Source organism: Paenibacillus glycanilyticus NBRC 16618, from assembly GCF_004000805.1.
Taxonomy (GTDB): Bacteria; Bacillota; Bacilli; order Paenibacillales; family Paenibacillaceae; genus Pristimantibacillus; species Pristimantibacillus glycanilyticus.
Map to the genome: position 1 here is coordinate 1 of NZ_BILY01000010.1, position 56,993 is coordinate 56,993.

General features: G+C 50.8%; 59 protein-coding genes and 1 pseudogene. 12 read left to right on the forward strand and 48 right to left on the reverse strand.

Features of this window, described 5'->3' with window-relative positions:
• The 8 genes from PGL01S_RS09835 to leuC form a co-directional block, all read right to left on the reverse strand.
• On the reverse strand, positions 1-1,566 hold a 1,566-nt coding region (locus PGL01S_RS09835; protein ID WP_174806542.1), incomplete at its 3' end, for a dynamin family protein.
• 3 nt (positions 1,567-1,569) lie between these two features.
• Entirely contained in the window at positions 1,570-1,839 is a 270-nt protein-coding gene (locus PGL01S_RS09840; protein WP_127494012.1) for an NAD/NADP transhydrogenase alpha subunit, read from the reverse strand.
• 5 nt (positions 1,840-1,844) lie between these two features.
• On the reverse strand, positions 1,845-2,546 hold the full coding sequence (gene nth / locus PGL01S_RS09845) for an endonuclease III (protein ID WP_127494014.1): 702 nt from the start codon (positions 2,544-2,546) through the stop codon (positions 1,845-1,847).
• 174 nt (positions 2,547-2,720) lie between these two features.
• Positions 2,721-5,204 (reverse strand): S-layer homology domain-containing protein, encoded by a 2,484-nt coding sequence (locus PGL01S_RS09850; protein ID WP_127494016.1) that lies wholly within the window; start codon positions 5,202-5,204, stop codon positions 2,721-2,723.
• A gap of 35 nt (positions 5,205-5,239) precedes the next feature.
• Positions 5,240-5,836 (reverse strand): GerMN domain-containing protein, encoded by a 597-nt coding sequence (locus PGL01S_RS09855; RefSeq protein WP_164775434.1) that lies wholly within the window; start codon positions 5,834-5,836, stop codon positions 5,240-5,242.
• A gap of 119 nt (positions 5,837-5,955) precedes the next feature.
• Positions 5,956-7,377, reverse strand: a complete 1,422-nt coding sequence (locus tag PGL01S_RS09860; RefSeq protein WP_127494020.1) for an N-acetylmuramoyl-L-alanine amidase family protein — start codon at positions 7,375-7,377, stop codon at positions 5,956-5,958.
• 162 nt (positions 7,378-7,539) lie between these two features.
• A complete protein-coding gene (gene leuD, locus PGL01S_RS09865) occupies positions 7,540-8,139 on the reverse strand; it encodes a 3-isopropylmalate dehydratase small subunit (protein WP_127494022.1) in 600 nt (199 codons plus the stop codon).
• Between the two features lie 30 nt (positions 8,140-8,169).
• Positions 8,170-9,585, reverse strand: coding sequence for a 3-isopropylmalate dehydratase large subunit (gene leuC / locus PGL01S_RS09870; RefSeq protein ID WP_127494024.1), 1,416 nt, complete (start codon positions 9,583-9,585; stop codon positions 8,170-8,172).
• Between the two features lie 167 nt (positions 9,586-9,752).
• Between leuC and PGL01S_RS09875 the strand changes: the two genes are divergently transcribed.
• Positions 9,753-10,646 carry a LysR family transcriptional regulator gene (locus tag PGL01S_RS09875; protein ID WP_127494026.1) on the forward strand — a complete coding sequence of 298 codons (894 nt, stop codon included), beginning with the start codon at positions 9,753-9,755 and terminating at the stop codon, positions 10,644-10,646.
• A gap of 4 nt (positions 10,647-10,650) precedes the next feature.
• On the opposite strand, the gene PGL01S_RS09880 is transcribed toward PGL01S_RS09875, so the two are convergent.
• A complete protein-coding gene (locus PGL01S_RS09880; RefSeq protein ID WP_127494028.1) occupies positions 10,651-11,445 on the reverse strand; it encodes a carbon-nitrogen family hydrolase in 795 nt (264 codons plus the stop codon).
• 117 nt (positions 11,446-11,562) lie between these two features.
• Between PGL01S_RS09880 and PGL01S_RS09885 the strand changes: the two genes are divergently transcribed.
• The 8 genes from PGL01S_RS09885 to mtnB all read left to right on the forward strand — a co-directional run bounded on the left by PGL01S_RS09885 (position 11,563) and on the right by mtnB (position 19,576).
• Positions 11,563-12,012, forward strand: a complete 450-nt coding sequence (locus PGL01S_RS09885) for a hypothetical protein (protein ID WP_127494030.1) — start codon at positions 11,563-11,565, stop codon at positions 12,010-12,012.
• A gap of 120 nt (positions 12,013-12,132) precedes the next feature.
• Entirely contained in the window at positions 12,133-13,323 is a 1,191-nt protein-coding gene (locus PGL01S_RS09890; protein ID WP_127494032.1) for a pyridoxal phosphate-dependent aminotransferase, read from the forward strand.
• 369 nt (positions 13,324-13,692) lie between these two features.
• The gene (proB, locus tag PGL01S_RS09895; protein ID WP_127494034.1) at positions 13,693-14,799 is read left to right on the forward strand and encodes a glutamate 5-kinase; all 1,107 of its coding nucleotides are present in this window, start codon (positions 13,693-13,695) and stop codon (positions 14,797-14,799) included.
• 74 nt (positions 14,800-14,873) lie between these two features.
• On the forward strand, positions 14,874-16,124 hold the full coding sequence (locus PGL01S_RS09900) for a glutamate-5-semialdehyde dehydrogenase (protein WP_127494036.1): 1,251 nt from the start codon (positions 14,874-14,876) through the stop codon (positions 16,122-16,124).
• 33 nt (positions 16,125-16,157) lie between these two features.
• Positions 16,158-17,039 (forward strand): pyrroline-5-carboxylate reductase, encoded by an 882-nt coding sequence (gene proC, locus PGL01S_RS09905; RefSeq protein ID WP_127494038.1) that lies wholly within the window; start codon positions 16,158-16,160, stop codon positions 17,037-17,039.
• Complete coding sequence (locus PGL01S_RS09910) at positions 17,039-18,259, forward strand: 2,3-diketo-5-methylthiopentyl-1-phosphate enolase (RefSeq protein ID WP_127494040.1); 1,221 nt, start codon at positions 17,039-17,041, stop codon at positions 18,257-18,259. The genes proC and PGL01S_RS09910 overlap by 1 nt, the downstream gene beginning before the upstream one ends.
• Positions 18,256-18,924, forward strand: a complete 669-nt coding sequence (locus tag PGL01S_RS09915; protein ID WP_127494042.1) for a 2-hydroxy-3-keto-5-methylthiopentenyl-1-phosphate phosphatase — start codon at positions 18,256-18,258, stop codon at positions 18,922-18,924. The genes PGL01S_RS09910 and PGL01S_RS09915 overlap by 4 nt, the downstream gene beginning before the upstream one ends.
• Position 18,925: 1 nt before the next feature.
• Positions 18,926-19,576 (forward strand): methylthioribulose 1-phosphate dehydratase, encoded by a 651-nt coding sequence (mtnB, locus tag PGL01S_RS09920; protein WP_127494044.1) that lies wholly within the window; start codon positions 18,926-18,928, stop codon positions 19,574-19,576.
• 84 nt (positions 19,577-19,660) lie between these two features.
• On the opposite strand, the gene pyrE is transcribed toward mtnB, so the two are convergent.
• From pyrE to PGL01S_RS09945, 5 genes and pseudogenes are all read right to left on the reverse strand, one after another.
• Positions 19,661-20,197, reverse strand: a complete 537-nt coding sequence (gene pyrE, locus PGL01S_RS09925) for an orotate phosphoribosyltransferase (RefSeq protein WP_127494046.1) — start codon at positions 20,195-20,197, stop codon at positions 19,661-19,663.
• A 102-nt stretch (positions 20,198-20,299) separates the two neighbouring features.
• Entirely contained in the window at positions 20,300-20,773 is a 474-nt protein-coding gene (locus tag PGL01S_RS09930; protein ID WP_127494048.1) for a DinB family protein, read from the reverse strand.
• Positions 20,774-20,836: 63 nt separating this feature from the next.
• Positions 20,837-20,993: pseudogene (locus PGL01S_RS09935) on the reverse strand (TIGR00266 family protein); the annotation flags it as partial.
• Positions 20,994-21,269: 276 nt separating this feature from the next.
• Positions 21,270-21,449: a hypothetical protein gene (locus PGL01S_RS09940; protein ID WP_127494050.1), complete on the reverse strand. Its 180-nt coding sequence runs from the start codon at positions 21,447-21,449 to the stop codon at positions 21,270-21,272.
• A 235-nt stretch (positions 21,450-21,684) separates the two neighbouring features.
• A complete protein-coding gene (locus PGL01S_RS09945; protein ID WP_127494052.1) occupies positions 21,685-22,671 on the reverse strand; it encodes an aldo/keto reductase in 987 nt (328 codons plus the stop codon).
• A 182-nt stretch (positions 22,672-22,853) separates the two neighbouring features.
• On the opposite strand from PGL01S_RS09945, the gene PGL01S_RS09950 reads away from it, so the two are divergent.
• The gene (locus tag PGL01S_RS09950) at positions 22,854-23,831 is read left to right on the forward strand and encodes an AraC family transcriptional regulator (protein WP_127494054.1); all 978 of its coding nucleotides are present in this window, start codon (positions 22,854-22,856) and stop codon (positions 23,829-23,831) included.
• 135 nt (positions 23,832-23,966) lie between these two features.
• Here PGL01S_RS09950 and PGL01S_RS09955 read toward each other — a convergent pair whose 3' ends face one another.
• From PGL01S_RS09955 to PGL01S_RS09980, 6 genes are all read right to left on the reverse strand, one after another.
• The gene (locus PGL01S_RS09955) at positions 23,967-24,338 is read right to left on the reverse strand and encodes a hypothetical protein (protein ID WP_174806544.1); all 372 of its coding nucleotides are present in this window, start codon (positions 24,336-24,338) and stop codon (positions 23,967-23,969) included.
• A gap of 107 nt (positions 24,339-24,445) precedes the next feature.
• The gene (locus PGL01S_RS09960) at positions 24,446-24,673 is read right to left on the reverse strand and encodes a hypothetical protein (RefSeq protein ID WP_127494056.1); all 228 of its coding nucleotides are present in this window, start codon (positions 24,671-24,673) and stop codon (positions 24,446-24,448) included.
• A 327-nt stretch (positions 24,674-25,000) separates the two neighbouring features.
• A complete protein-coding gene (locus PGL01S_RS09965) occupies positions 25,001-26,170 on the reverse strand; it encodes a cytochrome P450 (protein ID WP_127494402.1) in 1,170 nt (389 codons plus the stop codon).
• Positions 26,171-26,512: 342 nt separating this feature from the next.
• On the reverse strand, positions 26,513-26,923 hold the full coding sequence (locus PGL01S_RS09970; RefSeq protein WP_127494058.1) for a VOC family protein: 411 nt from the start codon (positions 26,921-26,923) through the stop codon (positions 26,513-26,515).
• Positions 26,924-27,165: 242 nt separating this feature from the next.
• Positions 27,166-27,558, reverse strand: a complete 393-nt coding sequence (locus PGL01S_RS09975) for an ABC transporter permease family protein (protein ID WP_127494060.1) — start codon at positions 27,556-27,558, stop codon at positions 27,166-27,168.
• 196 nt (positions 27,559-27,754) lie between these two features.
• Positions 27,755-29,734 carry a glycoside hydrolase family 127 protein gene (locus PGL01S_RS09980; RefSeq protein WP_127494062.1) on the reverse strand — a complete coding sequence of 660 codons (1,980 nt, stop codon included), beginning with the start codon at positions 29,732-29,734 and terminating at the stop codon, positions 27,755-27,757.
• A 137-nt stretch (positions 29,735-29,871) separates the two neighbouring features.
• Here PGL01S_RS09980 and PGL01S_RS09985 point away from each other — a divergent pair, with 137 nt between their 5' ends.
• Positions 29,872-30,729, forward strand: a complete 858-nt coding sequence (locus PGL01S_RS09985) for an AraC family transcriptional regulator (RefSeq protein WP_127494064.1) — start codon at positions 29,872-29,874, stop codon at positions 30,727-30,729.
• A 70-nt stretch (positions 30,730-30,799) separates the two neighbouring features.
• On the opposite strand, the gene PGL01S_RS09990 is transcribed toward PGL01S_RS09985, so the two are convergent.
• The 21 genes from PGL01S_RS09990 to PGL01S_RS10090 form a co-directional block, all read right to left on the reverse strand.
• Positions 30,800-31,480 carry a DnaD domain-containing protein gene (locus PGL01S_RS09990; protein ID WP_127494066.1) on the reverse strand — a complete coding sequence of 227 codons (681 nt, stop codon included), beginning with the start codon at positions 31,478-31,480 and terminating at the stop codon, positions 30,800-30,802.
• 37 nt (positions 31,481-31,517) lie between these two features.
• Positions 31,518-32,726, reverse strand: a complete 1,209-nt coding sequence (locus PGL01S_RS09995) for an acetate/propionate family kinase (RefSeq protein WP_127494068.1) — start codon at positions 32,724-32,726, stop codon at positions 31,518-31,520.
• Positions 32,727-33,599, reverse strand: a complete 873-nt coding sequence (locus tag PGL01S_RS10000; protein ID WP_127494070.1) for a 3-hydroxyacyl-CoA dehydrogenase family protein — start codon at positions 33,597-33,599, stop codon at positions 32,727-32,729.
• Positions 33,600-33,842: 243 nt separating this feature from the next.
• A complete protein-coding gene (locus PGL01S_RS10005) occupies positions 33,843-35,342 on the reverse strand; it encodes an AAA family ATPase (protein ID WP_127494072.1) in 1,500 nt (499 codons plus the stop codon).
• Positions 35,335-35,874, reverse strand: coding sequence for a hypothetical protein (locus PGL01S_RS10010; protein WP_127494074.1), 540 nt, complete (start codon positions 35,872-35,874; stop codon positions 35,335-35,337). Before PGL01S_RS10010 ends, PGL01S_RS10005 begins: the two co-directional genes overlap by 8 nt.
• Before the next feature lie 134 nt (positions 35,875-36,008).
• Positions 36,009-36,542, reverse strand: coding sequence for a cell wall elongation regulator TseB-like domain-containing protein (locus PGL01S_RS10015; protein ID WP_127494076.1), 534 nt, complete (start codon positions 36,540-36,542; stop codon positions 36,009-36,011).
• Positions 36,542-37,855: an amidohydrolase gene (locus PGL01S_RS10020; protein ID WP_127494078.1), complete on the reverse strand. Its 1,314-nt coding sequence runs from the start codon at positions 37,853-37,855 to the stop codon at positions 36,542-36,544. Before PGL01S_RS10020 ends, PGL01S_RS10015 begins: the two co-directional genes overlap by 1 nt.
• A complete protein-coding gene (locus PGL01S_RS10025) occupies positions 37,824-38,483 on the reverse strand; it encodes a redox-sensing transcriptional repressor Rex (RefSeq protein ID WP_127494080.1) in 660 nt (219 codons plus the stop codon). The genes PGL01S_RS10020 and PGL01S_RS10025 overlap by 32 nt, the downstream gene beginning before the upstream one ends.
• Positions 38,480-41,341, reverse strand: a complete 2,862-nt coding sequence (gene dinG, locus PGL01S_RS10030) for an ATP-dependent DNA helicase DinG (protein WP_127494082.1) — start codon at positions 41,339-41,341, stop codon at positions 38,480-38,482. Before dinG ends, PGL01S_RS10025 begins: the two co-directional genes overlap by 4 nt.
• Positions 41,342-41,356: 15 nt before the next feature.
• Positions 41,357-42,202: a tetratricopeptide repeat protein gene (locus PGL01S_RS10035; RefSeq protein ID WP_127494084.1), complete on the reverse strand. Its 846-nt coding sequence runs from the start codon at positions 42,200-42,202 to the stop codon at positions 41,357-41,359.
• 109 nt (positions 42,203-42,311) lie between these two features.
• Entirely contained in the window at positions 42,312-42,695 is a 384-nt protein-coding gene (gene panD, locus PGL01S_RS10040) for an aspartate 1-decarboxylase (RefSeq protein ID WP_015844046.1), read from the reverse strand.
• Positions 42,688-43,581: a pantoate--beta-alanine ligase gene (panC, locus tag PGL01S_RS10045; protein WP_127494086.1), complete on the reverse strand. Its 894-nt coding sequence runs from the start codon at positions 43,579-43,581 to the stop codon at positions 42,688-42,690. Before panC ends, panD begins: the two co-directional genes overlap by 8 nt.
• A complete protein-coding gene (panB, locus tag PGL01S_RS10050) occupies positions 43,556-44,476 on the reverse strand; it encodes a 3-methyl-2-oxobutanoate hydroxymethyltransferase (RefSeq protein ID WP_127494088.1) in 921 nt (306 codons plus the stop codon). Before panB ends, panC begins: the two co-directional genes overlap by 26 nt.
• Before the next feature lie 246 nt (positions 44,477-44,722).
• On the reverse strand, positions 44,723-45,703 hold the full coding sequence (locus tag PGL01S_RS10055; RefSeq protein WP_127494090.1) for a biotin--[acetyl-CoA-carboxylase] ligase: 981 nt from the start codon (positions 45,701-45,703) through the stop codon (positions 44,723-44,725).
• Positions 45,704-45,705: 2 nt separating this feature from the next.
• A complete protein-coding gene (locus tag PGL01S_RS10060; RefSeq protein WP_127494092.1) occupies positions 45,706-46,959 on the reverse strand; it encodes a CCA tRNA nucleotidyltransferase in 1,254 nt (417 codons plus the stop codon).
• 24 nt (positions 46,960-46,983) lie between these two features.
• Positions 46,984-48,147, reverse strand: coding sequence for an N-acetyl-alpha-D-glucosaminyl L-malate synthase BshA (gene bshA, locus PGL01S_RS10065; protein WP_127494094.1), 1,164 nt, complete (start codon positions 48,145-48,147; stop codon positions 46,984-46,986).
• Positions 48,148-48,229: 82 nt separating this feature from the next.
• Entirely contained in the window at positions 48,230-48,928 is a 699-nt protein-coding gene (gene bshB1, locus PGL01S_RS10070; RefSeq protein ID WP_127494096.1) for a bacillithiol biosynthesis deacetylase BshB1, read from the reverse strand.
• Positions 48,925-49,350: a methylglyoxal synthase gene (mgsA, locus tag PGL01S_RS10075; protein ID WP_127494098.1), complete on the reverse strand. Its 426-nt coding sequence runs from the start codon at positions 49,348-49,350 to the stop codon at positions 48,925-48,927. Before mgsA ends, bshB1 begins: the two co-directional genes overlap by 4 nt.
• Positions 49,351-49,385: 35 nt before the next feature.
• Entirely contained in the window at positions 49,386-50,144 is a 759-nt protein-coding gene (gene dapB / locus PGL01S_RS10080; RefSeq protein WP_373312726.1) for a 4-hydroxy-tetrahydrodipicolinate reductase, read from the reverse strand.
• A 48-nt stretch (positions 50,145-50,192) separates the two neighbouring features.
• Positions 50,193-50,735 (reverse strand): tetratricopeptide repeat protein, encoded by a 543-nt coding sequence (locus PGL01S_RS10085; protein WP_164775435.1) that lies wholly within the window; start codon positions 50,733-50,735, stop codon positions 50,193-50,195.
• Positions 50,736-50,789: 54 nt separating this feature from the next.
• A complete protein-coding gene (locus PGL01S_RS10090) occupies positions 50,790-51,125 on the reverse strand; it encodes a nucleotide pyrophosphohydrolase (protein WP_127494102.1) in 336 nt (111 codons plus the stop codon).
• 145 nt (positions 51,126-51,270) lie between these two features.
• On the opposite strand from PGL01S_RS10090, the gene PGL01S_RS10095 reads away from it, so the two are divergent.
• A complete protein-coding gene (locus tag PGL01S_RS10095) occupies positions 51,271-52,137 on the forward strand; it encodes a YitT family protein (RefSeq protein ID WP_127494104.1) in 867 nt (288 codons plus the stop codon).
• Positions 52,138-52,140: 3 nt separating this feature from the next.
• Here the strand turns inward: PGL01S_RS10095 and PGL01S_RS10100 are convergent, their stop codons facing one another.
• The 7 genes from PGL01S_RS10100 to PGL01S_RS10130 all read right to left on the reverse strand — a co-directional run bounded on the left by PGL01S_RS10100 (position 52,141) and on the right by PGL01S_RS10130 (position 56,903).
• On the reverse strand, positions 52,141-52,878 hold the full coding sequence (locus PGL01S_RS10100; protein WP_373864155.1) for a sporulation protein YpjB: 738 nt from the start codon (positions 52,876-52,878) through the stop codon (positions 52,141-52,143).
• A gap of 181 nt (positions 52,879-53,059) precedes the next feature.
• The gene (locus PGL01S_RS10105) at positions 53,060-53,698 is read right to left on the reverse strand and encodes a DUF1405 domain-containing protein (RefSeq protein WP_127494108.1); all 639 of its coding nucleotides are present in this window, start codon (positions 53,696-53,698) and stop codon (positions 53,060-53,062) included.
• Between the two features lie 79 nt (positions 53,699-53,777).
• Positions 53,778-54,650, reverse strand: a complete 873-nt coding sequence (locus PGL01S_RS10110; protein ID WP_127494110.1) for a menaquinol-cytochrome c reductase cytochrome b/c subunit — start codon at positions 54,648-54,650, stop codon at positions 53,778-53,780.
• 18 nt (positions 54,651-54,668) lie between these two features.
• Positions 54,669-55,340: a menaquinol-cytochrome c reductase cytochrome b subunit gene (qcrB, locus tag PGL01S_RS10115; RefSeq protein WP_127494112.1), complete on the reverse strand. Its 672-nt coding sequence runs from the start codon at positions 55,338-55,340 to the stop codon at positions 54,669-54,671.
• Positions 55,341-55,354: 14 nt separating this feature from the next.
• Positions 55,355-55,885 (reverse strand): Rieske (2Fe-2S) protein, encoded by a 531-nt coding sequence (locus PGL01S_RS10120; RefSeq protein ID WP_127494121.1) that lies wholly within the window; start codon positions 55,883-55,885, stop codon positions 55,355-55,357.
• Between the two features lie 265 nt (positions 55,886-56,150).
• Positions 56,151-56,570 carry a DUF2487 family protein gene (locus tag PGL01S_RS10125; protein ID WP_244935561.1) on the reverse strand — a complete coding sequence of 140 codons (420 nt, stop codon included), beginning with the start codon at positions 56,568-56,570 and terminating at the stop codon, positions 56,151-56,153.
• A gap of 150 nt (positions 56,571-56,720) precedes the next feature.
• Positions 56,721-56,903 (reverse strand): IDEAL domain-containing protein, encoded by a 183-nt coding sequence (locus PGL01S_RS10130; protein WP_127494125.1) that lies wholly within the window; start codon positions 56,901-56,903, stop codon positions 56,721-56,723.
• Positions 56,904-56,993: the final 90 nt, after the last annotated feature.

Below are 56,993 nucleotides of genomic sequence, written 5' to 3' on the forward strand. Positions count from 1 at the left end.
ATGCGCGGCAGCGCGCTGCGTCAGCGCCGCGAGCTGCGCGAGCGCGCCGGCCTGCTCGCCAAGCGCCGCTAGCTGCGCGGCAACCTCATCCGCTGCGGCTGTGCTCGCGGCGGCAACATGCTGCGCAAGCACGTCGATGATATCGAACGCGTGCTTGCGGTAGATGAGCTTCACTTCCGCAGCCAGCTCGCGGCTGTAAACCATCGTATATTCATTGCCGAAGGTAGCTCCGGTATTTACTTTCTCGATAAGCCAGTTCGGCTCAGGCTGCCAAGACAAGCCGGAGATCAGCTCCTGCTCCATCCGGTCAGCCGGATAACCGGCCTTCTCCGCCGCACGGCGAAGCAAGTCCTTCACATGCCAATCAATGGCCGCATTCACCTGGGAAGCAAATTCGGTCCGGAACGTCTCCAGTCTGCGTTCCTGCTCGGCTGCCGTTTTCGCCCCGGCAAACAGCAGGCCCGTCTTGAAGCCTGGCTTCCGGCTTTCCAGGAAGACATGCGCTTTGTCCCGCAATGGCGCCGGTGTAATGATCGCGTTATCCAGAAGCGACTGAACGCTGCGGCGGAGCTCAACGCGCAGGTGCTCCGGCTCTTCCGCAAGCCTGTTCTTCTCGGCTTCAAGCTGAGCCATCTCAGCCCTCACCTTGGCTGCCGCTTCCTCGCCGCCTGCTTCCGCTATTAGGCGTTCGCGCTCCGGCTCATCCCGCAGATCCCACCATTTCTTGTGCTCGGCCACCAGATGATGCAGCGAAGCGTCTACGCTGTAAGCCGCAAGAGGCACTCTTTCCTCTGCCAGCTGGGACAGCAAAAGCTCTAGCTGCTCCCATTCCTGATGGGGATGATCCGGCTGCCGCAACGACAAATAAACGATTCCCGCCGGCTCCAGATGCCAAGCTTGAAACGCTTCTTCCACACTCTTCCGGTACTGCTCGAACGACAATTCACGGTCACGGTGCTTATCAATCTGATTTACGATAAAGTATAAGGGCTTGCCCCAGTCCTTCAATTGCTTCGCGAACGCAAAGTTAATCTCGGATTGGACATGGTTATAATCCATTACATAAAAGACGACATCCGCCAAATGAAGGGCGGATTCGGTCGACATTCTGTGAGCGTCATCCGTGGAATCGATACCAGGAGTATCGAGAAGAACCGTATGATCGCCAAGGCGATCGGTAGGATAATAGATCGATACGGATTCAATGTTCTCGCCGTCTTTGCAATACGCATCCAGCTCCTCGAGCGGAATATCCACGCTGACGCGCTCTCCGTTCTTCAAGCTAACGACGCTTGCCTTTGCCGTCTCGCCGCCGCGAATGGCCACAACGTTTGCGCTTGTAGGGATCGGGCTGGACGGAAGCAGTTGTGCTCCGCATAATCGGTTGACCAGAGTTGATTTGCCGGCTGAAAAATGTCCGCAAAATGCAACAGTAAGCCGGCCTTCGGCCAGCTTACTGTTCAACTCCAGTACTTGCTTTGCGTGTAGACTGTCGCCCGCCGACTGCATTTCCGCAGCGGCATGGGACAGTGCTTCTGTCATGCTTCGTACTGTCGTTTCCATCATGGTCTATACAGCTTCCTCTTCCGCAGGCAGGCAGATTTCAAACACGTTGCCGTGCTGCAAAATCATAATGTTGCGTTCTTTTTCCTTCATAACAACGACTTCAGGCTTTTGGCGCATACGCTCGATGTACTGATCCGGTACATCGCCGGAGCCGCTTACGGTGACGCCTTCTACCAGAATATCCTCGTTTTCTTGCGGAGGTGCTTCGAGAACCTGCTCAAAAATATCGGAGAACAGTTCAAAATTGTTTGTATACACGGAAATGCATTTCATCTTCATCATCCTTCACTGGCTTTTTTCGGTTTAGTTGCCTTAATTTTAGTTTTCGTTTGTCCACCCGGCTTCATACGCTGTTTGCCTTCCTTGCACATATCCAGCAGCGGGCATATCGGACATTGCGGGTTTTGTGCTTTGCAATGATAGCGGCCGAAAAAAATTAGCCGGTGATGGGTGAGCGTCCATTCCTCGCGGGGCACAAGCTTCATCAGCTTCTTTTCGACTTCCAGCACGGTATCATCCAGCTTAGCCACGCCAAGCCGTTTCGATACCCGCTCCACATGCGTATCTACGGCGATTGCGGGAACGCCAAACGCGTTCGAGACAACCACATTGGCTGTCTTTCGCCCAACGCCGGGCAGCTCCGTCAGCTGCTCATGCCTCTCGGGAACTTCCCCTTCGTATTTATCGATTAGGATGCGGCATAGCTTTTGAATATTAGATGCCTTACTGCGGAATAATCCGATACGGCGAATATCCTGCTCCAGCTCTTCCAGCGGCACAGCCAAATAATCCTCCGGCCGTTTGTATTTCTGAAACAGATTGACCGTGACTTTGTTCACCGTCTCATCCGTACATTGCGCCGACAGCAGGACGGCTATGGTCAGTTCGAACGGGTTGCTGTGATGCAATTCACAATGTGCATCCGGGAACATCTCCGCCAACGTATCCAATATATGTCGCATCTTCTGCTTCGCATTCATCGTCTCTCTCCTAATCCCAAACACTATCGTTCAAAGTGTAGCGAAATTTGTCACGAGAAGCAACCTTATTCAGCCCTAAATAAAGAAAAAACCGCCCTTTTGGACGGTATTTTCACAAAATATAAGAATTTAGGCCGAGGTCTTCATGAAATCCCGTTAATTTTTAACAAAAGCCTACGATTTTACGATTTTGAGAGCCGTATTATTGAAGGCATATACCGTAATCGTATCCCCGTCTTTTAATGCGCTCACTTGGATGGACGCATTGTTATACAGGATTTTTGTGTTCGAAGTAATATACGCAAAGTTGGCGTTATCCTCTGAAGTATTTTTGTAAGTCCACAGGGTTGCGTTAGGAGCATCGTACTTCCAGAAGGTACGCTTGTCGCCGACTGCTACCGTAACAATCGTCTGCTCGTTCTCGTCCTTGTAGACTTGAATGATATCTCCCGCGGCTATCGCGGAGGACGAATAGGTTGTCTGAGTGCCTTTGATGACTTTAATGCCTTTCGAGAACGCCACCGTTGACGATGTGCCGTTAGATTCGGTAACGGTCAAGCTGCTTGCCGCAACGGAGGAAACGGTGCCGTATTTCATCGTAATCGTCTTCACCGACTGGATGTTGCTGCCGATGTAAGGGACATTAATGATCGTGCCGCTTGTCAAAGCGCCCACCGTCAAGGCATTTCCGTTCTCGTCCGTGATCGGAACATTAACCAGCGAAATGTCTTTCTGCGAATTATCCGCCGCTTTCACCGTAACTAGCTTCGTCGACGCATTTGCGGACACAACCTGGTACTGCAAGGTTTTATGAACCTGAATCGTAGCCGCTTTCTCCTGATTGGCATCCAGCAGTACGGTTACGGTATCCCCTGCCTGCAGGCTTCCGATTGTAGGCACGGATACGCCGGGAATTTGGAGAAGCGGCGACACGTAAGGAATGGATACCTTTTCGCCCGAATCGAGTTTAACGGACAATAATTTATCCGTTGTATTTACCGACACTAAGCTGCCGGTTTGTTTGTAAATAAAGCTGAGCGAGATAATGTTTTTGCCGGAATACGTAATTTTCACTTTGCGGTTCGCAACCAGATAAGATCTGGCCTGGCTTACCGTGATAGACGATCCGCTGTAATCAATCTTGGTGGAATCCGTCAGGAACAAAGCATTGGCGTTCGAAGTCGCAGGATCGAATACCGTAAGCAGCTTATTATCGCCGCTGTAATTGACAACCGTAGCGGACTCTATCGTCGAGACATTCCGGTTTACCACCTCAATGCGCGTCACTTGCTGATTATCATTCAATGTCAGCTTGATATTATCAACGTCTTTAAGCAAGTCGCTAACCGTGGGCGAATCGATGCCGTTGATCACGACAACTACGTTATCGGCCAGGAACTTGGACTGCAGAGTGCCGTCTACCAGATAGTTAATCAGGCCGCTGCCTGCGGAATAGAATTGTCCGGTTACGGTATTAGCGCCAGTCTGCGTTTCTGCCGTAATGGATACAACCTGAGGAGCCGTACGGAAAGTATCCTGTACGATCGTCAGATTCGTATCGCGCTTCAGATCGGAGATTTGAAGCGTTTTGCCGGTGCTGTCTTTTACGGTAACCGCGCTGCTATACGTGAACTTCACAGGCTCGTCGTTCACCCATGCGTAGAAGTAACGGTCCGTCGTATTGATGCGGTCCAGCTTGGCGATTGTCGTTTTGACATGCTGCTCCGTGCCTTGCGTTTCCACGTACAGCGCTTTGCCGGAGTTGCCAATCAGTGTAACGTCCGTATACAGCTTGATATCCCCCGCCGCAATGGCGTTATCGCTGTCTGCCGCATAGTACAAAGTATTGGAATCCAGCGTGTAGGTTGTTTCTTTCCCTTCGTTGTACAGCGTGATCGATGTAGCGGTTTGAGCGGTAACAATGCCGCTTACTTGTCCGGCATAAGGCACCTTATATTGCTTCTCTGCCCGGCTGAACAAAGTGGCAAGGCTCGCACGGTTAACCGGAGCTTTCGGATCGAACTTCGTCGCGGATACGCCTTTTACCAGGTCAAGCGATACGGCCGCGTTAACGTAGCCCAAATATTTTGCCGTAATCTGATTGCCGTCGGCGAACGTGGAAGCGGTCTTGCTCAGATCATCCGCTAATTGTTTCTTGTCAATGGCTTTCACCATCAGCTTCGTTACCCATTCGCGAGTCGCCGGCGTTGTGCCCCATGCTGCTTTCGGGTTGGCAGCCGCATTGGCGTACTCATCATTCTGGTCAAGAAGACCATTCTTGAAAGCTACGATAATGTAAGGCTTGGCATAGCTGCTTACCTTGAAGGAATCCGGATACGCGACGATACCGTCCGGATCTACTTCGCCCTCAAGTCCGGCGAAACGAAGAGCCATAACGACCGCTTCTTCTTGGGAGACGCTTTTCAGAGGGCGGAATTCCGTGGTGCCGCTGGATGTTTTATAACCGTTGATAATGCCTTGAAGCGCCAGCTTGGAAACATGCTTCTGCGCCCATGCGGGGATCGTGTCAACAAACATGCTGTTCGATACGGCCGCAAACGCGGATGGAGCCGGAATTGCAATGGAGGTGCCACCGGCAAGCAAGGAGAACGCTAAGGCGCCGGCAATAAGTTTGGAACGGGATGAATGCTTTGGCATGGTTGAATAATCCTCCTCAATTCATTTGTTTGATTCTAGGAATGACGAACCGTTGGATGGTCCAGATCAAAGTGACCCATCAGGCTCTCCAGCGCTTTACCGTCAACCAGAAGATCGTAAGATTGCACAAAATCAAACTGGAACAAGGTCTGACCCAGGGAATCCAGCAGCATTTGCTCTCCCGGTGCGCCAAGACGGGCGGTATCCGGCAGCTCAATGTCGATAGTTACCGCTTTGTCCTTAAGCGTCACGGATTTGATTGGAATAGGCTTCCACAAATTCACCGTGCCTTCGGGTCCATCCTGCTGCAAAGCAGCCAAGGCCTGCTTGATCAGGTCTTCATTGGAGCCCGACTTCACTTGAATATCCTTAGATACCATCTTCTCGAGCTCCGTATCCGAATAATAGATCTTAACGGAAGTTTCTTGTTCAGCCTGTACGGTCGGTTCTACGGATGGATCGGGAGTCGCCGCTTCCTCCGTAGTTGCAGGCGCTTCTATCGTTGGGCTTGGAGAAGGTGCATTGCCGCTTACCTCATTTCCGGACTGCCCGAGAGGTTTGTTTGTGTTTCCGCATGCGGCTGCGGTAAGAATAACGGCTAATAATAATAGGATGAATGCCGGTTTGCGCACGATCGAATTCCTCGCTTTCTCAAGGTGAAACTGCTTTCCCGTTCTTGGACGGCAAGCTTGTCTCATTCCGGTGAATTCTAAGCCCTTATATCTAAGTCAAAAGATTAAATTCTTAGAATCTAGGAAAGTTTCAGGTACTCCTTAATTCCAGCTACGATTTCTGATGCCATTTTATTTTGCGCAGCATCGCTGTACAGGATATCGGAGTCGCCTTTATTGGACAAAAATCCGGTCTCGAGCAAAATGGCAGGCATCGTTGTTTCTCTCGTTACATGCAGGTTTCCGTATTTCACGCCGCGGTCCTTAAGACCGGTAGCCTTCACGAGATGCTTGTGGATCACATTCGCAAGCGCTTTACTGTTGTCACGCGTATAGTAAGTTTCGGTTCCGGATACGCTCGATGTAGGATTGCTGTTTGCATGAATCGAAATAAAAATATCCGCTTTGTTGTTCTTGGCGAAAGTTACGCGGTCTGCAAGCGTTACGAATTTATCTTCCGGTCTGCTAAGCAGCGGCTTAATATTTTTTTCTTTGTCCAGCAAAGCTTTGACTTTAAGAGAAATAGCAAGGTTTACTTCCTTCTCCCAGCGGCCGTTAATGCTTTGGGCGCCTGGGTCGGTTCCGCCGTGACCGGCATCGATTACAACGTTGTATACTTTCGTACCCGGATCCGTTGTTACCGGAGGGGTTGTGGTATCAACCGGAGGAGTTGTCACCGGATCCGTAAGACCAATGGTTATTACCCCGGCTCCGTTATCTTGAACCACGGCATCCGCATCTTTGTCCGTATTCAAATCAAGCACTAGTCTAGCAGTAGCCGGATTCGTAGAAAATACCGAGTAACGGAACATGGAGATGTACGGATTATCCGCTACGGGAATGCGTGTTTCCGCACCCATGAATTGCGACGACAAATTGTCCGAATAAGTCGCGTTCGGGAAATCGATTACGATGCGCTTGGGACTATCGAGCTTAAACGGTTTATTGGCCGTTACTTTACCATCGTAATTGATGATAATGCCGAAGCTGCTGTCGTATTGAATCGAAGTGATCGAACCTGTCTGACCGGGATCCGGCGTAGTCGAAGGTTCTTCAGGGTCCGCTGCTTTGTACAAATAGACGGACTGCGACGCTTGATCCCATTTCACCGTTAATCCAAGCTGTTCGCTTACGAAACGGATTGGAATCATCGTTGTTCTGCCCTTCTGCAGCTTGGCAGACATGTCCATTTGCACCTTTGTGTTGTTAACGAGTGCGATGTTGTTGTCAATGGTAAGTACAATTACGTTCTGATCGTTATGTATGGTGACTGTCTTTGTAGCTGCCGCCCAATTTACCTCATAGCCCATGTTCTCGGACACGACCCTGATCGGGACGAGGGTAAAATCGTTGACGATCTGTGGATCATCATAAGGCTTCAGCAATTGGTCGTTCAGATAAAGCTTCGGGACGACTGGCGTTGTTGCAGCTTGTCCCACTCCAGTGAACAAAGTAAACAGAACCGCCATAAACAACAAAATAGGTACAAACTTCTTCTTCATTTTCCACCTCGATGACTGAAATTGCCTGCATCGAATGTGAGATCATTCGACTTTGCTAGACGATTAAATAGACGCAATTTGTCAGAAAAAGTTGCGTGCAGAGGAAAAAAGAGGACAACTCTTCTTTGTCCGAAGAGCTGCCCCCTTTTCTTAGTCTATCTATTAACCCAAATAGGCAGGACGCTTTTGTTCGTAAGCTGTGATTTCGTCTTCATGCTGCAGTGTCAGGCCGATATCGTCTAGACCAAGAAGCAGGAACTGGCGGCGGTGCTCGTCAAGATCGAAGGAAAGATCAAGACCGTACTCGTCAGTCAGCTTTTTGTTCTCGAGATCAACCGACAGCTTGTAGCCCTCATGCTTCGCCGTGCGTTGGAACAGGTCTTCGACTTGCTCTTCGCTCAGCTTGATTGGCAGAATGCCGTTCTTGAAGCAGTTATTGTAGAAAATGTCCGCATACGAAGGTGCGATAACAACTTTGAAGCCGTAGTCCAGAATCGCCCAAGGAGCATGCTCGCGGGAGGAGCCGCAGCCAAAGTTAGCGCGGGAGATCAGAACGGAAGCGCCTTGATAGCGCGGTTTGTTTGGTTCGAAATCAGCGTTTACCTCGCCGTTTTCGTGGAAGCGCCATTCGAAGAACAGGAATTGGCCAAAGCCGCTGCGCTCGATGCGTTTCAGGAATTGTTTAGGAATGATAGCGTCCGTGTCGACATTCACGCGGTCGACCGGGGCAACGATGCCCGTAAGTTGTTTAAAAGCTTCCATGTCGGTAATACCCCTCTCTCACACGTTCAATTAGTTCAACACTTCGGATTTGATTTTCCAGTCGCGCACGTCCGTAAAGCGGCCATTGATTGCAGCTGCTACAGCCATTGCAGGCGATACGAGATGTGTACGTCCGCCGCGGCCTTGACGGCCTTCGAAGTTACGGTTGGATGTCGATGCGCAGCGTTGTCCAGGCTGCAATACGTCAGGGTTCATCGCAAGGCACATCGAGCAGCCTGCTTCGCGCCATTCGAAACCAGCTTCCGTAAATACTTTGTCGAGACCTTCTTTTTCAGCTTGCAGCTTAACGCGTCCGGAGCCCGGAACGACGATAGCCGTTACTTTCTCGCTTACTTTGTAGCCGCGCGCGATTTCAGCCGCAGCGCGAAGGTCTTCGATACGGCCGTTTGTGCAGGAACCGATAAAGACATAGTCGATCTCGATTTCGGACATTGGCGTACCCGGTTTCAGGTCCATATATTCAAGCGCTTTTTCCGCTGCTTTGCGCTCGTTTTCCGTTGGCAGATCTTTCGGGAACGGAACGGAAGAAGTGATGTCCGTACCCATGCCCGGGCTAGTGCCCCAAGTTACTTGCGGGATCAGAGAATCAACATCGAATTCAACCACTGTATCGTAAGTCGCGCCTTCGTCTGTTGTAAGCTGCTTCCAGTCTTCCACGGCTTCGTCGTAGTTCGCAGGAGCGTACTCGCGGCCTTTCAGGTAGTCGAACGTAGTTTGGTCCGGTGCGATCAGACCGGCGCGCGCGCCGCCTTCGATCGACATGTTGCAGACCGTCATGCGCTCTTCCATAGTCAGGGAGCGGATAGCTTCGCCTGTGTACTCGATAACGTAACCGGTAGCGAAGTCCGTGCCGTATTTCGCGATAACGCCAAGGATCAAGTCCTTCGCGGTAACGCCCGGTTTGCGGGAACCGTTGAAGCGAACTTCCATGGTTTTAGGTTTTGCTTGCTGCAAACATTGCGTCGCCATAACGTGCTCAACCTCGGAAGTACCGATACCGAACGCAAGAGCGCCAAACGCGCCGTGCGTCGAAGTGTGGCTGTCGCCGCAGACGATTGTTTTGCCCGGGTAAGTCAGGCCGATCTCAGGACCCATAACGTGCACGACGCCTTGGTCGAGGTTGTTCAGGTCGAACAGTTTTACGCCGAAGTCCGCGCAGTTTTGCGTCAGCGTATCGATTTGTTGTTTGGAGATCGGGTCTTTAATATTGAAGCGGTCCTTGGTAGGAACGTTGTGGTCCATTGTCGCGAATGTCAGGTCAGGACGGCGAACTTTGCGGTTCGACAAACGGAGTCCTTCGAATGCTTGCGGCGAAGTTACCTCGTGCACCAGATGAAGGTCGATGTAAATGATGCTTGGTTTGCCCTCTTCTTGATGAATGACGTGCTTATCCCAGATTTTCTCAAACAGTGTTCTTTTCGTCATTATGTTCACCCCATCGTTCAAGCGAATAATCGCTTTGCTCTATTAGATGTTACTAGCATAGCATCTCCTGCTTGATTCAACAAAGATATAATATCTATAATGATTATAGGCAATAACTATAAAAGATCGATAACTATTCTCATTTGGACTATAAGGGGAATGCTGGAATGGAACTTAGACAACTTCAATACGTCATTCAAATCGCAATCGAGAAAAATTTTTCGCGCGCTGCCGAGAAGCTGCATATCGCGCAGCCTTCGCTCAGCCAGCAGCTGTCCAAGCTGGAACAAGAGCTAGGCGTCCTGCTTTTCCGCCGCACGACGAATTCGGTTGAGCTGACGCAGGCCGGCCAGGTATTCGTGGATAAATCCCAGTCGATTCTGGATGCCATCGAGCAGCTAAAGCAAGAGATGGACGATATGGCGCAGATGAAGCGAGGCCGTCTTGTCGTAGGAACGCTGCCTATTACGGGATCGCATATACTGCCGCTTGTTCTGCCGGTGTTCGGGGAACTGTATCCGCAGATCGAGGTCATATTAGTAGAAGACACAACCGTCAAGCTGGAGCAGCTTACGGCTAACGGGGGAACGGATTTAAGCCTGCTTACTCTTCCTCTCGTCGATCAGACGCTGGAATGGGAACCGCTAATGGAGGAGGAAATCTGCCTGGCCGTACCGCCCAGCCATCGCCTGGCCGGACGCACCGACGAGATTTCGATCGAGGAGCTGCGGGACGAGCATTTCATCGGCTTGAAGAAAGGCCAAGGCTTCCGCCAGATTCTGGTGCATCTGTGCCAGCAGGCTGGATTTACTCCTAACATCGTGTTTGAGAGCAGCAACATTGAGACGGTGCAATCGCTGATTGCGGGCGGCATGGGCATCACGTTTGTCCCGAAAATGCTGACCCGGGCCGCGGGCGGCGATTTCGTACCCGTTTATTTATCGCTAAAGGACCGTCCTTCCCGCACCTTGATAATCGCCAGCCGCAAAGGACGGTATTTGTCCAAAGCGGCCGTGGCGTTTATTGAAACGATGAACAAAACGATCAGTCCGTACAAATAGCTCCTTAATATAAGGAAGGTCTGCGGTCCTCGAATACCGGAATTTTACCGCGTACGGCATCCACGAGAGATAAATCGATCTCGGCGTAAACAATCGTCTCTTCTTCCCCGGCTTCCGCGATGGTCTCGCCCCAAGGATCAAGAATCATCGAATGCCCGAAGAAATGCGTCTCTCCGCTAATGCCTACGCGGTTGCAGGCAATAACGAACATTTGGTTTTCGATCGCGCGGGCCGTCAGAAGCGTGCGCCAGTGATGAAGCCTCGGATGCGGCCATTCAGCCGGCACGAAGAGCAGCTTCGCTCCATCCAGCGCAAGCTTTCTGGCCAGCTCCGGGAACCGGATGTCATAGCAGATCATCATTCCCGCTCCCGCGCCCTCAATCTCAAGCTTGCCAAGCTTATCGCCCGCTGCCAGGTATTTCTCCTCATCCATTAAGCGGAACAAATGAATTTTCGAATAATCCCCGATCTGATTTCCTTCCCGGTCAAAAGCATAGATCGTGTTGTACACGCCGTCTTCGCGCCCTTCCGCGATCGATCCGGCAATGATATGAATGCCGTGCTTGCGGCTGAATTCCGTCAGGTAAGCTTTCGTGCGTTCACCATGCGGGTCAGCGAGCTCCGTAATTTCGGTTAAGGCATAACCTGTGTTCCACATCTCCGGAAAGACGATGACATCCGGTATGTTAGGCTGGGAAGCAGCCTCCTCGAGCATGGCGGACAGCTTGGCGAAATTCGCTTCGGGCTGTCCTACCTCTATATTCATTTGCAAAAGCGCAATACGCAATAGCTGTGTCATAGGCCTTGTTCCTTTCATCGATTACTTTTCCCTAATGATACCTTCTCATGGTTCTGTGTCAAGATGGACAGATTAATGGAGAAGAGTTATTCATTCCCGGACAAGGAGAGATATAAAATGCGCCAAAAACGATTAGCAGCCCTGCTGCTCGCCTTATGCGTCATGCTGACGTTCGCCTCTGCCTCCGCCTTTGCGGCAGCACCGGAGGATCAGCCTTTTAAACCCGTTCAGGTATTTGACGTGAAAGCCGGCAAAGTCGTGCTTACCACGCCAAACGACAAGGAGTACCAGGAATTTGCGAATAAATGGATCTCATCCATTACGGGACTTGCCCCTCAGCTTACGAATGACGACAGCTGCAATTACGTTTACCGCGTGCCGCTAGAGAAGCCCGTTACGATTTCCGTCAACGGCACCAAGCTGCTGGCCGACGATGTGTTCTTGTTTTATTGCGATGGCAAGCCTCCGCTCCTTCTCGTATTCGATGAACAGCGCAGACCTTACCTGCTGCTCTTCAAAGAGGACATTAAACCGTTTATTAAGAAAATCGGGATTCCTGCGGAATAAAACTGTCTAATTGCACGCTCCATGCCGACTAATTTACTCGACATAAACGGTTTTTACATGCTACATTTAAGCTAATGTCGTTAAGGCGATTAGAGAGCATTGATGGTGGAGTGTGAGCAAATGGAAACTCGAGTGAGTGAGCATGTAATCAAACCGGCAGACCGCATGACGGCGCTGCCAACGCAATTTTTCGCCAAGCTTGTCGGCAAAGCGAATGCCCAAGCCGCCAAAGGCCGGGATGTGATCAATCTGGGGCAAGGCAATCCGGACCAGCCTACCCCTCCCCATATCGTAGCAAAAATGCAGGAAGCGTCGGCTAATCCGATGTACCACCGTTACCCGCCTTTCAGCGGCTATTCATTCCTGAAGGAAGCGGTAGCCACACGCTATAAAGAGGATTATGGCGTTGAGGTGGATCCTGCTACCGAGGTTGCCATTTTGTTCGGAGGCAAAACGGGTCTCGTTGAAATCAGCCAGTGCCTGCTTAATCCGGGTGACGTATGTCTTGTTCCGGATCCAGGTTATCCGGACTACTGGTCGGGCGTTGCGCTTTCCGGTGCGGAGATGAGCTTTATGCCGCTGACGGCGGCTAACCGTTTCTTGCCTGATTATAGCGCTATTGATCAGGAAGCTTTGAAACGCGCCAAGCTGATGTTCATTAATTATCCGAACAATCCGACCGGCGCCGTTGCGGATTCCGCCTTTTATGAGCAGACGGTTGCCTTTGCACGCCGCACGGGAGTCGTAGTTGCAAGCGACTTTGCTTACGGCGCCATCGGCTTTGACGGCAAAAAACCGGTCAGCTTCCTTCAAACGCCCGGCGCCAAGGAAGTTGGCGTAGAGTTCTATACGCTTTCCAAAACATACAACATGGCTGGCTGGCGGGTTGGCTTTGCCATCGGCAATGCCCAGATCGTCTCCCTGATCAATCTCATCCAGGATCATTACTACTGCAGCCTGTTTGGCGGCATTCAGGAAGCGGCCGCGCTCGCCCTTACGGGTCCGCAGGATTGCGTAACCGAGCTGACTGCCCGTTACGAAAGCCGCCGCGAAGCGGTATTCGGCGCACTTGCGAAAATCGGCTGGAAAGCTGACCGTCCCGGCGGCTCCTTCTTCTGCTGGCTTCCGGTACCCGAGGGCTACACGTCGGAATCCTTCGCCGACCTAGTCCTTGAGCAAGCCGACGTTGTTGTCGCGCCGGGCAACGGTTTCGGCACGCATGGCGAAGGTTACGTGCGCCTGGGCCTTTTGACCAGCGAGGAACGGCTCGTTGAAGCCATCGAGCGGATAGGCAAGCTAGGCATCTTTTAATCTGTCCGTCAGACCGGCAAATCCCGGTCTGACGGCTGTTTTATGGCGTTTGCCTTGCTTTACAGTAAGGAATGATCATGATATGCTAGCATTAACTGAACATGTAACGTGATGACGGGACTAGTAAGCGAGGGCGGCCGTGCCCAGAGAGCAAATTCGTCAGGCTGCAAGATTTGCCTCGGTTCCTTGCTGAATCCAACCCCCGAGCGGCCGGCGAGAGCCGGACAGTGCCTCCTGTTATGAGGCTTGAGATGGACCTGATTGCGCGTATTTGCCATTCGGTCAACAAAGGTGGTACCGCGGAAGCTATAGACTTTCGTCCTTTATGGACGAAGGTCTTTTTATTTTGTCAGGAAATGGGATGAGAAGATGTCGGAGAGAATTGTTGTCAAAATCGGTAGCAGCTCCTTAACCTCGGAAGAAGGCGGCTTAAACCGCGAACGTATCACCTATTTTGCTTCTGAACTCGCCGCTTTGCACAAGCAAGGCTGCCCTCTTATACTGGTAACCTCCGGCGCGGTCGCTGCGGGCTTCCGCCAGATCGGTTACGCAGCGCGGCCAAAAGCGGTACACGAGAAGCAGGCAGCTGCCGCGGTTGGCCAGGCGCTGCTCATGCAGGCTTATCAGGAAGCTTTCGGAGAGTTCGGCATTGGGGTGGCCCAAATCCTGCTGACCCGGGCAGACTTCTCCAACCGCAAACGGATTCAGAATGCGCTTAAAACGATAGAGGAATTGCTTCGCCTCCGCATCATACCTATCATTAATGAAAACGACACGGTGGCTACCGACGAGCTTGAGCTGAAGTTTGGCGATAACGACAAATTGTCCGCGCTGGTTGCGGCGATGACGAAAGCAAGCAGCCTGGTCATGATAACCGATATGGACGGCCTGTATACGGAGGATCCGCGAAAAAATCCGGAGGCCGTCAAGATCGAACGGGTGGATCAAATCTCGGAGGAAATTATGCAGCTGGCTGGAGGAGCTGGCTCTGCGGTCGGTACCGGGGGCATGCGCTCCAAGATCGAGGCTGCGCGAATTTCCATGCGCGGCGGCGTCAGAGCTTTTATCGGAAAAGTTCAACAGGCTGGTGATCTGCAATTAGCCGTTAACGGTACGGGCAAAGGCACTTATTTCGATACCCGGTTACATAGTCTGCCCATGAAGAAGCAATGGCTGGGCTTCCACTCCAACCCCCATGGACGCATTATCGTTGACGACGGTGCCGAGCATGCCCTGCTTGTACGCGGCAAAAGCTTGCTGCCAGCCGGCATTCGCGAGATTCAAGGCGATTTTCATTCGGGGGATGTTGTAGAGGTAACAAACCTGACTGGAGACACGATTGGCCGCGGCGTCGTAAATTACGAAGCCTGGCAGGTTCAAGCCGTAGCCGGTCTCAGTACCGAAGAAGTAAAACGCCGGGTGGATGTTAACCGAATCGAAGTCATTCACCGCGACGAGTGGGTTTCCCTGCGATAGGGGATGTAGCATTTCATTAAGTTTATGCTTTCGAAGCATGGATTGCTTCGCAATTCATTTTAGGAGGAATCGAGATGGTTAGTGAAGTTAGACAAAAAGCAACGCTTGCTCAGGCCGCTGCCAGCATTATGAACAAAATGACGACCGAGCAGAAAAACACCGCTCTTACGGCGATGGCCGATGCCCTTATCGAGAATCAGGCTTCTATTATCGAAGCCAATAAAAAAGATCTGGAACGAGGCCGGGAAAACGGCACAAGCCCTTCCCTGCTGGACCGTCTCGCCTTGAACGAAAGCCGCGTTGCGGACATTGCCGAAGGTCTTCGCCAAGTTGTGGAGCTTCCGGATCCGGTGGGAGAGCTGCTTGAGCAATTCGACCGTCCTAACGGTCTTCGCGTAGAGAAAACGCGCGTGCCGCTTGGGGTTATCGGCATGATCTACGAAGCGCGTCCTAACGTTACCGTTGACGCTGTAGGCCTTTGCCTCAAAACCGGCAACTGCGTTGTGCTTCGCGGAGGCTCCGCCGCTCTGGACTCGAACCGCCGCATCGTTGAGGTGCTTAGGGAAGCGCTGGCTTCAACCGCTTTGCCTGAGGATGCGATTCAGCTGATTGAAGATTCGGACCGCGCTTCCGTTAACGAGATGCTTAAATTAAACGGATTGCTCGATGTTGTCATCCCGCGCGGCGGCGCAGCCCTGATCCGTAATGTAGTCGAAAACGCGACCGTGCCGGTTATCGAGACGGGTGCCGGCATCTGCCATACGTTCGTCGATGAGAGCGCGGATTACGACATGGCGGAACGAATCGCCTTCAACGCGAAGGTTCAGCGTCCTTCCGTCTGCAATTCGATGGAAACCCTGATTCTGCACGAAGCATTTGCAGAGAAACATCTTGAGCAAATCGCTGACCGCTTCCTTGCGGCAAACGTCGAGCTGCGCGGCGATAAACAAACGACGGAAAACATAACGCAAGCCAAGCTTGCCACTGAACAGGATTTTGCTACGGAATATAACGATTATGTTTTAAATATTCGTATTGTAGCAAACTTAGACGAGGCGCTTGATCACATTCGCAAATACAGCACGAAGCATTCGGAATGCATCGTAACGGAGAATGCCGGACATGCCGAGCGCTTCCTGAACGAGGTTGACGCGGCAGCGGTTTATCATAACGCTTCTACCCGCTTCACGGACGGCTTCGAATTCGGCTTTGGAGCGGAGATCGGAATCAGCACGCAAAAGCTGCATGCACGCGGACCAATGGGTCTGCCGGCTCTAACATCAACAAAATTCCGGGTTTACGGCAACGGTCAAATCCGCGGTTAAGATAGAGGAAAACAAGCTTGGAGGGTGAACGAAATGTTATCAATGGAACAAACAAATGCCGGGATAGACATTGAAGCTTTGAAAATCAGCTTCTACGGCGCGGGGTCGATGGCGGAAGCTATCGTACGCGGACTTATTAATCAAAAGCTGACAAAGCCGGAGCAAATCTCGATGCTGAACCGTCAGAACGCTGACCGTTTGAACGAGCTGAGCGAGAAGTATGGTATTCGGACGGTATTAAACGGCTCTACGAACGAGCAATTTATTCAGGATGCGGATATTATTTTCCTGGCGATGAAGCCTAAGGATGCCGTCAGCGCGATTTCGTCCATCAAACATCTCCTCTCGGAGAATCAGCTGATCGTCTCGGTTATCGCCGGTCTGTCGATCTCTTCCATCGAACGCGTGCTGGGCAGGTCCGCCGCCATCGTACGCACGATGCCCAATACTTCGAGCACAATCGGCCTGGGAGTAACGGGTATCAGCTACTCGGGCAGCGTAACGGAAGAACAGCGCAAGCTTGCGGAAACGATGTTCGCTTCGATCGGCATTAATGCGGTTGTCGAGGAATCGCTGCAGGATTCGATCGTTGGCGTGTCGGGCAGCGGCCCGGCATATGTATACTTCTTCATGGAAGCCATGATGCAAGCCGCGGAGAAGCTTGGCCTCCCTGCCGACCAAGCGAAGGAGCTGATCGTTCAGACCGTTCTTGGCGCTGCCGAGATGGTCAGAACAACCGGCGAAGAGCCTGCTGAGCTCCGCCGCAAGGTCACCTCCCCCAACGGTACGACGCAGGCTGCGATCGAATCCATGGCTGCTAGCGGGTTAACGGAAGCCGTCGTTCGCGGCATGCTGCGTTCGGCTGAACGCGCAGGCGAAATCGGATCGGATATTGAAAGGAGCACGTTGTCCTAATGAATCAAATGTGTGTCGCTACTTACCGCTGCTTTGACGAGAAAGCGGATTTCGATAAAAAAGCTTTGTCCATCGCCGTTGGCTTAACGGTTGGAAGCTGGACGGAGCTCCCTGAAGCTCGCAAAGCCGAGATGGAGAAGCATCTTGGCAAGGTATTGTCCGTAGAAGTCCATGAACAGGCGGGCAGCGAGCGTTTCGCGGATATCCGCATTGCGTACCCGGACATCAACTTCAGCCGCGATATTCCTGCCCTGCTCGTGACGATCTTCGGCAAGCTGTCCATGGACGGCAAAATCAAGCTCATTGATCTGGATGTCTCGGAGCAGTTCCAATCCGCCTTCCCTGGTCCCAAATACGGCCTGGAAGGCGTGCGTCAGCTTCTTGGCGTTCACGATCGCCCGCTCCTGATGAGTATCTTTAAATCCGTTGTTGGACATGATCTTCCGAACCTTCAGGAGCAGTTCTATAAGCAGGCGCTTGGCGGCGTCGACCTTATCAAGGATGACGAGATCCTGTTCGAGAACCCGCTTACGCCTCTGGAAAAGCGCGTGGAGGTTTGCATGGAGGCAGCCCGCAAAGCCCAGCAGGAAACCGGTCAAAAGTTGTTGTACGCGGTTAACCTGACAGGCCCTACCTCGCAGCTCGCAAGCCAAGCGCGCAAAGCTATCGCGGCTGGTGCAAACGCATTGCTGTTCAACGTATTGTCGTACGGCTACGACGTGCTGCACGAGCTGAGCAAGGATCCTGAGATTAATGTGCCGATCGCTGCGCATCCGGCAATGGCAGGCGCCTTTTATCCATCGCCGCATTACGGAATCAGCGCTTCCGTCCTGCTTGGCAAGCTGATGCGTCTGGCAGGCGCGGATCTTGTTCTCTTCCCTTCCCCTTACGGTTCAGTTGTGATGCCGAAGGAAGAGAACCTGGCGGTAAAAGACGCGCTTCTCGCGCCTTCGGATACGCTCCGGACCAGCTTCCCGGTACCGTCCGCCGGTATCCATCCCGGACTCGTTCCGCTTATTTTGCGCGACTTTGGCACGGACGTGGTCGTTAATGCCGGCGGCGGCATCCACGGCCATCCAATGGGCACGGCGGCAGGCGGCAAAGCTTTCCGCAGCGCGATCACGGCAGCTATGAACGGCGTACCGCTTCGCGAAGCAGCGGCGCAGCCGGGTAATGAGCCACTTCAAGCGGCTATTGACGCATGGGGGATTAAGGAATGACAACAGCCAAGAAACGCATCATCTTCTGCGACTTTGACGGAACCATCACCGTCAACGATAACATTGTAGCTATCATCAAGCATTTTAATCCGCCGGGATGGGAAGACATTGCAAACGCGGTTCTTTCCCAGAAAATTTCGATCCGCGACGGCGTTGGCCAGATGTTCCGCCTCCTCCCGACTTCCATTCAAAAGGAAGTTGTGGAGTATGGCATCAACAACGTGCAAATCCGTGACGGCTTTGCCGAGCTGCTCCAATATTGCAAGGACGAGCAGATCGAGTTCTACGTGACCAGCGGCGGCATCGACTTCTTCGTGTATCCGGTGCTTGCCCGGTTTGGCATTCCGGAGAATCATATCTACTGCAACGGCAGCGACTTCAGCGGCGAGCAGATCGAAATCACCTGGCCGCATCCCTGCGACGAGCATTGCACCAATGACTGCGGCATGTGCAAAACAACGATCATGCGTCGTTTCCCGGCAAGCGAATACGAGCGGATTATTATCGGCGACAGCGTAACCGACTTTGAAGGCGCCAAGCTGGCCGATACGGTCTTCTCCCGCCATCATTTGACGGATAAATGCAAGGAGCTTGGCCTCCCGCATACCGAATTTACTACCTTCCATGACATTGTGCATGAACTGAAAAAAGAAAGGATCGTTTAACATGGCTTTTACCGATATTAAGCTGGAACAAAAGCAGCAGGCGCTCGCCGAACTGCGCAGCGTTAAAGAACTGTTCGCCTCCCGCGGCTGGTTTGCCGGAACAAGCGGCAATCTCTCGGTTCGCGTAGGGGATTTCAACCCTGACGAATTCTACTTCGCCATTACGGCAAGCGGCAAGGATAAAACGGTACATACGCCGGAGGATTACTTGTTTGTCGACAAGGATGGCAAAGCTTGCGAAGCAACAAGCCTAAAGCCGTCTGCCGAAACGCTTATCCATAATGAGATCTACCGTTTAACGGGCGCAGGCGCTATTTTCCACGTTCACTCCGTGTACAGCGCCGTTATGTCCGAATGGTTCTGGGAACGCAGAGCCGTGCCTGTAGATGGGGTAGAACTGATCAAGGGCCTCAACATCTGGGAAGAGGAAGCACATATCGACATTCCGATCGTCTCCAACTTCGCTGAAATTCCTCGCATCGTACCGGAAGTGACGGAGCGGCTCGACAAGCGGATTCCGGGGATTATTCTCCGCAAGCACGGCATTTACGCATGGGGTGCGAACGCCTTTGAAGCAAAGCGCCATATCGAAGCGTTTGAGTTCCTGTTCGAATACGTGTACCGCTGGGAAATGCTGAACGGCCGTAAATGAACCGAAAAAGCTGGTCAACTCGCGTACTACGAGATTGACCAGCTTTTTTTTATTACTACTATGGAATTAATAAATGCGGGTTTCTTATACGATTTCTTCAACTGCGGCCAGTAATTCCTCCATCTTGAACAAGGAGCGCACTTCGAATTCGGCTTCCTCGAGATTGGCTCTGCCAGCCTTTTCATTCTCGATGACGCAAAGCACCTCTTTCAGCTCCGCATCGTGGTTCAGAAGGTCTGCTGCGCTTAAGAGCACCTGTCCGCCCGTAGTAATGACATCCTCGATAATGCAGACTTTTTTGCCCGTAATATCGATTCCTTCGGCCAATTTGCTTGTTCCGTATTCCTTCGCTCTCTTGCGGACGAAGACGACCGGAATGCCCGTTTTGAGGGAAAGCGCGGTGGCAATCGGAATACCGCCCATTTCAAGTCCGGCTAAAACTTCCGTTCCTTCCGGAACAAGGGGTGCAAGCTGTTCTGCGATCGCAGCCAGAAGCACGGGATTCGATTCGAACAAGTATTTATCGAAATAATGATTCGAGGTTTTACCTGAGCGAAGCTTGAATTCTCCCGTCAGTCGTGACGTTTGCATAATTTCTCTTGCAAGCTCTGTTTTGTTCATCTACAGTCCCCTTCTTCCTTAAAAGTGAATTACCCTAAACATACGCCGTTTGAAAGTTTAGCAAATCTTAAAGGAATTGTCTATGCGGCTTTAGAGAGTTTTTTAAATCGACGTCGATTGATAATCTTCCTTCAATAATTGCTTGGCGATATAAAATATCTGGCCCATATGCTCCGAATAATGCGCGGCGCATTGATGCAGCATATCGGCATTTGTGCGTTCCTTGCCGCGGACCTGCTGCGTTCGTTCCAGCTGCTCATCCGATAAGGAGGAAATAGTATCTATCACAAATTGTAGGCGCTGCCGTATGCTCCTTGACAGCTCTTCGCTCGTCGCGAACGTCGGCTTTAACTCCGCATTGCGATCTCTTACGATATCCTGATGGAGAATCCCTTTATTTACTCGTTCAAGCATATTGCCTTCCATATGCCTGATTAACGTCGCTATGGAATGGCTGTTAGGTCCCGGACTCCAATTGACCTGCCTATCATCCAGCTGATTAAGCGCTTTCAAAGTTCGCTTCTGTATCTCCTCGAACTTCCTGATCAACCACATTCGATTAAAATCATAGTCCATTATCGATTACCTCCGCCAAAAAAACTCCATCCCATCCGGGACGGAGTGTAGTTGAATAGGCTGCTAGTCGCCTTTCAGCATATTGAAGATAGCGCCTGCCGCGCATCCTTCTTCCTTGCCTCCCGTCCCGAATCCGGCGAATACGCGGCTCGCCAGCCTCTGAACGGCAAGGCTAAACGGTGCCCGGTCCTTCCAGCGTTGCGAAGAATAGTCCCTCTCCGATCGTCCACCCGCATGCATAAAAGCGAGACCGTTGCCTTCAAAAGCCCAGCCACTATAAAGTGTATATGCAATTCCCAGAAATGTCCATGAATTTTGGACACTCTACTTTTGTTGTGGCAGCCACTTTGCAGAGCATTCACTTACATACTATGCTACAAATTTAACAATAATAATAACTTATACTACATCCGAATACCTTTTTTGATGCTCCTGTCACCCAACAATAAATTAAAGGGCCGGAAAGTCCCTTCGGACTACCGACCGTTTAATTCAATTACTTTAGTATAGCAGCTACTATTAGGTCCTGTTCAGTCTCAGAGATTGATCGTCTATAATTCATTTCCTCTTCGCCAGCTGCTCTAATTTGCTGCACAACCAGAAATTTCAACTGCTCAATAGCTCTTTCTTTACCTATTGCTCGTACTTCATCAAGTTTCATTGAAGATTGAAACATATGTCTCCTCCAACTAAACCATCATTATAGCTATATTATAACGAACATGTGATCGTAATTTCAAGATTGGTTAACTAGAGTTCATGAAGGATTTAAGGATCAGGTCACTATCTTTATCAAGTTATTGTCATTTGCCCTGTTTTGTTGACTAAAGATAAATTTCCCTACCACGAAAGCAGCCGATCTCAAAGATCGGCTGCCTTTAACGTATGAGATTAGATGGTGAAAATCAACCTTACAGGTTGAGGCCACTCATCGCAGCTTCGGGATAACGCAAGCCAAAGGTCGTTCCTCGCGGAGCCGCTTCGTCGATGCGCACCAAGTCTGCTTCTGTTAACTCGACTGCAAGCGAGCCTACATTCTCCTCCAGGTATTTGATTCGCTTTGTACCAGGGATTGGCACGATATCGTCTCCCTGCTCCAGCAACCAGGCAAGCGCTAGCTGTGACGGCTCACAGCCCTTTTCGGCGGCCAGCTCGGAGACTCGTTCGACGAGATCCAGATTGAGCTGGAAGTTTTCTCCTTGGAAGCGAGGGGAGAATCGGCGGTAATCATCCTCCGCCAGATCCTCGAACTTGCGAATCTGTCCGGTCAGAAATCCGCGGCCAAGCGGGCTGTACGGCACGAAGCCGATGCCTAGCTCCCGACATACAGCCAAGATGTCGTCTTCGACGTCGCGACTCCACAGCGAATACTCCGTCTGCAGCGCGGCGATCGGATGCACGGCTGCCGCACGACGAATGGTAGCCGGAGCCGCCTCGGACATACCAAGGTATCGCACCTTGCCTTCGCGTACCAACTCGGCCATTGCGCCGATCGTCTCTTCGATCGGCGTGTTCGGATCGACTCTGTGCTGATAGTACAGATCAATATATTCGACGCCGAGACGACGCAGGCTTGCTTCGCAGGCGGCCTTGACGTATTCGGGACGGCCGTTGATACCTAGGTATTTGCCGTCCTCGCTACGCACGTTGCCAAACTTGGTCGCCACTACTACCTTGTCGCGGCGTCCCTTGAGTGCTTTGCCGACCAATTCTTCATTTTTGCCGACGCCATACATATCCGCGGTATCCAGCAGATTGATGCCTAGCTCCAATGCGCGGTCGATCGTGCGCAAGGATTCCTCGTCGTCCCTGCCGCTGTAAAAGTCGGACATTCCCATGCAGCCGAGTCCGAGCGCCGACACTTCAAGGCCACTCTTGCCTAACGTTCTTCTTTTCATATTCGGATTCGCCTCTCTCATTTCAGGTATGTTAAATCTTCGCCTTTATTATGCAACGATTGGTGCCTTACTAGGTAACCGATTCGTATCAAGTTATTGCCTAATCCTCCGACTGAACAGACGTGTGCAGGAGATCGGTGTTATAATGAACTTACCAAGAGGATAAACGATGGAGGAAGAAAATGCCGCAACCACAACTTGCAGTGCCGCTGATAGGAGACGATCAAGACAGGCAATCGTTCTTTTGTGGCCTTAAGTCAGCTGACACGCTCGCCGAGCTGGTCTGGTTGATCGAGCGTCATACGGGCAGAGACGGGATGTTCGGAACATCCGTGCCATTGCTGCATTTGATCCGCAGCTCAAAAACCACACTACCGGTCAATACGGTTTATGAGCCAGCAATCGTCATCGTCGCCAGAGGCACGAAGGTCGTTATGCTGGGAGGAGACAGCTTTACATATGGTCCCTCCTCGCATTTTGTCGTATCGGTCGATCTGCCGGTCACCTCACAACTTATTCAGGCTTCTCCCGAAGCGCCTTATTTGTGCATGCGGCTTGGTCTGGAACCCGCCCAGGTGCTGGAAGTGATGAAAGACGTGGAGCCGGAGGCGGAAGACGGCAGGGAGGCGAAGCGGGGCGCATTCGTCGACCAGACGAGTCCCGAGCTTCTGGATGCGGCGGTTCGGCTCGTCCGGCTGCTTGATACGCCTGGCGACATTCCTCATCTGGCGCCGCTGATCGTTCGCGAAATCTATTACCGTATAATGAAGGGAGGCCAAGGTGAAGCCTTTAAGCAGTTTGGCCTCGCAGGTAGCGGCATTAGTCGGATCGCCAGAGTCATTGCCCGCATCAAGCTGGATTATGCCCAGCCGCTTCATATCGACGAGCTCGCGAGAATGGCCCATATGGGTCCCTCGTCGCTGCACCGTCATTTCAAGGAAGTGACTGCACTGAGCCCGCTGCAGTACCTGAAGCGGATTCGCCTTCAAGAGGCGCGCCGCCTGCTGTTGGCCGAATCCCTCGATGCCGCCGATGCCGCTTACCGTGTCGGCTACGAGAGCCCCTCGCAGTTCAGCCGCGAATACGCAAGGCTGTTCGGTCTCCCGCCGATCAGTGATATTAAAAGGCTGCGAGAAGAGACGGCGCAGGAGATTGGTTGAGGTATTGTCGTCGTACGGATCTTTGGAATATGTATACTTTATTATATAGAGGCTTTCAATCCGGGAGGTGCTTGCAGCAATGCAAAATCAGCGATGGATCGCTTCCATCGCCAGCCTATCGTCTCCCGTTCAACCTCATTTCTTATCTTTGCTCCTCAAAACTTCTTGAGCCAGTTCCAGTGCAACTGCCAATTTAATGCGATCTTGCTTGGTTAATCCAATCCTGTATTCTGATAACATCATTGTTTCGATTATAGGCTCAATATTCAAATCATGACGGTTGGTCTCGACTATCGCCACTGTATCCGTATTTATGAGGTAAGTTATGATGTCCTCCCCTTGCTCTGGTATCCAATGGAGGCTATACGCTGTGAGTAGGTTAGGAAACTTATTCTGTAGTATCCTGAGCTTCGTAATAGCTTCGGGAACTTGAGAAAACAAAGCGTCATGTGAACACATAAGTTGACGCCTCATATCTTGTTCTGTTTTACTACCGATCAATTTCATTTTATCACCCTATAGGTTATCAATTTTAGTCACCTCACCATTTAACATAAGAGAACTCAGTCGATAGTTATGTGCGACTGAGTTTTTTAGCTAACGATACCATTAGCTCAAATAAGTATGTTTTCACCATTTATCACTATGTGTAGTCGCCTGCCTATTGCACCATAACTTGCTAGCCCAACAAAAGACGAATATTGGGGTTCAACAAATAGTAAATCACCATTAATATCATAGAATCTATCCTTATTTTCATAGTCATCAAAAAATCCATAATCAATTGATTTCTCAAAAGCCGTTACTTCCCCGTCCTTTGGCCTTTTTTTACTTTTATTCATGGGAATTAACTCAGTAAATGTATTATCTACGAATATTAATACACTTCCTTCTTTTGAATTGAGAATACCAGAAAATATGAAATGGAAATTATTTAAAAAGTATTCGCCATATTATTAAACTATCCTCCCGTTAGCGCAATGAAAATGGAGCAGCTGCGTATCGCAAACTGCCCCATGATTCATTGAGTTTTCGTTCCCTTTTAGCTTAACGAATGTTTTTCGTATACCTTTTTCCATGCGATTACACCATTCTCTCTTTCAAGAAACCTACATACCTATAAGTTATTAAATTCAATGCCCCGTAAAGGAATTCCACAAACGAATTCGTCAGGATCGTCGTACGAATGAAATTGGATACTCCTTAACGCCGAAGACGAACGAGCTTCGAATCGGCACCAAGTCGTTTCCGTCTGGCAGTTGGAACTGATCGAACCGATTCGTCAGCATTTGAAGCGCGATTTTGCCCTCCAATCGAGCGAGCGGCGCACCCAGGCAAAAATGAATGCCGAAGCCGAAGGACATATGTGGATTTGGCATTCGGCGAGGATCGAAACGGTCGGGAGCGGCAAAGACTGATTCGTCACGGTTCGCCGCTCCCACCCAGGCAATAATCTGGTCGCCCGCTTTGAATCGGTGCGAGCCGAGCTCGACATCCATAGTCGCGGTCCTTCCTATCGCAATAATCGGTGGGTAATACCGCAGCGTCTCTTCAATGAAGCCGGGGATTAATTCTGGACTCCGGTTCAACTCGTCTTGCAGCTCGGGCTGCTCGCACAGAACGCGCATTCCGTTCGCAATCAGATTGGTCGTCGTTTCGTTGCCGGCGGCCAGTAGCAGCACGCAAAAACTGATCACTTCATGTTCCGTCAGTTGGACCCCGTCAATTTTCGCAGCGAGCAAGGCCGAGATCAGATCATCCTTCGGCATTCTAGAGCGGACCTTAATCAGCTGCCCAAAATATTGGGCGAGCTCCTGCATCGCCTCCGTACGCTTCCGCATGATCGCCTCGTATGCTTCGGCAGACTCGTCCTCAGCGCTTTCGACGAGAATATCGGACCAGTGTTTGAAATGAGCCCGGTCCTCTGCTGGCGTTCCGAGCAGCTCGGCGATGACGATGACCGGCAGCGGAGTGGCGAAATCACTCACCAGATTCATATCCACTCCGTCTACGCCATCCAGAAGGTCCGCGGAAATCTCTTCAATACGCGGCACCAGCCCCTGAATCGCTTTCGGCGTAAACGCCTTATTGACGAGATCGCGCAGCTGCTTATGCTTGGGTGGATCGATGAACAGTAGATTTTGGCCTCCCGCGGCTCCTCTCACGGAAGAAAATGTTTTGGGATCCTTCAGGATGCGCTGGACTTCTCCATATGAGAAGACGTCCCAGCAATTTCGAACGCTATCGTACCGGACAGGGGTCTGCTGTCTTAGCTCCGATAATAGGCCGAAAGGAAACAATCGCTTCTCGATCGTGTTAAGTTCTGGCATGATCAGCATGTTTGCATATTTCTCGTTATTCAAGGTTCATCCTCCTTCGCTTCACTATCGTTACTTTACTCGTTTCTTCTGCAGGTAGGTCTCGGCTCATATAATCGTACAGTAATCGACTAGCATCGGCGACTGGCTAAAGATCGATTTACTGTATTAAGTTTCCTTCATAACTTTTCTTGAAAGGCAGATTACTCATAACTTCATAACTCTATAACAGTCGAGGTATCGATCCCGTCCGAAGAGAGATTGTAATAAATAAAAGCTGCAGCAGATCCTCTGACCTGCTGCAGCTTTATTGATTGCACTATAATCTCCCATCCATCGGTCTTGCTTAAGGTGAACCCACCATTAAGTCCTCTTCGTAAAAATCTGGAAGGTAACGCCGAATTTGTCGGTTACCATCCCGTACGCGGGACTGAAGTAGACCTCCTGCAGAGGGTGTTCGACCTGTCCGCCCTCTTTCAGCGCCTCATAATACTTCTGGGCCTGCTCTTTATCGGCGATGTTGATGCAGATGTTTACTTGCTTGCCCTGCGCGAACCGGACCCCCGGGTCTGTATCGGCGACATACAGATCCGTTCCTCCGATCTTCAGGACGGAATGGGCCACTCGGTCCCTCGCCTGCTCCGACACCTCTTGCCCAGATTCGCCGAAGGTCGTCTTGAATACCACCTTCGCTCCTAACGCTTGCTCGTAAAAGGCGATCGCCTCACGAGCGCCTCCATCCAGCATAATATACGGGATCAGTTGCACTTCCATAGTTATTCAGCTCCTTCAACCTTTAAGAGTGATCTTTCTCTGATAGTGTAACCGTTAATAGTGACAACTTCTGTCATAATCAGTAGTTTTTTATCAGGCCGAGGATTATTCCGGTAGCTTTAGCATACTTGGGGCCCATTGACAGCGTGTTGACAGCATTATCTTCAAAAAAAGGCCGGTACATTAAAACGTAACCGGAAAATTGACAGCCTATTTGTGAGGTAATGCACCTAACACCTTTTCTAAGTCCTCAGATGATAGCGTATGAATATCGATAAAAAGAATGGGAAGAACATCGCGCTTTGATAAAGCTTCGGCAGGAACTTGCTCCTTAGCTCGTTAAGCAGGATTGCGAGAATAACCGGTATTGTAATGTTCAACAGAATAAAAACGGCGTTATACAAAATCGTGTTGCGCGTGATGATCCAAGAGTCATTCGTTGCAAACAAAAATTTAAAATTAGAGAGTCCTGCCCAAGGACTGCCGAATATACCGTCCGTGTAATTCACGTTTTTGAAGGCAATCAGCAAACCAAACATCGGTACATAGTTGTTCATGAGCAGAATTATCGCGGCAGGAAGTACCATGACGTAAAGCTGCCAATAGCTTGAATAGCGTTTCAGTTTTTTTAGCATCGTCTCAAGTCACCTGTTTCTTTAGCATTTGACTTTATTATAGAAATCTCCATCGGCGTCTACTAACGCTCAGGTTACTAGGTATAGCAGTTTAATGACTCCTGGAAATGCAAAAAAGGACAATGCAAAGTTTGCATTGTCCTTTTTCCCAATTAAAAAAGAAAGCATGCGGCAATTCGCATGCTCTCCTTACGATCTATCCCAAAGCCCGAATCCAGACCGTCATTTCGCCTTTCTCTCGGTTGCCCCAGAGATAGTATGGTACAACCTTCAACTGAATGTGCTTTGAAGCGCTGCGCTGCTCATACGGACGATACGGCGTATCCTCCTGCCAGGAATCCTGTTCATCCAGCTGCCCCTCGGCTTCGATGACAACCGCTCCGCCCAGCAATTGATCATCAAAGCGAGAATGAAGCTCTCCCGTTGTAACGAGCGACACCGCGGCAAGCGGACTTCCGTTATCCGTTTCCTCCAAGCAATAAACAAGCGGGCCGCGCTCAATAGCCACCTTGCCGGCATTTGCGCGGATTTGAGGGTGCGCGGCTGTCAATTGAGCTTCAAGCGCCGGCTCCCATTCCGCAACGTCTCCCCGCTGCCAATTGCGGTTAACAACTGCGTACCCATTCTCTGCCTTGAATTCCTCCGCCTGGCCATTAATTTTCAGTACGGCCGTCCCCCTGCTCCAGGATGGAATCCGAAGGGCAAATGTAAACCGTGTTCCCGGAACATCGGTAAATTCGAATCGCGTGTACCCTTTCCACGGAAGCTGCGATTGCTGATTTAATGCAACGGAGCCTGCAGCGAGTTCAAATCGGGCTTCGCTGCCGATAAACAAATGGGTGTAAATCGTATTGTTCGCGGCAGATATCGTATAAATATAGTCATTCAAGGAGCTTAGCAGACGAGCCACGTTGGGAGGGCAGCAGGAGCAGCCAAACCATTTCTGACGCTCGGCCTTCACATGATGGCGGCCCGGATTTTTCTCGGAGGCTTGCGGCCATACTTCAAGCGGATTGACGTAGAAGTAATGCTTGCCGTCCTGCGACATGCTGCCTACCACGTTGTTATACAATGCTCTCTCCAGGACATCGGCGTATTCGCTTTTTGCTTCCAGCTTCAGCATCCGCTGCGCAAAGAAGATCAGGCCGATAGAGGCGCAGGTTTCCGCGTATACCGTATCGTTCGGCAAATCATAGTCAAAGGAGAATGCCTCGCCGTGATGCGTGGAACCGATGCCGCCGGTAATATACATTTGTTTTCGCGTCATGTTGTTCCATAACCGCTCGCAGGCTTCAAGGAGCTGCTTATCCCCGGTCAATCTCGCCAAATCCGCCATCGCGGTATACATATACACGGCGCGGACCGAGTGGCCCACCGCCGCTTCCTGCTCGCGGACCGGCTTATGCGCCTGGTTGTACGCTAATTGCGGCACGGTTGGAATCGGGCGTTTGCCTCCTGCCCACAAACTATAGCCGTCACGCTGCTTCCCTTCTTCGACCAGGAAATTCGGCTCCGCCCCGCGTTCGTCTATAAAGAACTGGGCCAGCTTCAAATAACGCTCTTCCCCTGTCGCCCGGTACAGCTTCACCAGCGCTAGTTCAATCTCCTGATGGCCGTCATAGCCTCTCAGCTTGCCTTCCTCCGCGCCGAAAACCTCGTCGATATTATCGGCGAACCGGCACATGACGTCCAGCAGCTTGCGTTTTCCCGTAGCGTCATAATAAGCAACCGCCGCTTCCATCATATGGCCCGCGCAATACAGCTCATGCGCCTCATACAGATTGGTCCACTGCTTGCCCGGATCTTTTATCGTGAAATACGTATTTAAATAGCCATTTTCATGCTGAGCCATCGCGATGAGATCAATCACTTCATCTGCGGTGCGCTCCAGCTCGGCATCGGGATGATTCGCCAAGGAATAACCTACCGCCTCCAGCCACTTCGCCACGTCGCTGTCCTGGAACACCATACCGCCGTAGGGATGCTCTTCAAGTCCCGCCGCGACACGGAAATTACGGATGGCATAGCTTGGCTCCGCATCCGCGATCCGGTCGTTTAACGCTTCCCATTGATAAGGAATGACGGTCTCGCGCACCAGCTCCGTAAAGCGGTTCCAAAAAGCATCCTCAATATGTACCTGACTGCTTCCCAGCTGCCTGTTAAGTTGCTTCGCCATGAACGTTCCTCCTGCTCGAATATAAAAGATTTGATTATTGCTGATTTCTAGTTTATTCTCGGGAAGACAAGGAAACTACAAGTAAAACGACCTTCTTTTTTATAAAATATAACACTGACGGGAGATGGGCTAACCACATGACTTACGTAACCCTGCAGCTTCCTCCTATGCCCTACTACATCGCAATCGGCCAGACCGTGTATAAGCCTGGAGAACAACATCCTCACCGCCGCAACCTTGGTTTGTTTGATCTCCTGTGGGTAACGAAAGGAACGTTATATATCGGGGAAGAAGACAAGCAGTGGGAAGTCAAAGCCGGTGAGGCGCTGCTGCTTCTGCCGGACCGCTATCATTATTCGACTAAGCCTTGCGACAGAGATACATCCTTTTATTGGATTCATTTCGACTTTAAAGGGGAATGGAAGGAGCATTCGTCGGAACCTTCTTCCCCACCTATGCCTTTGCGACAGGTTTGGGAAAACCCTTATTTTATCCAGATTCCCCAATATGCGGCGCCGCCTGAATTTACTCTTGCCGAGCGGCATCTCGTTCAGCTGTTAACCTACTCCAACGAGCATCAACGAGGCGTTTATTGGCACGAACATCAACTCTTTATCGAGCTGCTTGGCTTACTGGAGGAACGGCGGGATCGCGCGAATACGGATTCTCCGGCCATGAAGCTCGCCAGCAAGACGGAAGCCTATATCCGGCAGCATTATCAATCGGAGCTGACCAACGCGATCTTGGCGGAGGCGCTTCATTTTCATCCCAATTACATCGTCAGGTGCATGAAAGAAATCTATCACTGCTCCCCCATGGACTATTTGCACCAATATCGGCTGGAGCAAGCCAAGCTGCTTCTCGTAAAGACCGAATGGTCCATCTCGGTTATCGCCGATAAGACGGGCTTCCGCCATGCGCCATACTTTTCTAATTGCTTTCGGGCATACGCAGGCACATCGCCCCTGAAATACAGGAAGCAGTTCTCGCGATAACGGAACGGAATGAAAAAGCCTTGTACTCCGCATTAGGAAGTACAAGGCTTTCGTATAATCGATATAAGTGCTATCCGCGTGGTCCACGGAACTTCTGGGAATGGGCTCTTGCCTCATCCACGTTCGTCACCCGGTTTCGGCCCCACTCGATCAGAATCCGGTCGATATAACGGAAATTCAGCTTACCTGCAAAGACGGCTTCCTTCAAGGCAAACCGGATCAGTTCATCAGCGTAACGGTCCTGATCGAGCCATCCGGATATCGTCTCGCATTCCATCGGCGATAATAAACGTCCGAATTCCTGTTCGAACACGGAGAAAATGTTGCCCGGATCCGTGGCCCGCTTCACCGTGCGCCGCTCCGCTCTCCGCGTCTCCCGCTTCTCTTCAGCCGCCCATTCTGCAGCCTTCAGCAGCCATCCGCTCCAATTATATTGCTCGGATTGAATTCCGGTCACCGGATCAATCCGCTCGTCGATGGTCAAGAAACCTTCTTTCATCAGACGGCCAATCGTCTGCTCAATGGTTCTGGTCGTAGAGCCGGTACGTTCCGCCAGCTGCTCCATTGTGGGGAATTCAATCCCTTCCGATTCTCCGAACAGCATAAGCTGCAGCAGCAGCATGGCTTCCGTATCGGATAAATTCAATTGGCGGTAAGACCGTAGAAGAAGCGCGGATACATGCACGCCCCCTTCATTCATGACGGCCGCCATCCCCCGCGAATAGGCCTTCCACATGTCCTCATTGCTCATGCAACCGATCCCTCCGCTACCTTAACTACTGCTATTCTTATTTCGACTCGCCTTTCACAATCGCATACGTGTCGCGGGCGATTAGAAGCTCCTCGTTAGTCGGTACAACCAGCACCTTCACGCGGGAAGCATCCGTCGAAATCTCGCGTACTTCCTTGCTGCGAATATTGTTGCGTTCTTCATCCAGTTCAACGCCCAGGAACGAGATGCCTTCGCATACCGCCTTGCGCAGAACGTTCGAGTTCTCGCCAACCCCTGCCGTAAACAGGATAACGTCAACGCCGTTCATCGCTGCCGCGTAAGCGCCGATATATTTGCGGACGCGGTACGTATACATATCGAAAGCCAGCTTGGCGTTGGCGTCGCCTTCGCCCATTGCTTCCACGATTTCGCGCATATCGCTGCTGATGCCGGAGATCGCAAGCATGCCGCTGTGTTTATTCAGCATCGAATTCACTTCGCTTAGCGTCAGTTCTTCTTTGTTCATCACGTACGGAACAATGGCCGGATCCAGGTCACCGCTGCGGGTACCCATCATCAAGCCTTCCAGCGGCGTCATCCCCATGCTGGTGTCGAACGACTTGCCGTCCAGAATGGCCGTTGCGCTTGCTCCGTTGCCGATATGGCAGGAGATCATCTTCAGCGACTCCAGCGGCTTGCCAAGGAACTTGGCAGCCTTCCGGCTGACATATTGATGCGATGTTCCGTGGAAGCCGTAACGACGCACTTTATGGCGGCGGTACAACACTCTAGGAATAGGATACAAGTAGGAAGTATTAGGCATGGTCTGATGGAAGGCGGTATCGAATACGACCACCTGCGGAACGTTAGGCATATTGGCTTCCACCGCGTTGATGCCCATCATATGCGCAGGATTATGAAGCGGAGCAAGATCGAACAGCTTTTTGATTTCTTGCTTCACTTCAGCCGTTACAAGCGCCGAGCTTTTGAACACTTCGCCGCCGTGCACGATCCGGTGCCCAACCGCGTCGATCTCTCCCATCGAAGCTACTACGCCATGCTCGGGATGCGTCAGCATGTCGATCACTTTTTTAACCGCCGTGATGTGGTCAAGAATCTCGCTTACTTGCGTCACGTCCGGCTTGCCTGGAGGTTCGTGGGTCACAATCGAGGAATCCATTCCGATTCTCTCTACGCGCCCGCTCGCAAGCACCGTCTCATTCTCCATATTATAAAGCTGATATTTCAGCGAAGAGCTTCCTGCATTGATTACGAGTACTTTCATCTAGATACGGTCCCCATCCTTGTCATATTTGAAAAATCCGACGCCCGATTTCACGCCGAGATGTCCACCGCGCACCATCTTCTTCAGGACGATGGACGGACGGTATTTCAATTCCCCGTACTCGCGGAACATCCGGTCAAGGGCAGCAAGGACGGAGTCTAAGCCAAAGCGGTCCGCCATCTCGAAAGGTCCGCTCTGGAACGAATAGCCGATACGCATCGCATTGTCGATATCCTCGGCCGATGCTACGCCTTCCTCGAGAACATGCAGCGCTTCGTTAATGAAGAGGCAGATCAGACGGGTTGTTACAAAACCTGGCGACTCGAACACCATGATTCCTTTTTTCTGAATCACCTCATCCACGAATTCCTTCGTTGCGTCAAACGTGGCATCGGAGGTTTTCAGGCCGCGGACAATTTCAACCAGGTCGATCTTGGATACCGGATAAATAAAGTGAAGGCCGATAACGCGCTCCGGATGGACGGTTACGCTTGCCAGCTCGGTTAAGCTAAGCGTGGAGGTATTGCTGGCAATAATGACGTTATCGTCGCAAATCTCGTCCAGCTTCTTGATGACCTGCTTTTTGCTTTCCAAATCCTCGGTGATAGATTCAATAACCAGCTCGCAGGAAGTCAGGTCCTCATAGCTCGTGCATGTATGGATACGATTCAGAATCAGTTTTTTCTCAGCCTGCGTCAGAGCCCATTTCTCAATCTGCTTATCCAGGTTGAGTTCGATCATCTGCATACCGTATGTTAAGCGTTCCTCCGAGCTTTCGATTACATACACATCCAGCCCTTTAGATGCGAGCATTTCCGCAATTCCTTGCCCCATTGTACCGGCGCCGATAACGCCAACTTTTTTAATTGCCATAATTCTGTAAATTCTCTCCTCGTATGTTTTCTCTCTTTTTGGGTGTGATTGAGAATAATTCTCTCTACCTCGCATCCATTATACCCTTTTTTAGTCAAAGAATGAAGGTGGAAGGATGAACGGATCTTGAACACCTCATGAACAACAAATGAACGATTTATGCGCTTTTCGATTTTGTTGCCTTTACACCAAAAAATGAACGGCAGTTTAACATGAACTGCCGTTCATTACGGTATACCACTATTATGCGCTTTGGGACAACCGGCTCAGAAGAGCACGGAAATCGTCGCCGCCAAGCGTTTCTTCCTTGATCAGCACATCCAGGGATTGAACAAATACTTCGCGTTTTGCTTCCAGCATCGCTTTTGTCTTGCCCATCAGCTCATCCAGGATGGAACGGGTAATGTTCGCCCATTTGTCCGGCGTCATCATGTTGGCGTCAATGATGCCAAGCTCCGTAAGTCCCGATTCCACCATCGTGCGAACGATATTCATCGCTTGATCGAAGTCGCCTCGGGAGCCGGTGCTTCGTCCGCCGTAGAAAATCTCTTCGGCGGCTGCGCCGCCAAGCGCGATCATAATCTGGCTTTCCAAGAACTCTTTCGTGTACAGGTAGCGGTCCTGCTGCGGGTTATGACGGACATAACCAAGCGCTTGACCACGCGGCGACAAAGCCACCTGAGATACGCTTCCCGGCCGAACCAGCTCTGCGGATATAGCATGACCAAGTTCGTGCAGGGCAACACGTTCACGCTCTTCCGCCGTAGCCTCGCGGTCCGTTTTCTCGCCCATCATAACTTTATCGATGGCCATCGCCAAATGCTGCTCCAGAATCGTCCCGCTCTGCTCGCGCATCGCGTAGATTGCGCCTTCGTTCATGACGCTTTCCAGCTGGGCACCGGAGAAGCCGAACGATTCGGATGCGATTCGTTCCAGGTCAACCGACTCATCAAGCGGTTTATTGGCCGCATGCAGACGCAAAATATGAAGGCGTCCTTTCTTGTCCGGCAGATCCACGCCGATATGGCGGTCGAAACGCCCTGGACGGAGAAGCGCGCTGTCCAGCATCTCTTTGCGGTTCGTTGCGGCAATAATCAGGATACGCGGCGCCTCGTCGGAATGAATGCCGTCCATTTCGGTAAGCAGCTGGTTCAGCGTCTGATCGTATTCCCGATGCTGCCCGCCGTCCCGCTTGCCTCCGATAACATCAATCTCGTCGATAAAAATAACGGCGCTTTTCTTGCCTGCTTTTCTTGCTTTCTCGCGAGCTTCTTTGAACAAATCTCGGATACGTCCCGCACCTACGCCCACATACATCTCGACGAATTCACTGCCCGAGGCAGCCAGGTAGATGGAATCCGTATAATGGGCCGCTGCCTTCGCAAGCAGCGTCTTACCTGTGCCCGGAGGGCCTGTAAGGAGAATCCCTTTCATCGGGCGAATGCCAAGCTTCGCAATCTCGTCTTGTTTAACCAGGAAGTCCAAAGCTTCGGTAAGCTCTTGCTTGGCTCTGTCTTGACCGCCAATCTGATCAAAACTGATGGATACCGCGTGAATCTGCTTGCTGCGCTTAGACCCCGGCAGAGCGGTCATACGTCCTTTGCCTCCGCGCGATGCAAACCAGACTCCCCCCGCCAAACAAGCAAGCAGCAAGACAGGGAAAATATTAACTCCTCTGAAAGCAAGGAAAACAACTGTCATCAGAACAAAGCCTGCCGTAATCTCAATCCAATATTTACGCATTAGCCGACACCTCCAGCATAGCAGGAGTGCGTGGAAGCACTACATACTTCGTCGAGTTACCATCCTTCAGCGTAATGTACACATTGTTATCGTCAAGCGCGGTTTCGAATGTAATGCCGGCGTGATTTGCGGTTGCTTTCTGAAGAGCAATCGGAATCTCCGAGTAGTTTTTCTTTTCCATCGCTTCAGCCACATTAAACAGAACCGAAGACCACACCTTCTCTAATTGATCGCTTGGCGCTTGATTCGTAATGTCGAGCGACAGCTCGCGGCTGCCAATCGCTTCTTTGCCTTCTTTGGAAATGGATTCGTAAACGTCTTTCAAATTCGCATCCGGCTTAAGGGTTACCTGCACCGAAACGCGGTCTTGATCTATAGTAGGAGCATTCGCCGAAGCAATGCCTTCAATTTGTCCAATAGACTTCTGGAAAGGAGACACAACGGCGAACTGCTTATATAACATCCATCCACCGAATAGCAGCAAGGCTGTAGCTACAGCGGAAAGCACGAACGGGACAATACGAAGTTTCATAGTTGGTTTCCTCCTCTATATCTGTTATATAGCAACACTAACGTATATCAACTCTGCCATACGAAAGTATATCATATAACGACATCAAAGAGGCGGTGTAAAAACAGGAAGCGGAGCCAGTCGCGTTATTGCGGCTAGCTCGCTGTTTTGGCGGGAAGATGATATTCGGTCACGTAAGCACCGCTGCGGAAATCATAGAAATCGTAGCTGTATTTCTCGGGATTCTTGCCTTGCGAATAGAATACTTCCCAAACGAGCTGGCCGTTTAAAGTTCCCGGCTGAATGCGTTTGACCGCCGCATCGGGTTTCTTCTGCAAGACGGCTTGCTTAATGGCATCTTTATCCGTTGCTTCGGAGGCTTTGACCGTTTGAACGGTCTTGTCCGGACCGATCAGCCATACGTAAATTTCTTCTTTCGCGTCATTCTCGCCCTTCACGATCCACGATGTCGTATCCCAAACCTGCTTCGTGATGGATGATACCTCGGTCAGGCCGGCTGCTTCCTTTGCCTCTTTCCGGATCGGATTCTCCGAATTCCAGAACGGCTGCTGAATGGTGTTGTAGTACATAATGACTACCGCAATGACAGCAACCAGAGCGACAAGGAAAACAGCCAGCCAGCGCTTCGGACTCATCACCGGCTGACGTTTTCTAGTTGTCGCTCTCATTATGCGTTGAGCAGCCGTTCAAAGCTGGCCTGTGCCTCGTAACGGATTTTTTCCTCGTCCATCATCGTGCATTCGCCGTTATGAACAACCTTTTTGCCGTCTACCCATACATGCTTGACGTCCCGGCCGGATCCGGAATAAACAAGGTGGGATACGATATCCGTAAGCGGATAGTAATGGGGCTGTTCCAGGTCAATCGCGATAAAATCGGCTTTCATTCCTTCCGCAAGCTGCCCGATGCTGCCTTCCTGCCAGATCGAACGGGCACCGTAGACGGTTCCCATTCGCAATGCTTCCATCGCCGGAATGACGGTCGGATCGCCTGAGATTCCTTTATGGAGCAACGCCGCAAATTTAATCTCTTTGAACAGGTCCAGGTTGTTGTTGCTTGCTACGCTGTCCGTCCCAAGCGACACCGTCACGCCTGCGCGAAGAAGCTCGGGAACGCGGGCCACGCCGCTTGCCAGCTTGAGGTTGCTGACAGGGTTATGGGATACGGCAACGTTGCGCTCGGCCAGCAGGGCAATCTCTTCATCGTTCAGATGCACGGCATGCGCAACAAGCGCCGGCCGCGAGAAGAAACCAAGCTTGTCCAGATGTTCAACCGGACGGGAACCGTAATCGCGTACATTTTGCTCCACTTCGGCAAGCGTCTCTGACATATGGGTATGAACCGGCAGATCGTAATCATGGGCTGCCTGCACAAACTTCTCAATATAATCAGGAGGGCAAGTGTAAGGAGCATGCGGAGAGATCATCGTTGTGATTCGGCCGTCCGCCTTACCGTTCCAGTCACGGGCAAAAGCAATCGCTTCCTTCAGCTTCGCCTGTTGAATCTCCTCCGGGCACAATCCGATTACGCCGCGGGTCAAAGCACCCCGGATTCCCGATTGCTCCACCATTTGCGCAACCTGATCCATGCGATCGTACATATCGACGAAAGCGGTCGTTCCCGTCTTCAGCATCTCCACGATCGCAAGCGCGCTGCCCGCACGCGTATCCTGGTCGACGTATTTGGCTTCCATCGGCCACATCTTCTGCTCCAGCCATACCTGCAGATTCTGGTCGTCCGAATAACCGCGAAGCAGCGACATGGCGGCATGGCCATGCGTATTAATAAGTCCAGGCATAAATGCCAGCTTGCTGCCGTCGATGCGCTCAACCTGCTCATCCAGGCCAGTTGGAGCCTCCGCTCCGATATATGTAATTCGGTTGTCCGTAACGACCATATGGCCACGGAAAACCTCATTAGCATCGTTCATTGTTACAAACAGGCCGTTCTCAATCCACAACTGCGCCATTTTCCTGCTCATTCCTTTCCTTCTCCAAATAATAAGCCAAGCTGAGCAACTCTCTCGTAAAGTCCGCATGGTGAATGCGGATATGCTCGGGCAAACGCAAAATCGCCGGAGCGAAATTCAGGATGCCCTCGATTCCTGCCTCCACGAATTGATTGGCCACGTTTTGCGCTTCCGGACCCGGGACCGTAATAATGCCAATCCGGATATTGTTCTCCTGAACGGTCTCCTTCAGCTTATCCATTGGCAGAATGGTCAAATTGTTGATCATCGTGCCTATCTTGTTCTGATGGTCATCGAAGACCGCGACAATTTTCATGTTGTCCTTGGAGTACTTATTGTAGTTGCACAAGGCATGTCCGAGATTGCCGGCGCCAACAAGCGCAACGTTAATCCGCTGGTCGAGCTTCAGAATCTGCTGAATTTTCTCGATCAGGTAAGAGACGTCGTAACCGATGCCTTTACGGCCGAAGTCCCCGAAATAGGCAAGATCCTTTCGGATTTGAGCTGGATTAAGGTCCAGCTTAAGCCCTAGCTCCTGCGACGAAACCGTCTGCACTTCACGGTTATACAATTCGTTCAGCACCTGCAGGTAGATGGGAAGCCGTCTCACAACGGCCTCCGATATTTTCGCCTGCTTCACCCGATTTCCTCCTCTTCCGTTTGCAGCCATTCCCGCATCCGCGGTACCATCTGGTCGATATGCATCGTTTCGATCTTCGGACCGGGCAGCGAATAGAGGAAGTGCTTGCCGTAATACGTATCAATGACGCGCGTGTCGTAGATAATAACAATTCCTTTGTCCTTCGCCGTCCGTACAAGTCTGCCAAAGCCTTGCTTAAAACGGATAACCGCTTGCGGAATGGACAGCTTCATGAAAGGATTCTGCTTCTGCTTCTGCAAGAGCTCCGACTTCGCTTCAACAAGCGGATGATTAGGCGGCTGAAACGGCAGGCGGACGATAGCCAGGCAAGTCAGTGCTTCGCCCGGAATGTCCACCCCTTCCCAGAAGCTGCTTGTGCCAAGCAGAACCGTCTCCGGCTGCTGGGTGAAACGTCTCGTCAGCTTCGTCCGGTTGCCGCTGTCAATGCCTTGGCCGAGCACTTGAATACCGGAGCCGGCCAAAGCTTCCTTAAGCGGCTCGTAGACCTGCTTCAACATCCGGTAAGAAGTGAACAGCACAAGCATGCGGCCTTTTGTCTCAACCGCTGAGTCGGCAAGCGAGCTTACCAGCATCGAGATGAATTGAGGGTCGCCCGCCGAACCCTTCAGGGTCGGGAAATTACGCGGGATAATAACCAATGCTTGCTCCCGGTAATTAAAGGGCGACGGAAGCTGCACGGTTTTCAGCCGGTTATTTTCTTCAAAGCCTTCCAGCCCAAGCTGCTCTTCCGCATATTGGAACGATTTATGAACGGACAAGGTTGCGGATGTAAGAATAATGCTGTCCTTCACGTCAAAGAAATATTGTTGAAGCTGCTTGCTTACGTCGATCGGTACCGCGTACAAATGAACGGAACGGTATCGGTATGTCGTGCTTGCCTCAATCCAATAGACTTCCGAGTTCTGCTCCATCTTAAGGAACGTTCGGAGATCATCCTTGACCCGGGTCAAATCACGGACTACGCCGTTTAAATCCGTAATCAGTCCCTGTATCGATTGATCGTCAAGCCGGTCCTTGATATCCGATGCCATCTTATCCACCGTCTTCACAACGCGGCTTAGCTCGGTATGCACATTGTTCTCAATCGTCAGAACGTCGTCCCAGCCCTTTGGCGGGGTATCGCTGCGCAAACGGCATACAGCCTGACCGTTATCATTGCCGGCCTCTCCCGACTCTCCCACAAAGGCATACAGCAGCTCAAATAGCTTATCCCAATGCTCCTTCACGTCTTGGAACACGGGAATAACCGTATCGATCGTCTCCGTCCATGCCTGAACCCGTTCGTCATCCTCCTGTTGAAGACGAAGTCTGAGCGCCGGAAGCAGACCGGAACGGGCATCTTTAAACAGCCTTGTTGTCTGGTGCGTCAAGGAGAAATAATTTAATTGCATGCCAAGATGCTTGCCCGCCACTTCTTCCACGTGATGCGCTTCATCAATAATCAGGTGGCTGTAGCTTGGCAGCAGACGGTGATCCGCTTGAACATCCGTAAACAGCATGGAATGATTCGTAATACATACATCTGCAATATTGGATTCATGCTTGGCGCGGTGGTAATAGCAGCGCTTAAACCACGGACATTGACGGTTAAGGCAAGAATCCGCGTCGCTTGCCACGGTAGACCAGAAATCTGCGCCTTTATTGCCGAAGTTCAGTTCCTCCTGATCGCCGGTTTCCGTTTCGCTAAGCCAAACGACCATTTGCGATGCCGTGATGGCATCATCAATGGGAGCAACTAGATCCTTCGCATTGATTTTACTTTCAAATTTCCGCAGACACAAATAATTGCCCCTGCCTTTGAAGATTGAAGCACGGAAATCAAAAGGTAAAATCTCGCGAAGCAGCGGTACGTCCCGCTGACGAAGCTGTTCCTGCAGATTAATCGTATGAGTGCTGACCACGATTTTGCTTTCCTGTTGAATGCCGTAATAAAGCGCCGGAATCAAATAACCTAGCGATTTGCCTGTGCCCGTGCCCGCTTCGATCAGCAAATGGCGGTCATTGCACAAGGAATCGTAAACCTCTCGGAACATCGTTGTTTGCGCTTCACGCTCTTCGTAATTCGGATACTTCTCCATAAAGCGCTGCCGGATACCGTCCAAATATTGCTCGAAGGACACGTCTTTAAGCGGATCCTCCTCCTGGTCGGCGCGGGCAGGCTGCTCGTCGGTCCATTCCCCGGCTTTGAGGGCAAATTGATTGAAATATTGATAAGCATTCATGTCGATAGAGGTATGAAGCTCGGCATATTTCAACGTCTCGGCCATAAACCAGCTCAGATCGCTCCCGTTGTCTATAAGAAAGGATAGCCGCTGCAAAGTAAGCAGCGGCAACTGTCTGAGCTTTTGTACGGATTGTGCAAATAATTCGGCGGTCGCTACCGCGTCGCTGTCGGCACGGTGATGCTGATCATGCGCAATGCCGAACAGCTCGGTTACGGCGCCCAGCTGGTATGTCGTTATCGACGGATACAAAATTCTTAGCAGCTCAATCGTATCCAGCCGCCGTCCGATAAACGGATGGTAGCCGCAACGGTCAAGCGCCTGATTCAAAAATCCGGCGTCGAAGTTAACGTTGTGAGCGACCAGCACGGCATCCTCCAAATGAGGGATGAGCTGCAGAAGCACCTCATCCAATTCCGGAGCATCCGCCACCATAGCGGCGTCGATGCCGGTCAGCTGCGTAATAAATGCCGGAATTTCTATTGTAGGGCGTACAAAGGAGCTGTAGGTTTCAACGATTTCGAGGTTGTCGTTCAGCACGGCCAAACCCACCTGCAAAATATCGTCGCTGACGCTATGTCCTGTCGTTTCCAAATCCAATACTGCGAATTTCATTACGTTTCTATCCCCTCATAAGCAGCAAAGCTCGGTACTGCCGAAAAATAAGGATAATTGCTGCGGCGTTTCTTTACAACATTTCAAATTGTTTAACGGGTCCTTGAAGCTTGGGCAGGTTTCGTATGCTTTAATGAAAAATTGCTCCGCCTGCTCTAAATTCATATAAATCGCTTGAATGCACCCAAGGGCATTATAGCCTAAAGCACGCCACTTCGGATAGTCCGTTAATGAAACCAGCAATTGGAAATGCCGCTGCGCCTCACTCCAATTTTGCAGATGCATATGCGTCATTGCCAGATACAGCCGGGCCAGATTACATTCCGGAAGGTAAGAAACCGCAGATTGAAAATGAGTGGCAGCATCGGAAAACATAAATAATTTATAATACCCCTGCCCCTTCGAGATCATCATCGCGTATTCGTACGGCACTTCCATATCAAGCTCCGCATTGTAAGCTTCCTCGGCTGATACTGATTGATGTTCCTCTGCCTGGTTGGCAGCAGAATGCATAGTCTGCGGCGGCGCAGTTGGCTTCTTGGATGGTGACGGCGCAGCCGGCCCTGCTGCCGGTGAAGGCTTAGCAGGCGGCTCGCCAAGTTCTGTGCTGCTCTCCATCGCCAGCATGGGCGGCGGAATCATTTGCGTCACGGGACCTTCCAAGGTTGCTGCATGCTGCTCCACAAAATAAGAAAACTTTTCTTCGAAATCAATCCACTGCTCGACAAGGGAATCGCTCATTTTCTTAAGCATCACGAGCTGCTCATCGAATTGGGCTTTCTGCTCGCCGCTTGCGGTTGGATAGGCTTCAATTAGGTGATCCAGTATTTCGTTCATGGCATCGAACATTTGTTGGAACATTACGCATCCCGCCTTCACCAAAGAATTGAGGAGTGTTATGCTCATTCTTTGTTTCGGGGGTGCTTTTCATACCCCATGCCATTCGTTACATAGCGCTGGAATCGGTGCTTTACAAAACCGTTGCGTGAATTTCCTCGGACAAGCTTTTCAGCGGACGGTTGTCGCTGTCCAGAATCGTTACGATCGGCTTGTGAGCGCGCGCTTCTTCGTTGGACATGGAAGCATAAGAAATAATAATGACCTGGTCTCCCGGCTGTACCTGACGCGCCGCCGCGCCGTTCAGGCAAATAACGCCGGAGCCGCGTTTGCCCGTAATGACATACGTTTCAAAACGCGCGCCGTTGTTGTTGTTTACGATTTGCACCTTTTCATTTTCCCAAATATCGGCCGCATCCATCAAATCCTCGTCAATGGTAATGCTGCCGACATAGTTCAGGTTCGCTTCCGTGACGGTTGCGCGGTGCAGCTTCGATTTCATCATCGTTCTATACATGATCATTCACCTCGGTAATTGGTACGAATAAGGCATTATCAATCAGGCGCGTGGAGCCAAATCTGACGGCAAGCGCCAAAATAAATTTACCGCTCTGGGCAGCAATTGGCTCATTCCACGCCGGAAGCTCCAGAGAAGGATAAGTCAGCCATTCCACGTAGTCAATGTCGGCTTGGCTCGCTTCGTTGATTTTCGCTTTTACCCTTGCAAGCAGTTCCTCGGGAGTAATCCCTTTCTCTTTCATCCATTGTTTCGCAAGGGTCAACGATTGGGATAAGACGACAGCCTGCTGGCGCTGTTCAGCCGACAAATAGACATTGCGCGAGCTGAGCGCAAGACCGTCTGGCTCCCGTACAATCGGACATGGCACGATCTCAACCGGAATGTTCAGATCATCGGTCATTTGCTGAATAACCGCAAGCTGCTGGGCATCCTTCATTCCGAAATACGCCCGGTCGGGCTGAACCAGATGGAACAGCTTGCTGACGACCAGTCCCACTCCGTCGAAATGCCCCGGTCTCGAGGCACCGCACAGACGGTCCGTAAGCTGGCTTATAATAACCGAAGTGCGCGGCTTCGAAGGGTACATTTCCTTTACATCCGGCATAAAGACGATATCGATGCCGTTCTCCTTCGCAATCGAAAGATCCCTCGCCTCGTCTCTCGGATAACGCTCGAAGTCTTCGTTAGGACCAAACTGCATCGGGTTGACAAAAATAGATAAGACCGAAGCGGTGTTCTCCGACACCGATTGGCGCATCAGGCTGGCATGGCCTTCATGCAGGAATCCCATTGTCGGCACTAAGCCGATTGTAGCATTGTCGTTTGATTTTTTAATAAGAATAAGTTCGTTTTTTAGTTCAGCTATGGTTCGACACAAAATCACGCTTGGGAGACTCCTCTCTGCTTGCCTGACCGTTGTTTGTATTTGTTGCTTCTCCTGCGCCATACAGATGATTGATCGCTGCCGGCTTGGCGCCAAACGTGTGCTCCTCAGCCGGGAAAGCTCCCGCTTTCACTTCATTGACATAACTGCTAATGGCGCTCCGGATTGTGGAGCCGATATCCGCATAAGTTTTGACCATTTTTTTCTCCATATAAGGAGAAGAATATTGCAAAATATCGTGATACACGAGAACCTGGCCGTCGCAGCCGCGTCCGGCTCCGATTCCTATCGTCGGAATCGTCAGTTCCTTGCTGATCGCTTCCGCGATTGGCTCTGTCACAAGCTCAAGAACAATCGCAAAGGCTCCCGCAGCCTCCAGCGCTTTGGCATCTTCCATAAGCTTTTGGGCTTCCTTCTCCAGCTTGCCCTGCACTTTGTAGCCGCCAAGCTGGTGCACCGATTGCGGCGTAAGTCCGATATGACCCATCACCGGAATGCCGGCTTTGACGAGCGCTTCGACTTCTGAAGCAATCTCCGTTCCGCCCTCCAGCTTCAGCGCCTGGGCTCCGCCCTCCTGCATAAGACGGGCTGCATTGCGGAGAGTGGTTTCCCTGCCGATGCCGTAAGTCATAAACGGCATGTCGGTAACGATAAAGGTGTTCTTGGCACCGCGCGCAACGGCGCGTGTATGATAAATCATATCATCGAGCGTGACCGGTATCGTTGTGTCATAACCAAGTACAACGTTACCCAGCGAATCGCCGACCAGAATAACGTCCAGTCCAGCCTCCTCTGCCAGTACGGCAGACGGATAATCGTAAGCGGTCAGCATCGAGATCGGATTTTTGTCCTGCTTCATCTTCTTGAGGTTGGTAATCGTCAAACGTTTCCTCATTACGCTTCATCCCCTTTTAAGTTTTAGGATAAACACAAAAAAACCTTTTAGCCGCTGCTAAAAAGGTTCCCGAACGAAAAAGGAAACGTATGCTAAATAATTGCTTCCTTCTGTCTCGGTCCCTACGGCTCAGAGCAGAGTGTGCCTTGCTTGCTTACAACATCTATTACCCTTCGCAGTGCAGCTCTTACCAGATACCGCCTGCTTCCTTTATAGTAGCAAAAAAAGGCGTGCCCGTAAACGCCTTTAGCGTACGGGCTCGCCCATTTCGGCGGAGAATACGACAACCGTGCTGCCGTCGTCCTTGCGAACGGTTAATGCGCCGCTTGCGTCGAGGCCAATCGGCACGCCGTCGATTGTTCCTTGCGGGGTGATTAGCCGCGCCGGCTGGTTAAGGGATACCGATAACGCTTCCCAAAGCGTAATAATCGGCGCAAATCCTTTATCCAGATAGAGGAAATAAAGCTGCTCCCATTCCTGCAAGAAATCGGATATAACTGTGATTCGGTCAAAGCCGTCCCCACCATTGGCAATTCGAAGGGAAGTAACCTTCTCAAAGATTTCCTCCGGATAATCCGATTTCTCCAAGTTAACGCTGATGCCGATTCCGGCAATGACATAGCGGAGACGTTCCTCTTCCGCCGTCGATTCCAGCAAAATGCCGCTAATCTTCTTTCCTTCGATCAACAGATCGTTGGGCCATTTGATACCAATAGGCAGCGAAGTGATTCGCCGCAAGCTCCGGCACAAGGCTACCGCTGTAAGAAGAGTCAGCTGGGGAGCAAAATGAATCGGCACGGACGGGCGGAGCACCATGCTCATCCAAATGCCCTTTCCTTGCGGCGATACCCATCCCCGTCCCATTCGGCCGCGCCCGTTATGCTGCTGCTCCGCAATAACCAGCGTCCCTTCAGGCGCACCTTCTTCCGCCAGCTTTTGTGCCAGATTTTGCGTAGAGTCCACCGCTTCATGCCACTCAATCGAGCTGCCGAACACCTTGGATTTCAGTTCGCTTATCAGCTTAGGTACGGACAAGGTATCCGGCAATGACACGAGCTTATAACCAAGCCGTCTTGACGCTTCGAAGACATAGCCCAGCGATTCCAGCTTCTTAATCTGCTTCCATACGGCTGTCCGGCTGACGCCCAGCTCATGGCTGATCATTTCTCCCGACACGTATGATCCGGGATTTAGTTCAAACAATTCAAGCAATCGATTATTTGACATCGTTATCGGTCCTCGGCATTCCATATTTGGGCTTGCTTAAGTAATAATTCCTTCTCGTTTGGCAGCTTGTCCAGCGCAACCTCAAGCAGGAGTTGCTTAAGCAGCTGTCCTGTCCAAGTTCCAGGTACTCTCTGCAGTCCTTCCGCAAGCTGTTTGCCATTCAGCTTCAGCTGCTTTAACGTCATGGCGGGCATTCCGTTCAGCCATTTATCCAGTAGCTCTGTCTGGTCATGCAGATTATGCTTGCGATCCCATACTGCGATCGAGAGCCATCTGCGAGACGCTTCTTCTCCATATTGAAGGATCAGGCTTGTCCAGACAAGCCGCAAATCAGACTTACCGTTCCACTGTTTCATGGCGGTTTGAATGGACAAAACGGACAATATGGCGTTCATCTTCTGCGTAGGTAGACGAAGCGCCTTTAATGTTTCTTCCGCGTCGGGGAGCGTGATCCCTTCCGCCATTAGGAGCGCGGCGTAACGGGTATCCGGGTCAGCGAGTTTGTCTAGACCGCTAAAAAGGGTATGGCCTTGTGCAAGCTTATGTGCTGCAGGCAGGACGGTACCCGTATAGTCAAGCAAATTACAAGCTGCGAGAAGATGCAATGCCCGTCCGGGATGAGCTCCGCCTATCATGCGGTCTAATTCAGCCTGAACCCGTTCCATGGCAATATGCCGAAGCAGCTCCCGATGCTTGATAAGCGCTCTCCAGGTAGAGTGCGCAATCGCGAATTCAAACTGCGAGGCAAACCTGACCGTTCGCAGCATTCTCAGCGCATCCTCCTGAAACCTGGCATCCGCGTCGCCCACGCAGCGAATCATTCTTTTATTGAGATCATCCAATCCGCGAAAAGGATCGTATAATTCTCCGGCCGCATTCATTGCCATTGCATTAATGGTTAAATCACGGCGCAGCAAATCGCCGTCCAGGCGGTCGATGAATTCGACCTGCAATGGGCGGCGATGCTTCTCGTATTCCGATTCCGTACGGAAGGTCGTCACTTCGTAAGATTCACCATCATGCAATACCGTTACCGTACCGTGCTGAAGCCCCGTCGGAATGCAGCGCGGAAAAATCGACATCACCTGCTCGGGTCTGGCCGAAGTTGCAATATCTACATCCTTAATCGGCAGTCCCATTGCGGTATCTCTCACGCAGCCTCCGACAAAAAACGCTTCAAAGCCCTGCTGCACAAGCGCTTCAAGCACAGGTAATGCCTGAAGCATGAGGTTTGGCAAAGCGAAGCGTACTTCCATGGACTTAAGCACTTCCTTCCTGTATTAGGCCTCGCATACCGGCATCGGCAAATCGGCTTCCATTCCAAGAACCCGATAATAGATTTGTTCGTACTGCGTGGTGATCACATCATTACAGAACTCGTTGCGCGCTCGGAACAAGCAAGCTTCCTTAAACGACTGATGAAGCTTCTCGTCCTTGAGCAATTGAGTGGCATAAGAAGCCATTCCTTCAACATCGCCGATTGGGCACAAATAACCGGTCTCGCCATGCGTCACAAGCTCAGGGATCCCCCCGGCAGTTGAACCAATGGTTGGAACTCCGCAGGCCATCGCTTCAAGCGCAACAAGGCCAAAGCTCTCCTTCTCGGAAGGCAGGAGCAAAAGGTCAGCCATCGAAATAACCTGCGCGACGTCTTCTTGCTTGCCAAGGAAATGGACACGGTCTTCCAGACCCATTTGACGGATCTTGCATTGGATTTTGGACAATTCCGGACCTTCGCCAACAAGCAGCAGCTTAGCTGGAATTTGCGAGGATACGCGTTCAAAAACATCCACAACGTCGCTAACACGCTTCACGGGACGGAAATTCGAAATATGCATAAGTATTTTTTCATGAGGCTGCGCGTAATCGGCCCGCAGAGAGACCGCGTCGCGCGGATAATAAACGCGTTTGTCTACGAAATTGTACGTCAGATCAATCGGGCGCGTAATATCCAGGAGCTGTCTTGTTTCGTTAATGAGGTCCTGCGATACGGCCGTCACGGCATCGCTTTCGTTAATGGCCAGACGAATCAAATCCTTTAGCGATTCATCCTGAGCAAGCACGGTAATGTCCGTGCCATGCAGCGTCGTAACGGTTTTGAAGCCGTCGCCAATCATTTGTTTGGCCAGATGCGCGCATACGGCATGAGGAACCGCGTAATGCACGTGAAGAAGATCCAGCTTCTCCATTTTGGCTACCTGGGCCATCTTGCTTGCTAGCGATAAATCATACGGCGGATAACGGAATACGTAATAATCGTTAACTTCAACTTCATGGAAAAAGATGTTTTTATGAAATTTCCCGAGACGGAACGGTATGCTATGGGTAATAAAATGAATTTCATGGCCTCGTTCGGCCATCAACTTGCCTAGCTCCGTAGCCACTACGCCGGAACCGCCCAGGGTTGGATAACACGTGATTCCGATTTTTAATTTACGTGCCATATCGTAAGTCCACCCTCTCGTGTAACATGCTGATATTCTATATATTCGACATCATTTTGATTATGAGATTTTTTTATCTTTGTTAAAACCACTCAATGGCATGCGGGCGTTTGATGGCAAAGCCCTCCGCATATTTCCAGCCTCGAGTCTGACCAAGCAGACTATCCCGGGCTTCAACCCGTTCGATATAACGATCCGTTAAAGGAGTCGCCACTCGGTCTTCGCCGGGGGCAGCCGTTTGGAATTGAGATTGGTACGCCATCAAAGATTGTCTCTTTTGGTCGTAAAAATCCGATACGTCAACCATAAGCGAGACGTTATCGACATCGTTTATGTAATAAGAGATGAATTGTTCCACCTGCACGGCCGGCAGCTCCGGCATATACCGGCGAAGCTTTGCATTAAATACGGCCTCTTCAACCAGCTTGCTGCAGGCGATGTGATCCGGATGACGGTCCACCCAGTACGGAGCGAATACGATGCGCGGACGGGAACGGCGAATTTCCGCGACAATCGCATCAATGTGCGGCTTGTTGATTTCGAGACCGCGGTCCGGCAATCCTAGATTGGTACGGGTATATAAACCAAGCACCGAGGAAGCTGCGGAAGCTTCCTGCTTCCTTAGCTCCACGGTGCCGTTTGAAGACATTTCCGCTTCGGTTAAATCACAGATTCCTACCCGCTTCCCGGCAGCCGTATACTTCGCGATCGTACCGCCCATCCCGATCTCCGCATCATCCGCATGCGCGCCAAAGACGAGAATATCTAACGATTCGCTCATGGTGCATCCACACCCGGCTTATATTTGTGTACAAGCTCGCGCCATGCGAAATCGCCGCGCGCAAGCGCTCGGACAAGCAGTTCCGCAGTAGCCACGTTCGTTGCAACCGGAATGCCTTGTACGTCGCAAAGACGGAGCAAAGCGATAATGTCCGGCTCGTGAGGCTGTGCCATGAGCGGATCCCGGAGGAAAATAATGAGATCCATCTCGTTTTGGGCAACCATAGCGCCAATCTGTTGGTCTCCTCCAAGCGGACCGGACATAAACCGTTGGATCTGAAGATTTGTTTTCTCCATAATACGGCTGCCCGTTGTACCGGTAGAATATAATTCATGCGGCGCAAAGACACTCTCATAGGCGGTTACAAAGTTAACCATTTCTTCTTTTTTACGGTCATGCGCGATAAAGGAAATTTTCAACATCCTATAATCCCCACTCTTTCTAGGCTGTATATAGATTAGTCCATCAAATGTTCAAAACCATAAACCAAACCGCTGTAGTCCATCACTTTCTTGACCGCAACGTTAACGCCGGGCATGTAACCGGCACGGTCATAGGAATCATGACGGATCTTCAACGTTTGGCCATAACCGCCAAACACAACTTCTTGCTGCGCAAATACGCCTGGAAGTCTAACGCTATGTATACGGAAGCCGTTATAATAACCGCCACGCGCGCCTTCAATGACTTCTTCCTCTTTAGGGTTGCCTTGACGAAGCTCCTGGCGAACCTGAGAGATCAATTCGGCCGTTTTGATTGAAGTGCCCGACGGGGCATCCAGCTTTTGATCGCCGTGATATTCGATAATTTCAACATGCGGCATATATTTGGATGCTTCCGCAGCGAATTTCATCATCAGAATAGCGCCAATCGAGAAGTTTGGAGCAATGAGCCCGCCAATTCCTTTTTCCTGGCAAAGCTTGTCCAGCTCTTCGATTTGTTCCGGCGTAAAACCGGTTGTGCCCATGATGGGACGAACGCCGTGCTCAATCGCGACCTTGGTATGCTGATAAGCAAGCGCCGGCACGGTGAAATCAACCATAACATCTGCCTTTGCGCTGCTTAAAGCTTCCTCAATGGTTGCGCTAACGGTAACTCCCGTATTCGCTTTGCCAGCAAATACGCCCGCGTCCACAGGACCTGCTGAAGGAGCGACGGCAGCAACGAGCTCGAGCGCCTCGTCCTCCAGCACCATTTTCACAACTTCACGGCCCATTCGGCCGCTTGCTCCGATTACTGCTACCTTAATTGCCACCAAGATCACCTATTCCTTCTGTTGTTGTTTGCCCATCACCCGTTTGCGCAGCATTCTGCGCTTCCGATTCACATCAGCGAATAAGCGGCGCGCCGCGGAATGACCGGGATCTAATCTGATTGCTTCCCTGGCGTTTATGACGGAATCCTCCAACCGCCCCATCTCCGAGTAGGATAACGCAAGCAAATAAAACGCCTCGAAGCTAAGCGGATCCAGATCTGCAGCTTGCTGCAGCAAAGGTATTGCATCCGTATACTGCGATGGCTCTTCCGCAAGCTTGTGCTCCGCCGCAGCCACGAGTAGTCTCGATTCAATCGTTTGTAAATGGTATTGATATTCGGGATGATTTCCGTCAAGCTCTACTGCTTGCTTCGCATATTGATGCGCCTTGGTCCATTTCCCGCTTCTGGCGCATGAAACCGCGCATATATGTTGATAGCTCGCATTTAGAGGTTCTGCCGCTATCGCTTGCTCGAACCAATAAATCGCTTGTTCAAAATCACTGTTAAGAATAAACTCATACGCCTTCTTCACGCAGCTTTCCCCGTCCATCTGCCCATCCTCCTTGTACACAGGTTGATGGTACAGCATATGTAAAGGTGCGTTCTACTGTTCGCCGTTTTTTCTCGTCCAGCGGTTAGCGTCCCGGGTATTGAATTTATTCATGACTTTGTTATGCGCTTCCGTCAAATCAATGTTGAGCGAATTTGCAAAACAGGACAAAATAAACAAAATATCGCCAAGCTCCATCTCAACGGAGTTTTCTTCTTCATTCGGCTTTTTTGGTTTCTCGCCATAATAGTGATTCACTTCCCTAGCGAGCTCGCCAACCTCTTCGCTCATTCGCGCCATAAGCGCTAGCGGGCTGAAGTAGCCTTCCTTGAATTGACCGATGTAAGCATCCACCTCACGTTGGATATCGGCTAAAGATTTCTCTGCCATGTGTGAATGACCCTTTCTTCCTTATGTATAACGCTAATATCACCTATGTTAACGTAAAGAAGCAATGAAAACAATGTTTTTTGAACCGTCTGTTAAGCTATAATACATAAATAGCCCGTTCAAGAACTTAAAAGGAGTTTATTTTATGTCCCGGAAATTCATGCTTCAGCTTCAAACCGTACTGCCGATCTTGGTCGGTACAGCCATCTATGCTTTTGGTCTTCATTATTTCGTAATTCCGAATCAGCTGATGGAAGGCGGCGTAACCGGCATAGGCGTATTGCTTAATTATGCTGCCGAGGTTCCATTGTCTCTTTCCACGCTGATTTTGAATATACCGCTTTTCTTGATTGGCTGGAGGAAATTAGGCCTTGGCGAGATGGCCTATACATTGATTGGTGTCGTGTCCTTATCCGGCTTCCTCGCCCTTATGGAATGGATGATCGACAAAGGCTGGATTGTCACCTTCCATAACTCCCATGATTATCTTCTTGCCGCTCTTTATGCAGGCGTTACCTTGGGAGGCGGATTAGGCATTGTATTCCGTGCAGGCGGAACTACCGGCGGCGTAGACATTATCGCGAGGATTGCATCAAGGCGCAAAGCGTTTAGCATGGGGCAATTCATATTAATTTCGGATGCCGTCATTATCGGGATTTCCTTATTGTACATACCGATCGAAAAAGTGTTGTACACGTTAGTCACGGTGTTTGTCGCGTCCAGACTGATTGATTTCATCCAGGATGGCGCTTACTCAGCCAAGTCCTTCTCCATTATTACCGACCAAGGCAGGGAGATGGCTGCCGAAATCACTTCCGAGCTGGACCGAGGCGTAACCTTAATGCCCGCAAGGGGCGCTTTTTCCGGACAATCAAAAGAGGTCGTCTACTGCGTTGTTCAGCGGCAAGAAATGCGCCGTCTTAAGAACATCATACGCCGTATCGACCCCAAAGCGTTTACCGTTATTAGCGAAGTTCACGATGTGCTTGGCGAAGGATTCAAAGAAGAATAAAGCTTAGGACAATGGCTTTACGCCATAGGGCTGCTGCTTGTACTTTCTCCAGCCCGTGTAGGTAAGAACGGCCATAATAATGGCGCCGAGAAGCAAAATCCAACTAATGGGATGTGCTTCCCCAACCGGTGCCACAACCGGTTCTTCGTCCTGCGAATGACCGTTATCGAATAGCCGGTTTACCGAAAACTCAAGATCCGAAATCGAATTGTCCGTCCAGTCCTGCTTGGTCTGCCCTTTCATCCCCGCTTCAAGCAGGACGTTCGTATAATGCATCCGATCACGCAATTCGTTAATCCGTTCCGTTGGCCGCTGCATGGAAGCAGCGGCTTCTATTCGCGATAAATGTTGATTAAAGCTATTCATCGCAGCTCTCGCCGCTATCGCCCCGTCATCCGTCTGCCTATTCCAGGAACGGTTCACTCTCTCCAAATCCTCCAGCATCACTTTCTCATACTGCAGCCATAAAGCGTGATCCGGACGCAGCAATGCATCCGTCGTGAGATGAATGCGTGCCGCTGCCGTCAGCCAATCGGAAGTTACCTTCCCGCTTTTAAGCGTGTAGGTAATCGAATTGATGCTCTCCTCCATCAGCTTCCATCCGGTAGCTTGTCCCGCCTGTCTGATATCGCTCTTGTTCACAAGCTTATCCAGCTGCTGGACATATTTATAGCCGGCTTGGCGATTGTTCATGTAAGCAGCTTCGTATAAAGCTGCTGCCGTCTCGTCTAAGCGAAGCAGCTCGTTCCTGGATTCGTTTGCATTGCCTGTCCGAAGCAGGTCCGCGGGAAAGGCTTTGGCAGCCGTAACCGAACAGACGGTCATGACGATACATAAGAATAAAGGCAGTATAATTCGTATCTTCATGGTCATCCCCCTCATAAAGAATTGCTATGACCACTTTATGAAGGGATGTCCATACTTATGTCTCTTTTCTTGCCCTTAATGCAAGCGCACCGACAATAAAGCTGAAGATCGTTAAGCTGTATGTAAACCATTTGACAGCCGTCAAATCATCCATAAGCCTGTCCGAAAGCCACGGAAACACATCATACGTATAGTCTACGGTGTCATTTAGCAAAAGCCATAACGTACCAATTACGGCTGCCCCTACGCCAGCTCTCATAAATCGGGCATATAACAGCACTTCCACGGCCATTGCCGTATGCGAGACCATCAGCATCCAATGCTCCCATTGAAGCGGATCCCCCTGCATGCTTCCCGCAACGATCATAGAAACCGCCCAGATGCCATATTTAATAGAAGTAACGACAGCGAGACCTTCAATAATCATTCGCGCTCCGTTGACAAAGCGGGAGTTGCCTTGAGGCGGAAACAGCCAATACAGCAAGGTTAGCGTAAAGAACAAGCTTGCGGTTGGACTATCCGGGACAAATACAACCTGCCATAACGGATGATTGCTTACCGTATCTTCAATCTGATTGCCGTACCAGATGTAACCGTACACGGTGCCTAGGAAATTAAAGATAAACATGACCCATAAAAAGAGGCGACTTAATAAAAAAGATCGGCTCCAGAACCAAGATATCGGTACGCCCATAGAAATATACGCCTCCTGTTTCGATTAGATTTGAAAAAACCTGACCGCATAAATACGATCAGGTTTTTAAACGGTGCTATTATTCAGCCGGCGCTTTTTGCTTCGCAAGCCAAGTTGTTAATTGGTCAATCTCTTCGGCGGACAACTGATCTTTGAAAGCTGGCATGCCACCGCGGCCATTGGTCACGGTTTCAACCAGTTCCTCCTTCGACAACCTGTCGCCTACGCCTGTCAAAGCCGGTACTTGCGGCGGATTGCCCTTCAGATCGTTAGCATGGCAGGCAACGCATTGCGCTTTCTTGACAATGTCCATTGCCGGGTCATTCGCGTCAACCAATGCAACCGTTTTAGCCGGTTTCGATGCGCTTGGAGCTTCTTGACCTTTCTCATGTGCTTCGCGGGCTTTCTCTTCGCGGACCTTATGCTCCGGAATCGAGTTCGTAGCTTCCATCTCATGCGTGTAGTGACTCCACGAAATAACCGTCAAGTACACACAGGCAATCAAGGACAAGAACATGAGCGATGAAGCGATTGGACGGCGGTAGAACCGACGCTCTTTACCTGTGTCCAGGAACGGAGCAAGCAGCAAGCCGCCAAACATAACAGCTGGAACCCCCATCGTACCAAGTACGATGTAGTCGCCAGAAACCCATGGATATTTCAAAAACTGATACAGGAACAGGAAGTACCAGTCCGGCATCGGAATAAAGGATGCGTTCGTAGGGTCCGCCGGATAACCTAGCGGTGCACCTTCCGCAATGGTCCAAGTCAGGAAACCAACCAGGACTACGCAGCCCACCATCCATTCCTTAAGCAGGAAGTTCGGTATGAACGCTTCCGATTTACCGGGGTAGGACGTATAATCTGGCGGAATGTTTGGATGATTGCTTTTCTTCACCCGCGAGTCGCCAACATATACGACCTTCTCGTTCGATTTATGACCGTGCGCCATAATAAATCCTCCCTTCGCTTAAAGTGGTCCCGAAATGCCTTGCTTCCGAATCATCAGGAAGTGCGCTGCAAGCATTGCAATCAGAGCGCCAGGCAGGAAGAATACGTGAATTGCGAAGAAGCGTGTTAGCGTTTGCGCGCCTACAATGTCGCCGCCGTACAGGAACTGACCGATGTAAGGACCGATATACGGCACGGATTCCGCGATCTGTACGCCTACCTTCGTTGCGAAGTAAGCTTTGTTATCCCAAGGCAACAGGTAACCCGTGAAGCCAAGGCCTAACATAATGAAGAAGATCAGCATCCCTACGACCCAGTTCATTTCACGAGGCGCTTTGTAGGAACCCGTGAAGAATACACGCAAGGTATGTAAAAACATCATTACGATAACCAAACTTGCGCCAAAGTGATGCATGCCGCGAACAATGCCGCCAAATGCAACCTTATGGTTCAAGTAGTCAACGCTTGCATAAGCATTGATAATGTCCGGTACATAGTACATGGTAAGGAACATGCCGGACAAAATTTGAATTACGGTGATAAAGAACGTCAAACCGCCGAAGCAGTAAACGAATGCCGAGAAGTGGTGAGCAGGGTTAACGTGCTCCGGTACTTCATGGTCCGCTACATCCCGCCAAAGCGGCGTAATATCAAGACGTTCGTCAATCCAGTTATACATCGATTTAAACATCTGCTATTAGCCTCCTATACACGAGAGTTCGCTTTGATCGGACCTACGTACACAAAACCGTTTTCAACTTTCACTTCATATTCATCTAATGGATGTGGGGCAACTGCAAGGTTTTTCCCGTCAACGGTATAACGTGCACCGTGGCAAGGACAATCATACTCGTGATGGCCAAGCGTATTCCAACCGATCGTACAACCGAGGTGCTTACATACCGGAGAAAGCGCAAAAATCTGATTATTTGCGTCCTTCGTAATCCAGGCAGAAAGTTCGGGATCGCTTACATACCAGCCATCGACCTGATGAATTTGGAACTTGAATTCTTGAGGCTCAGTTGTTATTTTGCTCTCTTCAACTACTTTAACCCATGTTCCCTCGGCTTTTTTTGCCAAGAGAGGATCAACCGCAAAACGGACCATAGGCAAAACCGCGCCACCAACCATAAATGCAGTCGTACCGCCGAGTGTATACGACAAAAATTGACGCCGGGACATCTCTTTGCGTTGAACCGGACGATGCGCGGTTTCTTGATGTTCGTGGTTACTCATCTTCTGTTCTAACCCCCTTTGCCAACCATTTCTCGCGTTCAGCCACACGGCAAAACGCTTGACGAACTAGGACATAAACTATAATAGCCTAGGCGCTTGGGAGCGTCAAGAATATGGCTCGCGATTTATTTACCTATAAAATGCCATTCACAAATTTGTTGGCAATTTGTCACATTTAACCTTGCCTTAACTTTTGTTTCCCCAAAACCCATTTTTTTTATTCAAAAATACCCCGGTTTTGAAGATGACAGCGCTTTATTGTCGTTTAGGAGTCGCCGCGGTTCCACAAAGCCTGCACGGCTTTCGACACATTTGCGGCGGTTGGCGCTTCCCCGTCCCCGTCCGGGCAGATCACAAGATCGGCATCCGGGCATTCCAGTCCGTCCTGATTCTTAGCGGAGATAACGATGACAAACCGGAATCCGGTTTCCTTTAAAGATCGACAAGTTTTCGAAACGAGTGCCCCTGCGGAATCTTCATTCATGTAGTGCATCGCCGGATAGGTCACTATTCTTCCTTTAAAAGGAATTTCTATGAGATCCATTACGTCCCTTAACTGCTCAAGTGCAAGCGTTGCTTCAAACGGCTGCTCCAATCCCGTCATTCCGGTGACCGGCAGCAAGCATGTGTCGAGATAAGGCTTAAGCTCGTCCCATTGTTGCTCGGCAATATCGCTAAATTTCATTTCCTGCTCCCTTTCCTGTTGAGAATCGTCCGTAATCTCTATGTTACCCATAAAGGGGGATTTTGCCAATCCAAACAACAAAAAAACTCCCGCTGCTATAACGGAGCCTTAAGTCCTCCATCATAGGGCGGAAGTTTCTATTCGCGCAAATTAGCTCTTTAATTGATTTAATTGAGCGGCTAAACGGTAGAACGTATCCTCGTCTCCAACGGCCAACGCTTGATCGATCGCTTTATAGATCTGATCCGAGCGAAACTTGTGAACGGCTTCATCTAATACCATCTCCGCTGCTAATCCTAGCATTGCTTCATAAGCAACTTTCATTTTGTCCATAGGATACACCTCCAAACCGGCGTTAAAGAGATCCTATCGTCTTCGACTATCGTCACGCGGTGATTCAAGTGAAAGAGTATAGGTCAACTC

Coding starts and splice junctions, on each gene's coding strand:
- PGL01S_RS09840 (WP_127494012.1), bottom strand. CDS start 1,839: ATGAAATGCATTTCCGTGTATACAAACAATTTTGAACTGTTCTCCGAT.
- nth (WP_127494014.1), bottom strand. CDS start 2,546: ATGAATGCGAAGCAGAAGATGCGACATATATTGGATACGTTGGCGGAG.
- PGL01S_RS09850 (WP_127494016.1), bottom strand. CDS start 5,204: ATGCCAAAGCATTCATCCCGTTCCAAACTTATTGCCGGCGCCTTAGCG.
- PGL01S_RS09860 (WP_127494020.1), bottom strand. CDS start 7,377: ATGAAGAAGAAGTTTGTACCTATTTTGTTGTTTATGGCGGTTCTGTTT.
- leuD (WP_127494022.1), bottom strand. CDS start 8,139: ATGGAAGCTTTTAAACAACTTACGGGCATCGTTGCCCCGGTCGACCGC.
- leuC (WP_127494024.1), bottom strand. CDS start 9,585: ATGACGAAAAGAACACTGTTTGAGAAAATCTGGGATAAGCACGTCATT.
- PGL01S_RS09875 (WP_127494026.1), top strand. CDS start 9,753: ATGGAACTTAGACAACTTCAATACGTCATTCAAATCGCAATCGAGAAA.
- PGL01S_RS09880 (WP_127494028.1), bottom strand. CDS start 11,445: ATGACACAGCTATTGCGTATTGCGCTTTTGCAAATGAATATAGAGGTA.
- PGL01S_RS09885 (WP_127494030.1), top strand. CDS start 11,563: ATGCGCCAAAAACGATTAGCAGCCCTGCTGCTCGCCTTATGCGTCATG.
- PGL01S_RS09890 (WP_127494032.1), top strand. CDS start 12,133: ATGGAAACTCGAGTGAGTGAGCATGTAATCAAACCGGCAGACCGCATG.
- proB (WP_127494034.1), top strand. CDS start 13,693: ATGTCGGAGAGAATTGTTGTCAAAATCGGTAGCAGCTCCTTAACCTCG.
- PGL01S_RS09900 (WP_127494036.1), top strand. CDS start 14,874: ATGGTTAGTGAAGTTAGACAAAAAGCAACGCTTGCTCAGGCCGCTGCC.
- proC (WP_127494038.1), top strand. CDS start 16,158: ATGTTATCAATGGAACAAACAAATGCCGGGATAGACATTGAAGCTTTG.
- PGL01S_RS09910 (WP_127494040.1), top strand. CDS start 17,039: ATGAATCAAATGTGTGTCGCTACTTACCGCTGCTTTGACGAGAAAGCG.
- PGL01S_RS09915 (WP_127494042.1), top strand. CDS start 18,256: ATGACAACAGCCAAGAAACGCATCATCTTCTGCGACTTTGACGGAACC.
- mtnB (WP_127494044.1), top strand. CDS start 18,926: ATGGCTTTTACCGATATTAAGCTGGAACAAAAGCAGCAGGCGCTCGCC.
- pyrE (WP_127494046.1), bottom strand. CDS start 20,197: ATGAACAAAACAGAGCTTGCAAGAGAAATTATGCAAACGTCACGACTG.
- PGL01S_RS09930 (WP_127494048.1), bottom strand. CDS start 20,773: ATGGACTATGATTTTAATCGAATGTGGTTGATCAGGAAGTTCGAGGAG.
- PGL01S_RS09940 (WP_127494050.1), bottom strand. CDS start 21,449: ATGTTTCAATCTTCAATGAAACTTGATGAAGTACGAGCAATAGGTAAA.
- PGL01S_RS09945 (WP_127494052.1), bottom strand. CDS start 22,671: ATGAAAAGAAGAACGTTAGGCAAGAGTGGCCTTGAAGTGTCGGCGCTC.
- PGL01S_RS09950 (WP_127494054.1), top strand. CDS start 22,854: ATGCCGCAACCACAACTTGCAGTGCCGCTGATAGGAGACGATCAAGAC.
- PGL01S_RS09955 (WP_174806544.1), bottom strand. CDS start 24,338: ATGAAATTGATCGGTAGTAAAACAGAACAAGATATGAGGCGTCAACTT.
- PGL01S_RS09960 (WP_127494056.1), bottom strand. CDS start 24,673: ATGAATAAAAGTAAAAAAAGGCCAAAGGACGGGGAAGTAACGGCTTTT.
- PGL01S_RS09965 (WP_127494402.1), bottom strand. CDS start 26,170: ATGCTGATCATGCCAGAACTTAACACGATCGAGAAGCGATTGTTTCCT.
- PGL01S_RS09970 (WP_127494058.1), bottom strand. CDS start 26,923: ATGGAAGTGCAACTGATCCCGTATATTATGCTGGATGGAGGCGCTCGT.
- PGL01S_RS09975 (WP_127494060.1), bottom strand. CDS start 27,558: ATGCTAAAAAAACTGAAACGCTATTCAAGCTATTGGCAGCTTTACGTC.
- PGL01S_RS09980 (WP_127494062.1), bottom strand. CDS start 29,734: ATGGCGAAGCAACTTAACAGGCAGCTGGGAAGCAGTCAGGTACATATT.
- PGL01S_RS09985 (WP_127494064.1), top strand. CDS start 29,872: ATGACTTACGTAACCCTGCAGCTTCCTCCTATGCCCTACTACATCGCA.
- PGL01S_RS09990 (WP_127494066.1), bottom strand. CDS start 31,480: ATGAGCAATGAGGACATGTGGAAGGCCTATTCGCGGGGGATGGCGGCC.
- PGL01S_RS09995 (WP_127494068.1), bottom strand. CDS start 32,726: ATGAAAGTACTCGTAATCAATGCAGGAAGCTCTTCGCTGAAATATCAG.
- PGL01S_RS10000 (WP_127494070.1), bottom strand. CDS start 33,599: ATGGCAATTAAAAAAGTTGGCGTTATCGGCGCCGGTACAATGGGGCAA.
- PGL01S_RS10005 (WP_127494072.1), bottom strand. CDS start 35,342: ATGCGTAAATATTGGATTGAGATTACGGCAGGCTTTGTTCTGATGACA.
- PGL01S_RS10010 (WP_127494074.1), bottom strand. CDS start 35,874: ATGAAACTTCGTATTGTCCCGTTCGTGCTTTCCGCTGTAGCTACAGCC.
- PGL01S_RS10015 (WP_127494076.1), bottom strand. CDS start 36,542: ATGAGAGCGACAACTAGAAAACGTCAGCCGGTGATGAGTCCGAAGCGC.
- PGL01S_RS10020 (WP_127494078.1), bottom strand. CDS start 37,855: ATGAGCAGGAAAATGGCGCAGTTGTGGATTGAGAACGGCCTGTTTGTA.
- dinG (WP_127494082.1), bottom strand. CDS start 41,341: ATGAAATTCGCAGTATTGGATTTGGAAACGACAGGACATAGCGTCAGC.
- PGL01S_RS10035 (WP_127494084.1), bottom strand. CDS start 42,202: ATGTTCCAACAAATGTTCGATGCCATGAACGAAATACTGGATCACCTA.
- panD (WP_015844046.1), bottom strand. CDS start 42,695: ATGTATAGAACGATGATGAAATCGAAGCTGCACCGCGCAACCGTCACG.
- panB (WP_127494088.1), bottom strand. CDS start 44,476: ATGAGGAAACGTTTGACGATTACCAACCTCAAGAAGATGAAGCAGGAC.
- PGL01S_RS10055 (WP_127494090.1), bottom strand. CDS start 45,703: ATGTCAAATAATCGATTGCTTGAATTGTTTGAACTAAATCCCGGATCA.
- PGL01S_RS10060 (WP_127494092.1), bottom strand. CDS start 46,959: ATGGAAGTACGCTTCGCTTTGCCAAACCTCATGCTTCAGGCATTACCT.
- bshA (WP_127494094.1), bottom strand. CDS start 48,147: ATGGCACGTAAATTAAAAATCGGAATCACGTGTTATCCAACCCTGGGC.
- bshB1 (WP_127494096.1), bottom strand. CDS start 48,928: ATGAGCGAATCGTTAGATATTCTCGTCTTTGGCGCGCATGCGGATGAT.
- mgsA (WP_127494098.1), bottom strand. CDS start 49,350: ATGTTGAAAATTTCCTTTATCGCGCATGACCGTAAAAAAGAAGAAATG.
- dapB (WP_373312726.1), bottom strand. CDS start 50,144: ATGGGCCGTGAAGTTGTGAAAATGGTGCTGGAGGACGAGGCGCTCGAG.
- PGL01S_RS10085 (WP_164775435.1), bottom strand. CDS start 50,735: ATGGACGGGGAAAGCTGCGTGAAGAAGGCGTATGAGTTTATTCTTAAC.
- PGL01S_RS10090 (WP_127494102.1), bottom strand. CDS start 51,125: ATGGCAGAGAAATCTTTAGCCGATATCCAACGTGAGGTGGATGCTTAC.
- PGL01S_RS10095 (WP_127494104.1), top strand. CDS start 51,271: ATGTCCCGGAAATTCATGCTTCAGCTTCAAACCGTACTGCCGATCTTG.
- PGL01S_RS10105 (WP_127494108.1), bottom strand. CDS start 53,698: ATGGGCGTACCGATATCTTGGTTCTGGAGCCGATCTTTTTTATTAAGT.
- PGL01S_RS10110 (WP_127494110.1), bottom strand. CDS start 54,650: ATGGCGCACGGTCATAAATCGAACGAGAAGGTCGTATATGTTGGCGAC.
- qcrB (WP_127494112.1), bottom strand. CDS start 55,340: ATGTTTAAATCGATGTATAACTGGATTGACGAACGTCTTGATATTACG.
- PGL01S_RS10120 (WP_127494121.1), bottom strand. CDS start 55,885: ATGAGTAACCACGAACATCAAGAAACCGCGCATCGTCCGGTTCAACGC.
- PGL01S_RS10125 (WP_244935561.1), bottom strand. CDS start 56,570: ATGAAATTTAGCGATATTGCCGAGCAACAATGGGACGAGCTTAAGCCT.
- PGL01S_RS10130 (WP_127494125.1), bottom strand. CDS start 56,903: ATGGACAAAATGAAAGTTGCTTATGAAGCAATGCTAGGATTAGCAGCG.